The 57671-nt window shown below is 52.2% G+C and carries 29 protein-coding genes (2 of these 29 running past the window's edge); 4 read left to right on the forward strand and 25 right to left on the reverse strand.

All coding sequences use genetic code 11. The features are described from left to right. The 7 genes from ACR9FF_RS17825 to ACR9FF_RS17855 form a co-directional block, all read right to left on the reverse strand. Positions 1–82, reverse strand: partial view of a benzoate/H(+) symporter BenE family transporter gene (locus ACR9FF_RS17825; protein ID WP_435163408.1) — the beginning only. The gene continues 1091 nt to the left of window position 1, outside the view; the window shows 82 of its 1173 coding nt (coding positions 1–82); the start codon lies at positions 80–82; the stop codon falls past the left edge of the window. Between the two features lie 119 nt (positions 83–201). Further along, the gene (gene gntK, locus ACR9FF_RS17830; protein WP_435163410.1) at positions 202–1740 is read right to left on the reverse strand and encodes a gluconokinase; all 1539 of its coding nucleotides are present in this window, start codon (positions 1738–1740) and stop codon (positions 202–204) included. Positions 1741–1786: 46 nt separating this feature from the next. Next, complete coding sequence (locus ACR9FF_RS17835) at positions 1787–3148, reverse strand: GntP family permease (protein ID WP_435163412.1); 1362 nt, start codon at positions 3146–3148, stop codon at positions 1787–1789. 23 nt (positions 3149–3171) lie between these two features. After that, on the reverse strand, positions 3172–4791 hold the full coding sequence (locus ACR9FF_RS17840) for a response regulator transcription factor (protein WP_435163414.1): 1620 nt from the start codon (positions 4789–4791) through the stop codon (positions 3172–3174). Next, the gene (locus tag ACR9FF_RS17845; RefSeq protein WP_435163416.1) at positions 4776–6566 is read right to left on the reverse strand and encodes a sensor histidine kinase; all 1791 of its coding nucleotides are present in this window, start codon (positions 6564–6566) and stop codon (positions 4776–4778) included. Before ACR9FF_RS17845 ends, ACR9FF_RS17840 begins: the two co-directional genes overlap by 16 nt. Before the next feature lie 5 nt (positions 6567–6571). After that, complete coding sequence (locus tag ACR9FF_RS17850) at positions 6572–7900, reverse strand: ABC transporter substrate-binding protein (RefSeq protein WP_435163418.1); 1329 nt, start codon at positions 7898–7900, stop codon at positions 6572–6574. A 250-nt stretch (positions 7901–8150) separates the two neighbouring features. Continuing rightward, entirely contained in the window at positions 8151–9053 is a 903-nt protein-coding gene (locus tag ACR9FF_RS17855) for an ArsR/SmtB family transcription factor (protein WP_164775469.1), read from the reverse strand. Positions 9054–9188: 135 nt separating this feature from the next. Between ACR9FF_RS17855 and ACR9FF_RS17860 the strand changes: the two genes are divergently transcribed. After that, entirely contained in the window at positions 9189–10700 is a 1512-nt protein-coding gene (locus tag ACR9FF_RS17860) for an alpha-N-arabinofuranosidase (RefSeq protein WP_435163420.1), read from the forward strand. Positions 10701–10878: 178 nt separating this feature from the next. Here the strand turns inward: ACR9FF_RS17860 and ACR9FF_RS17865 are convergent, their stop codons facing one another. From ACR9FF_RS17865 to ACR9FF_RS17885, 5 genes are all read right to left on the reverse strand, one after another. Further along, the gene (locus tag ACR9FF_RS17865; protein ID WP_435163422.1) at positions 10879–11457 is read right to left on the reverse strand and encodes a hypothetical protein; all 579 of its coding nucleotides are present in this window, start codon (positions 11455–11457) and stop codon (positions 10879–10881) included. A gap of 33 nt (positions 11458–11490) precedes the next feature. After that, positions 11491–13665, reverse strand: coding sequence for a Hint domain-containing protein (locus tag ACR9FF_RS17870; protein WP_435163424.1), 2175 nt, complete (start codon positions 13663–13665; stop codon positions 11491–11493). A gap of 19 nt (positions 13666–13684) precedes the next feature. Then, positions 13685–21886, reverse strand: coding sequence for a neuraminidase-like domain-containing protein (locus ACR9FF_RS17875; protein ID WP_435163426.1), 8202 nt, complete (start codon positions 21884–21886; stop codon positions 13685–13687). Positions 21887–21920: 34 nt separating this feature from the next. Then, positions 21921–29366: a SpvB/TcaC N-terminal domain-containing protein gene (locus tag ACR9FF_RS17880; protein ID WP_435163428.1), complete on the reverse strand. Its 7446-nt coding sequence runs from the start codon at positions 29364–29366 to the stop codon at positions 21921–21923. A gap of 171 nt (positions 29367–29537) precedes the next feature. Next, positions 29538–31934 (reverse strand): alpha-L-arabinofuranosidase C-terminal domain-containing protein, encoded by a 2397-nt coding sequence (locus ACR9FF_RS17885; RefSeq protein ID WP_435163430.1) that lies wholly within the window; start codon positions 31932–31934, stop codon positions 29538–29540. Positions 31935–32105: 171 nt separating this feature from the next. Between ACR9FF_RS17885 and ACR9FF_RS17890 the strand changes: the two genes are divergently transcribed. After that, positions 32106–32960: an AraC family transcriptional regulator gene (locus tag ACR9FF_RS17890; RefSeq protein ID WP_435163432.1), complete on the forward strand. Its 855-nt coding sequence runs from the start codon at positions 32106–32108 to the stop codon at positions 32958–32960. A gap of 73 nt (positions 32961–33033) precedes the next feature. Here ACR9FF_RS17890 and ACR9FF_RS17895 read toward each other — a convergent pair whose 3' ends face one another. From ACR9FF_RS17895 to ACR9FF_RS17930, 8 genes are all read right to left on the reverse strand, one after another. After that, positions 33034–33573, reverse strand: coding sequence for a GNAT family N-acetyltransferase (locus tag ACR9FF_RS17895; protein WP_435163434.1), 540 nt, complete (start codon positions 33571–33573; stop codon positions 33034–33036). A 141-nt stretch (positions 33574–33714) separates the two neighbouring features. Continuing rightward, on the reverse strand, positions 33715–37584 hold the full coding sequence (locus ACR9FF_RS17900) for a discoidin domain-containing protein (RefSeq protein WP_435163436.1): 3870 nt from the start codon (positions 37582–37584) through the stop codon (positions 33715–33717). A 247-nt stretch (positions 37585–37831) separates the two neighbouring features. Next, a complete protein-coding gene (locus tag ACR9FF_RS17905; RefSeq protein WP_435163438.1) occupies positions 37832–39037 on the reverse strand; it encodes an amidohydrolase family protein in 1206 nt (401 codons plus the stop codon). Positions 39038–39067: 30 nt separating this feature from the next. Continuing rightward, entirely contained in the window at positions 39068–39784 is a 717-nt protein-coding gene (locus tag ACR9FF_RS17910) for an ABC transporter ATP-binding protein (RefSeq protein ID WP_435163440.1), read from the reverse strand. Beyond that, the gene (locus ACR9FF_RS17915; RefSeq protein WP_435163442.1) at positions 39771–41597 is read right to left on the reverse strand and encodes a branched-chain amino acid ABC transporter ATP-binding protein/permease; all 1827 of its coding nucleotides are present in this window, start codon (positions 41595–41597) and stop codon (positions 39771–39773) included. Before ACR9FF_RS17915 ends, ACR9FF_RS17910 begins: the two co-directional genes overlap by 14 nt. 28 nt (positions 41598–41625) lie before the next feature. After that, positions 41626–42507, reverse strand: coding sequence for a branched-chain amino acid ABC transporter permease (locus ACR9FF_RS17920; protein WP_317978585.1), 882 nt, complete (start codon positions 42505–42507; stop codon positions 41626–41628). A gap of 23 nt (positions 42508–42530) precedes the next feature. Beyond that, positions 42531–43745, reverse strand: coding sequence for an ABC transporter substrate-binding protein (locus ACR9FF_RS17925; RefSeq protein ID WP_435163444.1), 1215 nt, complete (start codon positions 43743–43745; stop codon positions 42531–42533). A 22-nt stretch (positions 43746–43767) separates the two neighbouring features. Continuing rightward, a complete protein-coding gene (locus ACR9FF_RS17930; RefSeq protein ID WP_435163446.1) occupies positions 43768–45009 on the reverse strand; it encodes an amidohydrolase family protein in 1242 nt (413 codons plus the stop codon). 200 nt (positions 45010–45209) lie between these two features. On the opposite strand from ACR9FF_RS17930, the gene ACR9FF_RS17935 reads away from it, so the two are divergent. Continuing rightward, positions 45210–46889 (forward strand): PucR family transcriptional regulator, encoded by a 1680-nt coding sequence (locus tag ACR9FF_RS17935; RefSeq protein WP_435163448.1) that lies wholly within the window; start codon positions 45210–45212, stop codon positions 46887–46889. Positions 46890–46956: 67 nt separating this feature from the next. On the opposite strand, the gene ACR9FF_RS17940 is transcribed toward ACR9FF_RS17935, so the two are convergent. Beyond that, positions 46957–49776, reverse strand: a complete 2820-nt coding sequence (locus ACR9FF_RS17940) for a GxGYxYP domain-containing protein (RefSeq protein WP_435163450.1) — start codon at positions 49774–49776, stop codon at positions 46957–46959. Between the two features lie 314 nt (positions 49777–50090). Between ACR9FF_RS17940 and ACR9FF_RS17945 the strand changes: the two genes are divergently transcribed. After that, positions 50091–51599 carry a cobyric acid synthase gene (locus ACR9FF_RS17945; RefSeq protein ID WP_435163452.1) on the forward strand — a complete coding sequence of 503 codons (1509 nt, stop codon included), beginning with the start codon at positions 50091–50093 and terminating at the stop codon, positions 51597–51599. Between the two features lie 69 nt (positions 51600–51668). On the opposite strand, the gene ACR9FF_RS17950 is transcribed toward ACR9FF_RS17945, so the two are convergent. The 4 genes from ACR9FF_RS17950 to ACR9FF_RS17965 form a co-directional block, all read right to left on the reverse strand. Further along, on the reverse strand, positions 51669–53474 hold the full coding sequence (locus ACR9FF_RS17950; RefSeq protein WP_435163454.1) for an ABC transporter ATP-binding protein: 1806 nt from the start codon (positions 53472–53474) through the stop codon (positions 51669–51671). After that, on the reverse strand, positions 53467–55296 hold the full coding sequence (locus ACR9FF_RS17955) for an ABC transporter ATP-binding protein (protein ID WP_435163456.1): 1830 nt from the start codon (positions 55294–55296) through the stop codon (positions 53467–53469). Before ACR9FF_RS17955 ends, ACR9FF_RS17950 begins: the two co-directional genes overlap by 8 nt. Positions 55297–55475: 179 nt before the next feature. After that, positions 55476–56465 (reverse strand): 4-hydroxythreonine-4-phosphate dehydrogenase PdxA, encoded by a 990-nt coding sequence (pdxA, locus tag ACR9FF_RS17960; RefSeq protein ID WP_435163458.1) that lies wholly within the window; start codon positions 56463–56465, stop codon positions 55476–55478. 2 nt (positions 56466–56467) lie between these two features. Further along, positions 56468–57671, reverse strand: the 3' portion of a protein-coding gene (locus ACR9FF_RS17965; protein ID WP_435163460.1) for a four-carbon acid sugar kinase family protein. Its footprint extends 98 nt past the window's final position; the window shows 1204 of its 1302 coding nt (coding positions 99–1302); its start codon lies beyond the right edge, outside the window; its stop codon occupies positions 56468–56470.

The following is a 57671-nucleotide window of genomic DNA, read 5'->3' on the forward strand; positions in this document are numbered from 1 at the left end:
GATCCGCCGCTTGGACAAGCAGGATTGCGCCTCCGGTACAAGCAAGCATGGCGGACATTATTCCCGTAGTAAAAAATCGCAAGGCACATCCCTCCTTCAGCCCATAATAGGACCAAAGGGAAAAACTGTAACCAGCCAATTCGGAGAAACTTCTGCCATCCACCCATAAAAAAGAGCCCGCTCGCGCAGGCTCTTCCTTGTTTAAGTCCACTTTTTCTGATAAGCGGCAATTTCTTTGTATTCTGGCGTAAGCAGCCTGGATACCCGGACGTAGATCCGGCTCAGCTCCTTGTAACGTTCAACGTTGGCTTGTTCAGGCAAATGCTTGTGGGAAGTTCCCATCATACCCGACACGACATGAAGCGAATCCACCTCTCCGATGCTGTACAAGCCTAGGATCGCAGCGCCAAGGCATGAGCTTTCGAAGCTTTCCGGCACATGGACCTCTTGCTCGAAAATATCGGACATCATCTGACGCCACAGCTCCGAGCGGGCAAAGCCGCCGGTTGCCTGGATTTTCGTCGGATGGCCAATCAGCTCCTCCAGTGCCATATACACCGTGAAGAGGTTGAAAATTACTCCTTCCAGCACCGCGCGGATCATATGCTCCTTCTTATGCTGCAGGCCAAGGCCAAAGAACGAGCCTCTTGCATTGGCATCCCACAGCGGAGCTCTTTCGCCCGCTAGATAAGGATGGAACAACAGACCGTCTGCTCCCGCCGGCACGCGCGCGGCAATTTCCGTTAGAATATCGTACGGGTCCTTGCCGAGCCGTTTAGCGGTTTCGGTCTCCGCGGCGCAAAGCTGGTCTCTCAGCCATCGGAATATCATCCCGCCGTTGTTAACCGGGCCGCCAATCACCCACATATTCTCGGCTAACGCGTAACAGAAGATCCGCCCCTTCGGATCGGTGACCGGCCGGTCCGTTACGGCCCGGATTGCCCCGCTTGTCCCGATTGTTACGGCAACGGTTCCCGGCTCAATCGCATTCACGCCAAGGTTGGACAATACGCCGTCGCTAGCTCCTACAACGAAAGGAGTTGAAGCCGGCAGCCCCATCTCGGCGGCCCATTCCGCCTTCATGCCTTCCAGCGCATAGGTCGTAGGCACAGGCTCGGATAACCGCTCGGGCGTTACGCCCGCCACCTGCAAGGCTTCAGCATCCCAGCCGAGCTGGGTTAGATTAAACAGCCCCGTCGCCGATGCAATCGAATAGTCAATCACGTACCGGCTGAACAGCTGATGGAACACGTATTCCTTGATGGAAATAAACTTGTGCGCGCGGGCGAACAGCTCCTGCTGCGTGTTGCGCAGCCATACCAGCTTGGACAACGGAGCCATCGGATGCAGCGGCGTACCCGTGCGCAAATAAATTTGATGGCCGTTCATCTCGTTCCTGATCCGCTCCGTCCACATCGCGCTGCGGTTGTCCGCCCAAGTGATGCAGCGCGTCAGCGGACGGCCTTCGCCGTCAACCGCGATTACGCTATGCATCGCCGAGCTGAACGATACGCACAATACGCCTTCCTCGCCAATGCCGCCAAGGGCAACAACCTGCTTGATCGTGCCAACTACCGCGCGGAAAATCTCGTCAGGATCCTGCTCCGCTACATCAGGCTTCGGCGAGTACAGCGGGTATTCGATCGTATGAGTCGCGATGACTTGTCCAGCCTTGTCAAACAATACGGATTTCGTGCTTGTTGTCCCGATATCCGTTCCAATTACGTAAGAGGAAGCCAATGCTGCTCACTCTCCTTTCTCTCTATCCAATCCATGCCTTCTATCTTTAAACGACGGCGTTCAACGCCATAATGAGCACAAGCGCCACAACGGAAATAATCGTTTCCAGCGCTGTCCAGGTCAGGAGCGTTTCCTTCACCGTCATGCCGAAATATTCTTTGATCAGCCAGAAGCCGGAGTCGTTCACATGGGACAAAATAAGCGAGCCTGCGCCGGTTGCGAGTACAAGCAGCTCCACGTTGGTTCCCGGCATTGCTGCCGCGATCGGGGCCACGATACCCGCAGCCGTCATCATCGAGACGGTTGCGGAACCGGTTGCGATCCGGATCATCGCCGCGATGCCCCAGCCAAGCAGAATAGGCGATACATGCGAAGAAGTAGCAAGATCAGCGATGTAGTCGCCGATACCGGAATCCAGCAGCACGCGGTTAAACGCACCGCCCGCGCCAATAACAAGCAGAATCGTTGCCGTAGGGGCGAGACAGTCATTCGTAAATTTCAATACTTTCTCGCGGCTGATACCGCGGGCAAAGCCTAGGCTGAAGAACGAGTATACCGTTGCGATCAGAAGCGCCACAACCGGATCGCCTACAAATTTCGCGGCAAGGAACAGGGTATCATCCTTCGCAAGGGAGCCGCTTTCCACGAATACGTCCGCGAATGTGGCAATCAGCATCAGGAATACCGGGATCAGAATCGTGATGAGCGTATTAGCAAAGCCGGGCAGTTCGCGGTTCTCATCGGTTTCCGCAAGCTGATCTCCCATTTCCTTCGGTACTTCCTTATGAATTCGTTTGCCAATCCAGCTGCCGTACAGCGGTCCGGCAACGATTGCCGTTGGCAGACCAACGATAATCGAATACAAAATCGTTTTGCCGATATCGGCATTAAAGATGCCAACAGCAGCCATGGCAGCCGGATGCGGAGGCACCAGACCGTGAACGACGGATAAGCCCGCTACCAGCGGTACGCCGATCTTGACAAGCGATAGACCTGTTTGTTTCGCAATCGTGAAAATAAGCGGTACAAGCAAAACGAAACCAACTTGGAAGAAGACGGGAATACCGACGATAAACGCAACAAACATCATCGCCCAATGAACTCTCTTCTCTCCAAACAATCCGATCAAGGTTCGTGCGATCCGCTCGGCGCCGCCGGATTCAGCCATCATTTTTCCGAGCATCGTGCCCAGCGCCAATACAATCGCCAGGAAGCCTAGCGTATTCCCCATCCCGGTCTTGATGGAATCAATGATGCCGGTCTGGTCTTCGGTAGCAATAACAGGCATTCCCGCGGCAAGCCCTGTGCCGATCGCCGTAATGATAAGAGCGACAAACGGGTTAAGCTTGGCAACCGTAATGAGCAGCAGCAGCACAACGATTGCTGCAAGTACAATAAATAGCAACATGGTGTAGTTCCTCCTGAAATGGATTATTGCGGCTGACCGTCGCGGTATTCCTGCGGGGTCATGCCGAATGTTTTCTTAAAGGCGCTGATGAAGGAATGCGGCCGTTGATAGCCCAGCCGGGCGGCAATGACATAGACCTTCTCATCGCTGCGCCGCAGCATGGACTGGGCTTCTTCCATCTTTGCGCGCTGAATGTAATCACTTAAGTTTTCGACTGTTTCCAGCTTGTATACCTTGGATACATAGACGGGATGCAGCTTGACGTAATCGGCCACCGATTGTAGGGAAATATCGCCGGTTACGTTGTCGTCTATAAAGCTTCTTATCCTCTCGATCAAGGAATGCCGATTATCCTTTGTTTCCTTTGCCATATCCTCCTGCAACGCTTTTAGCGTGCGGAAAGCCCATTCCCGGAGATGCTGCACGGTCCGGAGCGGCATGCCGGTTGTCATCCGGTTGTAATCGGTACCAAGTGTTTCGTTTAGAAGACGTCCATTCTTATGGGCGATATAAGCATAGGCCGAAGCCATCGTAAAATAAATTTCGAGCAGATGCTCTTCGGATACGGATACACTGCCCTCCACTCCCGCGAAGATACGCTTATACCTCTCTTCTACCGCTTCCCATCTCGCGGCTTCCAGCAAATGAATCAATGCCGGCGGCTCGTATAGACAGTCCAACGACCGTATAGCCGCAGGCTCGCTTTCCTTCTCCTCCAGACGCATGAACTGCTCCGGCTCCTGCCCGATCCGGTTGCGGAAAGCCGTAATGGATCGGTTATAAAAGCCGGGAACATCTTCCGGAAAAGCTCCAGCGCCGCTTACCAGAACGGATATCTTTCCTTTCAGGTAGACCCCTACGGCGGATTGCAGCACCGATGCCGTACGCTCAAGCCAGCCCGGATCATCCCTTTCCGCTTCATCCTTAGGGGTCAGCAGAAAGATGAGATAATCATGGGCATCCTTCGCATGCCACAGCGAGTAACGACCGCCGAACAGCTCTTCGGCCATATTGGCAACCGCGTATTCCTTCCAGGACATATCCTCTTCGGCAAACTCCCCGAACCGGTCATCCAGCCGAACAGCCATCAGCGAAAATCGCTCCCAATCCCGGTCGCCAAGCTCTAACCGCGACATTTTCTCCCGAAGCGTCTGTCTGCTCCACAGCTTTCCCTGCAGCAGCTCCTGCAACAGGCTTGCCCTTAACAGGGGCAGATGCTCCTTCAGCGTATACGTCATCCGCTGGGCGGAGATCACCTCTTCCCACTCCTGCTTCAGCTTGAGAAGCACGCGTTCCACCGTTGCCAAGAGATCCGTGGTCTTAACCGGCTTGAGCAAATAGTCCTCGGTCTGGAACTGCATAGCCTGCTTCGCATAGTTGAATTCGGAATAGCCCGACAACAGGATGCTTTTGGTCTTCGGCCATTGCCGCTTGATCTCGGAAATAAGCTGCAGCCCCGACATCCCCGGCATGCGGATATCCGTAATGACGATATCGATGGAGAATTGATGAAGCTGCTCAAGCGCTTCCTGGCCGGAATACGCCTTGTACACCTGATCGATGCCCACGGATTCCCAATCGACCGTTGTTGCGAGACGGTCCACGACATGCGCTTCATCATCTACAATTAAGAGCTGGGCCATTCCGTTTCACCCTCCAACCGATCGTTATTCCCTGCCTTGGCATTTGCTTCGCTCTTCAGCCACGCTATTGTAACGACAAGACCTTCTCCATCCGCTGCATGCCGGAAACGAAGCCCCGAGCCTTTTCCGAACCGGCCCTGCAGCCGCTGATGCACGTTCCAGGTGCCGCATCCGATCTCGTCGCCCATTTCCTTCTCGTCTAGCAGTGCTTCCAGCCTAAGCCTTTCCTCGCCGGTCATTCCCGCTCCGTTATCGGCAATTTCAAGAAGGTTATAATCCCCCTCTTGCCTGCCGGTAATGGTGATAAGCCCTCCGCCGATCCGGCTTTCAATTCCGTGCACAATCGCATTTTCGACGATCGGCTGCAGGGTCAGACGGGGAAGCGGCTCCTCTAGCAGGGCATCCGGAACATCGATCTCGAAGGCTAGCCGCCCCATTCTCAGCGTATGGATGTTCAGGTAATGCCGGACAAAATCCAGCTCCTCTCCCACCGTTGACAGCTGATTGTCCACCCTGGTCGTATACCGGTAAAACTCGGCCAGATTTTCGGACATCGAAATAACCGAATCCCGGTCCTCCATCATCGCCGAGTTGATAACAAAGAACAGCGAGTTATACAGGAAATGAGGATTAATCTGCGACTGCAGCTGCTTCAGCGTTGCTTCCCTGGATCTTAGCTTTTCGCTGTATATATCCTCGATCAACCGCTGAATCTGGCCGGCCATTTCGTTGTAATGACGAATCAAGTCATCAAATTCGTTATTAGCCTTATAGCCGATCCGCCAGGACAAATCGCCGCCCTTCATCCGTTTGATACCGGCGATCATCTTGGACAACGGAATCTGAACATTGCGGTAGAGCAGAACGGAGGCCAGCAGCCCGATCAAAACCAGAAAAGCGATTGAGCCGTAGAACCAGTTCCTGGCCTGAACGATAGGGGCTACAATCCGTTCGACCGGTACGTAATCAACCAAATACCAGCCTAACTGGCGCGACTTCGCGTAACTGACCAGATACGTCTGTCCATCCATCTTTAAGATCCGTTGACCGCTTTGTCCGAGGCTCCCGTGTGCAAGCTCCCGAATGACCTTGGCGGAAGACGCTTCCGCATACGTGCTGTTGCGTACAGGCTCCTCATTAGAGCGGAACAGAAACGGGTCGCCCCGGTTCTCCTTCTTGTATACATCAAGCATGTCGCTAATATTCTGGACGGGAAAACGGACCTGAATAACGGCTTCCGCGTCTTCAACCTTTACGGCAGCGGCAGGAACTCCGGTCTCGCGGACGAACGTATCGATCGGATAACCGCGCGAGCTGTCCCGCTCGTAAATCCAATCCTTCTTCATCCTTCTCTCCGGCGATTGGACTTCGCTGCCGTTTAAGTAAATATTCGAGGAGAGAACGAGATTCTTCTCCGGAAAAGCAAAGGTTAAATCGTTGGACCATGAGCTGGATACGCTTTGCAGTCCAAGCTTTTCTGTTACTCTGGCCTGCTCCTTCAGCAAAACGCTTTCCGGCTCGCGTTGGGCGGGAGACAAAAAATCGCGAATATGCGGATCATCGCTTAAGATGACCGGGAACATCGACAAATTTTCCATCGTTCCGTCCATTTGATCCATAAAGAAAACAAGCTTGCTTAAGCTCGAAGAACGCATTTGCTCTTCTACAACGCCGGTTGCAATCCGGTTCGAATAACCGTATAGCAGCACAACGGGTACTAGCAGCAGGATGATGGTGAAGGCAATCTTGTTGAAAATCGACAGTCTGCGCGGCATCTTGGTTACTCCGCTTCCTCATCAAGGAGAGCCTGCAGAGCGGCATTCGCCTGATCGGCCGATTGCCGGATGTCCGTCTCTCCCGTGATGACCATTTGCACGATTTTTCCTACCTGCTCCCGCGCTGCCGCTACGTCAACGGTCTGAGGGCGGTCGTGATCGATGCCACCGTTAACCGTTTGCCGGAATACGGCTGCCAGTTGCTCCGGGAAGCCAATCGTGCCCCGCGGATCCTTCCATACCGACGATCTTGGTCCGGGATTGCCCGCCTGCTGGGTAAGCAGCATGACGGACTTTCCGCTTGCCCATTTGATAAATGCCCATGCCGCTTCTTTATTCGGCGATTTCGGGTTAATGGCAAGCCCCCAGGACGTAATATTGTACGGCATGGAACCTTTTGTCCCCGAAGGAAACGGCGCAAAGCCGACATTTCCCCGAACCTTTGACTCTTCCGTATCCAGCGCGCGGTAGATCGAATTGGCATCGGTGTATAACGCGGCCTTCCCTTGCGCAAAAAAAGCGCTCGCCTGTGGCCAGGACATGTTGATCGCATTAGGCGGCCCGTAATTTCGAAGAAGACCGCCATAGGTCTCGAAGGCTTTGATCGCTTCCGGAGAATTAATCGCTGCTTTGCCGTTCTTGATAAAATCTCCGCCTTCGGAGTAAAGAAACGACGAGACCTGCGTCACAAGCGGACTTCGCTGTCCTCTGGCTACAAAGCCGTAAACGCCTTGCTCCGGATGATTCAGCTTCGCCGCCGCTTCTTCAAGCTCATCGATGGTAGCGGGCACCTCAATCCCCGCTTCCTTCAACAGATCTTTCCGGTAATACAATATTTGCTGCTCCGTCACGATCGGAATGCCGGCTAGATGGCCGTCTACCGTTGAAGAACGGATCGATTGCGGCGAGAAATCACCCAAATTGTATTCCGCATCCTGCCCGGCATAAGCATCAAGCGGTTCAAGCCAGCCGCTCTGGAAGAAGAGCTTGCCTTCCTGCAACGGCCGGTACATGAACACATCAGGCGTTTCCGAGCGCGCCGTGAATTGTACCGTCAGCTTTTGTGTCAGCTGATCCTCGAAATAGCCCTGGATCCGCACATTAATGCCGGTTTCCTTCTCGAACTGGGGAATTAACGGCTTAATGACGTCAACCCAGGGATGGGATCCGGTTACGAACGTAATCGTTCGGCCTTGGATTCCTTCTCCGGGCTTTGCTTCGTTCTCTGCTGAGCCCGGCTGTTTGTCCGGATTGTTACTGTTACTGCATCCGGCTAACGCTGCAACGACCAATAATCCAGCCCATCCGGTCTGTAAGAGCTGCAGCTTTTTCATGCCTTACTCTTCTCTCCTTCAAGCGGAATCGGCCTTGCCTCAAAAAGCAACGTCGATTTGCGTCGAAAAATTTTTATTAAGCATCCTTAACATTACTGGATAGCCGGTTCAGGCGATATAACGAATACTAAACATTGATAACGAATCCTAAAGATCGGCGTTACCTATTATTGCCTGTACGTTCGTTTATCACTCCAAGCAGGCAAATAGAAAGAGGCCGCAGCAGTCGCGGCCTCTTTCGTAAGCGGATTTATACGTAAAAACTTCTAAAAACAATATCCTGATCGTAATTCCCAAAGCCCTTTCCGTATAGGGTTAGTCCTCCCCGTCCGCGTCCGGTATCTTCCGCCGCTATGCGGAAAGTCCAGTTAATCGCGCCGGTCCCGATATCTTTAAGACCTATGTCCGAAATTTTCAAACCGTCGATATACGAGCCGGTCTCCTTGACTCGGAGCACCTTCAACAGGCCGTATTGATTGACGTCGCTGGACCACCAATCCGGAGTAAGCCTTCCCCTCGTTTTCCCGAAATCTCCCGGGCTTGTCCATACGCCAAGCGATTTTCCGTTAAGACTGAAATGAATATCCGACGGCCAATTCTCATTGACGCGAGGAGCCTCGGAGCCGATTTCGAAGGAAATCTCGATCTCGTGCAGCCGCTGATCCTTATAAAGGTAATTAGGAATTTTATATTCTACCCACCCTCTTGCAAGCCACAGGATTCCCGCGTTTACCCTCTCCGGGTCCATGAAGCAGGCCGGATTATCGTACTGTCCGATCATTTTCTCCGTGGTTGCAACCCCGCAGGTTGGCCATGCCTCATAGTCGGTGTAGTGGCCGATTGGCACGGACAGCCCATGAAAGCTTAATGACGATGATACATTGGGAGACAGCTTGATCTGAAGAAATTCAGACTTGATATAACAATACTTGTAAGTTCCTCCGTCAATCCGCTTCATCTTGCTGCCTACAATTCCCGCCTGCTCCAGCTTGCGGATATGGCCGCTGATAACCGCGCTGCTTAGAAACATCTCGGAGGCAAGCTCCTTCACATGGCGCTCCCTCTCGAACAATTTATCAATAATTTTCAAACGCACCTCGCTTGCCAGCGCTTCATAGACAATTAAGGACTCCGCATTGGTTGATAGCATCATTTCACCTCGATAGGATTTTGTTTTTCCAAAATCCTAAAACTTATTGTTGTCTGCTAATACCTATTATGTTACGAATATTATAGGATTTCAACCATACGGATTTTGTTTTTCCCTAATTCTAAAGGAGGCTTTACCATGACTATTCGTTCCAGCATGCTTATTGACAAGAACTTTACCGTCTCCCCTGTTGATCCCCGTGTATACGGTTCCTTTATCGAACACTTGGGTCGTGCCGTCTATGGCGGCATTTACGATCCGGGACATCCGACGGCTGACGGGAACGGATTCCGCCAAGATGCCATTGAAGTCATCAAAGCTCTGCAGGTACCTATCATCCGCTATCCGGGAGGCAACTTCGTATCCGGCTACAATTGGGAGGATGGCGTAGGTCCAAAGAGCGAACGGAAACGCCTGCTCGAGCTGGCCTGGTGGACGACGGAAACGAACGAGGTAGGCACCAACGAATTCGCGGATTGGGCCAAGCTGGTTGGCTCCGATGTCATGATGGCTGTAAATTTGGGGACGCGGGGCATGGATGCGGCAAGAAATCTTGTGGAATATTGCAATCATCCCGGCGGTACTTATTGGAGCGATCTGCGGATCTCTCACGGCTACAAGGAGCCCCACCGCTTCAAAACCTGGTGCCTGGGCAATGAGATGGACGGTCCGTGGCAGATAGGCGCCAAGACTGCCGTCGAATACGGACGGCTTGCCAATGAGACCGCAAAGGTAATGAAATGGGTTGACCCGTCGATCGAGCTTGTTGCCTGCGGCAGCTCCAGCAGCGGCATGAGCACCTTTGCAGACTGGGAAGCTACGGTGCTTGATCTTACTTATGATCAAGTGGACTACCTGTCTCTCCATACCTACTACAATAACAACAATAACGATACGGCGAACTTCTTGGCCAAATCGCTCGATATGGACCAATTTATCGACAGCGTAGCCGCGATCTGCGACTATGTAAAAGCGAAGAAACGCAGCAAAAAAACAATCATGCTCTCCCTCGACGAATGGAATGTATGGAACACCATCGGCACAAGCCGCGCCGACGAGCGTTGGCAGATTGCTCCTCCGGAGTTCGAGGATGTGTACACGCACGAGGATGCTCTTGCGGTTGGCTGCTTCCTGATTACGCTGCTTAAGCATGCTGACCGTGTCAAAATGGCTTGCATCGCTCAATTAATTAACGTTATCGCCCCAATTATGACCGAGACGAACGGCGCGATCTGGCTGCAAACGACCTACTATCCGTTCCTGCACGCCTCGAACTTCGGACGGGGTACGGTGCTGCAAGCCAATATCTCCTCGCCGAAATACGATTCCAAGGACTTCACCGACGTTCCGTATCTCGAAGCGATCAGCGTCTTCGACGAGGAGCAAGGTCTAATCACGGTGTTTGCGGTTAACCGCCATCTGGAAGAGCAAATGGAGCTTAGCCTGGACCTCCGCAGCTTTGGCGAAGTAAGCGTAATCGAGCATATCGTCATGGAAAGCGAGGATTTGAAAGCCACCAACACCAAATCCAATCCGCGCAATGTCGTTCCGCATGCCGGAGGACGCACGACGGCAGATAACGGCAGCGTTCAAGCGATCTTAAACAAAGCCTCCTGGAACGTGATCCGCCTGCAAACCAAAAAAGGATAACCCCTTCCGCAAGAGTATCCGCGTATGAAAAGAGGCAGCCGAAACCGGCTGCCTTTTCCTTATGTATTTAACGTTAGTTTTTTGCGAATAGATTATTTACCAACTCAAGCAAAACTACGAAAGCTGACGCGGTTAAATACCGGCGTCAGCTTTCCGTTTGTACGAACTATAATAAGAATTAGACCGGAATAGGCTCTTCCCAGCGAGTCATTCCGGCAAGCTCCGGATGAGAATCCGGACAGGATTCCGTCGGTAGCTTGGTTTTTTTGGATAGAACGCAGCCGCATTTGCCGCAGATCTTCTCGGCAATGCCGTCGTTTGCCGCTGATTTGGACAAAGCGTTGTAAATCAGCTTATCCGGTTTGCTCTGACTGTGAGGGCATGCCATGCAGGCATCCATCCGCTTGCGGTATATCTCGTCCTCTACCGTAGCAAAGCCCGCTTTGGCCCATTTCCACAAAGCATGCCCCACCTTCTTGGCGAGTTCCATATTGGAAGGGGTTCCTTCAGCGGATTTTGCCTCCGTCTCCGCTTCTCCCGCCGTATCCACTTTAGGAGGATTACTGAGCAGATAGTTCAAAAACATCTCCGATCTTCTTGCGGACAATAAATTATGCGCATAGCTGGGATCATGAACAGCCGCGAACAATACCTCTTCCGATACCGGGCCTTCCAAACCCAGGATACTGCCGAATTGCCTGCACTGTTCTTCAATTGTCCCTGTGAATGCCCCCATCTCTGGAGCGGCTGATTCCATCTCTTAAGCCCCTTTCCCGTTGTTATTAGGCCGTTATTTCAACGTAACTTCTGCCGTCGAGGAGTCCGGATCCAAGGTTGATCCGATATCCGACGTTAATGCTCTGGAGACGGACACGGTATACGTGACTCCGCGCTCTAAAGAAACCTTCAGCAGTACCGACGAATTGCTTTTGCCCGGCTGCGCATCCGTAATAACGGCGTTAGGCGTAAACGAAAAATCGTCTTCATCTGCCGCATGGATCGCTTTTACAGCCGTATTGAAATGCAGCTCAACGGTGGATGCGGCATGCAGCAAAACATAACGAACCTCCTCCGTAAGCAGCGTCCTGATTTCGTCAGCTTGATCGGCGAACAAGTACGATAAATCCGTTGCTACCGTGAAATCCGCCGCGATCAAGCCAGCCGTATCTACAATGCTTTTATCCTGCAGCAGCTTGAACGCCGCCGCCGCAAGGTCGGCCGTAATATCCGCCGTCATTAGCGAAGCAGCGCTGATTGCCGGTCCCGTTACCGTTGCTCCGGTAACCTTCAGTCCATTCAGTTCCGGACCGCCAATTCCGTTCGGCGGGAAATTCATGCCGTTGCCCGCTTCAACCGCATCCATCCTTGTTCCCGTAGTCGGCTGGAAAGGATCGGTCTCAAATGCGTCATGCAGCGAGACGTTAATGTTGCCGAAAATTACTTTTTGAACCTGCTCCAAGGCGCTTGTCATCAACGGCGCGTAGAGGTTGCCGAAGAACATATTTTGCAGGATCGCCGGTGTATAGTAATCGCTCATGCCAACCGTCGTGAAACCATCCGTGTTCAGCGGCGCACTCTTCTGAAGACGGCTTACCATATTTCCGAGAATAAAGGCCATGCCTTCCATGCCGAGACCTTTAATGCGTGTCAATCCGCCGGATAATACAATGTATTGCTTGCCATATTGGGTAAAGGCATAGGCATTGGGCTCCAGACGGCCGATGTCGTGATAGAACGTAATGTCCGGGTAGAAGCCCTGGAACAGATTCACCAGGTATTTCACCATGGCGTTGCCGATGCTCACTTCCGTAAAGCCCCATCTATCCGCTTTATCGTTCACGTCGGTAGCTTGCAGAGGGCTGATGAAGCTAGCCGCGTTGTCCGGCACAAACGCCACGTTGGAGCCGTGAACGTAAAATTTGCTGAGCTGCGCTGCCGCTTCGGGAGTAGCGGCTACCGACAACGTATCCGCACCCGCTTTAAGATTTGGAGCGCTAAACGACAAATAATTCCCGGCAACCAGATGTGCATGGGCTGCTTCGTACTCTTTCGTGCCTACGATCGGAAGATCCTCGGCATCCTCCAGCAAACCGCTTCCTAAAAGCTCTCTTTGATGAATTTGCAGATTGAAATCGCCGGATACAAGTCCCTCTGACAGCAGCAAGTGCCCGTCAAGTGTCCCGTCGAAAGCAACATCGGTAGCGATATGGTGCACGCCGCCCTTATATTCGCCAATGCTGATTTCATGGATCTCTACTTGCGTATTGTTATAAGAGACTAGCAGGTCCTTGCCAGGTACAAGCCGGTCGGCGCGCTTCAGCTTGCCGCTTGGCATAAGAAACAGATGATCCGGCGTTACGATGATGCTGCCATGACCGCCGAAGCGGATGTAGATCATCGCCGGCTGATGGCTTTGGGGGCCTGTACCACTGCTGAAGTTAAGCTTAGCTTTCTTCCACTCCAGCTGCAGCCCTTCCGAGCTTTGCTTCAAGCTCGCGGTAATGACTTTATCCCCAACGATGAAATTCTCGATCGCTTGAGAGCCCTGCGGCGTGCCGATTTGCGTGCCGTGCGCAAAGCAGGAACAGCAGCAATAGCAGGTAACGACGTTCCACGTTTCACCCAAGCTCATGCAGCCTCGGTTGCCAAGCGTTGCATGGCTCAGGTCGGAAGGATTGCTTGTATTGAAGCATACTTGCGCCGCGTACGGATACAGGTAGTCATGCGGAGAACAACCGGGAATCGAATGCCCGTTAATGTCGGTGCATTGGCACAAGCGGTGAGCTTGAGGCGTGAAATTGACGTTATCCTGGCAATGCTCCCCGGGACATACCAGGTAGAACGGCTTCCCGAACTGAAAGTTGTTGTTATTAATGTCTTGAATATTCACCTGGGACCAGTTCACGTCCGTCAAATTTTTCGCCGCGCCCAAGTTGATTTCAAGAGAGCCTAAACAATCCATCATTCATAACCCCTTTATTGGTTTAGTTGGTTGTGCTTGTCTTCGCGAATACATTGGACTGATAAGTAATAATGACCGTAAGCCCTGCTAACACATCCTGATTTAATGCTCCATTAAGCAGAAGAGCCTCCGGCGTATTGGATAATTGAAATTGCAGGACGGCATTGAAGCCGGTTCCAGCGACATTGCTTAAATCGCAACTGCCCGAGTTGTTCGTGACGTGAATCGGAGCCGCAGGATTATCCCCAAGCATCAAGCTTAAAAACGGCGAATTCGCATCCTTATCCGACACGATTGCTCGATTGGACGTCTGTACCAGAACCGTAGCTGACAATAGACTTACATCGGATAAATGAGTCAAAATCGTCCGGTCCGCGATTGGGAAGCTGATCTGCTGCACGCCTTGAGCCGCAGGCGGACTAAACAAAGCAAACCATTCGCTTGGGTAAGCTTGCTTCAGGTCAATCACTTTTGCCGGCGTATACGGGTAAGGAGCGCTGTCCGCATGCAGCAGCTGCCGTACCTGATTGGCAAAGCTTGTTCCGCCGTCTTTTGCCGTGTATTGAATTTTGACGATTACATCCGAAATATTGCCGAAATCGAAACGGTTCGTCTCCGGCGGCAGGCTCAGCGTCCACGAGGATACGGCGCCCGTCCCTTCGAACGGCAAATACCTGTCGTCTCTGAAATCGAGAACGAACAACCCGGAATCATTCATCCCCTTGGTTACGGCAACCTGCTGCGCGAGTTGGCTTTGCCTTAACACGTTCGTTTCCGGTAACGGATTAGACGGATCGAGGAGATATTTGACCCCCGAGATCTTCTCGTCCGATTGGACGATTACCGAATTGCGGTTTTGAACCAGCATCGCGTTGATGTTCTGGTAAGGTCCGACAACAGCCGGAATGGATATCGTGATGGATTTGATCTTGCGGCAGTAGTGACCCGGGAAGTCGAAATCGAACAGCTTCTCGCTGAATTCGAAATCCAGCTTGCCCTGCGTCCCTGCACCGCCCTGCATCCCCCCTTTAAAAGCTATAAATTTAATAGGATCCAAGCTTAGCAAGGAAACCGTCTTTTCCAGCTCCAAATCTCTCGAGTTGTTGAACAGGTAGGCCTTCTCCATCTGGTTCAAGGCCAGAAGCAGCCCCTCTCCGGCAAGAAGTCCCCGGTGGAGATTGTCCCAATAGTCGAACTGCAGGAATTGATCCTGCCGCTCCAGCTCGTACTGGTAAGCCGCTTGCGCAGCCATCGACAAATCCATTGCCAGCTGATAGCACTGGAAATAGGTTGTTGACAGCCGGCTGATCATCCATTGGTACAGCTCTTGGCCGGTAAACTTGCCGCGCAGGAATCGCTCGACTTCATCCTGCTGCTTCATCGATTGCTGATGGATCTCAAGCTCCCGCCGCAGCATGTCCGCGCGAACTTTGGATCCGGCAATTTGCTGGTCCAGCTGCTTTACTTCGGAGGCCGCTACATCCCGCTGCAGTCCCCACTCCTCCCGGCGGCGCACGTATTGCGCCCCGGTACTGATCAAGCCGGCGGCTTTATCCAATCCGTTTGCGGTTCCGTCCACCATGGCGGCGCCGGCATTTACCGCATCGCCGAATTGCATGCCGCCATCCGCCAAGCCGAATATGTTCGGCGCCAGATAAGCCCCGATCGACAGTCCGTGAATGGCAACGGAGGCCACCTGAAGATTAGCCGATACCCCTCTTAAGGTTAAATCTGTAATTTCAAGCCCGTTGATATTCTCGTCATACAAGGAGCTGTAATGATTCTGACGGAACAAGGCATTTGCCCGGCTTTCCGTTAAGGACGCAACCGTGTCCGCAATCTCCTCCAGCTGCTTCTCCTTAATCATTGTCGTGAGATTAAGAATATTTTTCTCATGCGTGCTCTGCAGGAGCGCCAGACCCTCCGCATCATTCCTCTCAAGCGCAGCTAGCAGGCTTCCGCCAAATTGCGTTAACGTTCCCGCGATCGATTTGGCTCTATCCAGCAGGAAAGCGAACCGGTAAGGTACTCCTTGATTTACCGGCGTAAGAGCCGAGAGCGCATTCACGCCCGAGCTGACCATGCGGATTAATTGGGCAGGATCAATCGGCGGCTCGAACAAAGCGAGAGATTGCGGTATGCCCTGGATGTTGAGACAATGACGGATTTTGAACAGCCTGTCCTCCACCCGGTCCCAATACCCGATAAATTGCCGGTTCTCCGGTACACAGAAATAGGTGTCCAGCGCATTAAACGGAGAATATGCCATTAAAGCATCGCCTGCAGGCGCCTCCTGCTCCAACGCGATGAAAAATTGCGGAATGCCCTTCTGGTACTGCGCAAGAAGATCGTTAAACGTTTTGGGCTCCGGCTCAGGGAATTTCCCCAGATCCTCCGGTCTTGGTCCCAGCAGATCGTAAGCGTACACGTACATCATCGTGGCCGTTACAATCGATTCCCAGGTGTATTGCGCAAAGTAGGAATCGCCCCACTGCAGAAGATTGTCGATATAAGCCATCACTACCGCTTTCTCATAAGCGCCTATGCGAAGGCCGGCTATGGCGTCGGGATCAAACGGATCCATGTTGTAGGCGTCAATCTCCTGCGGATTGGTCAATTGATCCTTAAGAGCTTCCAACGTATGGTTGCGGAAAGGATTGAACTGCCAGAAGCGTGCATTCGGGTTGCTCAATTGGTCGTTCAGAAGCCGGTTCCGGACCGAATCGATCTGCTTGTCGTCCAGAAAGGCGAATAGCTGGCTGATCGGAGTTGCTTCCGAGAAATCCGAGCTTACGGCTCCCTCGTCCGTAATAATCTTCTGATCGGCCAGAATCTTGTAAATGCGCTGAGAGCTTGTGAGACCAATCGTTGACGTCTGGAAGTCTCCCGGGCCGATCTGCAGCGGCTGCAAGGTTGGGTTGAAAATGTACTGGTACCACTTCTCGGCATCTTGATAGCTTTGATTGGTCTTTAGCAGATCCGCTATTAAATAGGGGGCATGGAAGAACAGCTCCCAATAATAGGTCTTGTAAGCCCCGTCGAAATCAACCTGCGCTCCGTCCGCAGCAGCCGGCGCTATGACAAAATGGCTGTCGAACTGAAATCTCTTGAACAGCAGCTCCGCTTCAACCGGAATTTGCTGCGACTCCAGGCTGAGCAGCGCGTCAATCCCGCCGGTAAAGAGCGCGGAGCTAAGCCGGTGAACGGCTGCTGTCGTCAGGCGGAACGCAGTGAAATTGTATTTGATGCTTCCAATGCCGTCCTTGTTCCGGTCCAGGAAACCGACGGACACCGGGAATGGCCACTGGTACAGCGTATCCATGACATGACGGACCTTCAGATTCTCGTTTGGCTGACCGTCCAGCAGACCTTCTATAAATTCGTTTAATTCATAGAAATCGATATCCGCCATAATTCTGCCGTTAGGATCCAAATATCCCGATTTGACGAGCTGCTGATAGACGGTTTGGGAACCGGAGGCTTCTATATCGATCGGCGCCGGAGCCACGAAGGACTGCTCCATAAACATGGGACTGTTCATCAGGATGTTCACAACAGCCGAAGTATTGGCAACAAGCTGCGGCTGCAGATACTCCGTCAGGCTTTGGGCATCCGAGTCGTTTTGCAGGACCCCATCCTCATCCAGAAATCCTCCTTGCGCGAGCAGATTGTAGATCGATTGAGAGCCGTCTGCGTTAATGTCCAGATTGGACGAAATAAATGAAGCAGGCGTGAATATCGTATCCGGGTTCAGCAGCGCCTCGCTGATTGCGGGCACATCCAGCTCCTCATCGATATCCATAAGCAGGAAGGCTTCTTTGTCTCCTTTGAACAAAAAGGCAGCAGGATGGTTCTTTACGGTAAGCACTTCGTATTCATTGCCCCGCATATTGCCGGATAGAGATACCGTTCCCGTAGCCCCGCTGATCTGCTGCAGCACATAAGACGTTTTCGCCGGGATATCCGCCTGTCCGGACAGATAACCACCCACGTCCTTCACGAGCTGGACAAAGCTGAAGGAGCCTAGAACGAGACCTCGTTCGTTGATGTAGCCGGATTTGATGAGGCCGTTCCAAACGACCGTTGACTGGGCGGCATCCATGCCAAGCGTTGCCGAGACAAAAGAAGCTTCATTCAACCGGGATGCCGCAACAACTGGCGAAGGAGTCCGGATGGAATCCGCCGCATAGTTGTCGTAAACGATTTGGTTCGTGTCAACCAGATTCAGCCTGCCGGAGCTGCGGTCGATTTCGGGCCGGAAATACGTCTGGCTGATTAACGCCTCTTTCCCCGCTATGATGTACTCGTCCGGGTTTACGATAAAACCGGGCTGCAGGTCATCGTTCAATACGATAGGACGGAACACGGGCAGGAAGCCGGTGTGTCCGACATTTTTAGCCAGAACGAACTGATGAGTCACTTCATACAACCGGTTCTCGAATTGCTGCAGCGCATCCGCTCCCGTTTGCGGAGCCGGCGGCATCGCGAATGCGGACAGGCCTCCAATATCAATCATGGGACCTAAGAAGATTACCAGCTTCTCGAACCGGTTAGCCCCGACATTGGGAGTAAGATAGTTATTTCTTTCGATCTTGAGCGGATACACCTTGTTCCACCACAGCTGCGAGGCATCGAATTGGGAAGCGTCGAACAGGGTCTTGACCCCGTCCAGATTCATAAAGGCGCTGTTATTCGCCGAAATGACCGTATCTTCCGCCAAAGTTTGCGGGGCTACCCAGCTGCCGCTGAAGTTATAGAACGTATACCGGATCGTTGCTCTTACCGATCGCTGCCCGGCTGAGCCGGTTCCGTTATCCCTTACGGCCTTCTGCTCCACCCAGAACAGAAAGAGACGGTTGAACGCATAAACCGGCGACACGGTATCCGAATTAATCGAAACCTTGATCTCGTTCCATTCCGACCACACATTGCCTTCATCCCGCGTCATGTAGTAATACTTGTAAGGCTGTGTCTCTGTCCTGGCAAAAAGGTACGTCACCTCCGCATGGTCATGCGTCTCATCCGTAACGTGCGTATGATAGGTGTCGACGACCTTCAGCTTGGCCAGCTCGGCGAAGCTGTCCAGGTACCTGCGAAATGCCGCTTCTACTGTGTCCCTCGTTATATCGCCCTGCTTCAGCGTATTCTGGAAATCGGTGAACAGAGCAGTCCTGTTCCTCCGGTAGGACGGATTAATATAATTTTCCGGATATAAAAAGACTTGGCGGTTCGCTTCCCATAGCCGGTAGTTGATCATCCAGCTCCACCAGACCTCGGGAATATCGAAATGAATGACCCCGGGCTCCAGCCGCTCCCTGCATCTCTGGAGATACAACTGAATGGCGTTCAACGCTTCTTTGATATAAGAGATCGTTGCGCAGCCGCTCATCTCCACATCGATTAATAAATACTCGTACAGATTCCGGCTGTTTTTGATCCATCCCAGATCATCCTTTTGCGACAGCGCATTCAGTGCGGTTGACAGCAATGCCGTCCTCTGCTTCTCCTGAACGGCCCCGTTCACCTGGAGGAACAAGCTGTCCCAATCGTCTCCTCCTAAACGCGCTCTAAGCGCTAAGAGCAGATTATCCGCCGCTTTCCCGTAATCCGCCCAATGCGTTGCGGCATCCTGTCCGGCAAGTCTGCTTACGGCTGACAGAAGACTAAAGCCGGCTCCGGTTGCATGCAGGATTCCCGTCACCTTCTGCAGCAAATACAGGCGTTCAATGCGGGATAACTTAGGGAATAACGCAAATAGGGAAGTCACTTCGTTATCCTCTAGACCGGTCAGAGGGGCAATGGCAGCGGACGCCTCACTGTCCGAGTCGGCGCTCAAGTAAGCGGCAACTGCTCCGTTCACATCGCCAAAGACCGCCTGCAATTCCTGGTAAGCATACAAATCAAGCACATTTGCCGCGCTCAGCTCTGACGGGTCTGCAATGCCTAATGCGGTAAGACTGCGTTTGATCGCGGCAAGATCATCGCTTGCCAGACCGAATCTCCTCGCCAGTACAAGCCACTGCGACAGCTGCTTTATTCTCGCTTCAGCCGCAGCCTGCATCTTCGGATCCGTGAAGACGGCAATCATATCGGTATAACCGAGCAAATCAATCAGGCTGCTAATTTGTGCGGTTTGAACATGGAACAATGCCGCAATCTGTCCAACCAGCTTTAATTGCTGATTCTTTGACACCGTGTCTGCATCCGGATTCGAACCTGGGTTGGCGATTAGCTTCGGCAGAGTGCCGAGCCATCCGCCCAAATCGGCGGAGCGGTACAACGGATCGACATAGTCGGATACGTTGCCGTTCACCACGTAGTCCAGCTCGTAGACGTTTAGTCTCGACCGCTTCAACCGGTCCGCATTCTTTTTCAATAAGGTCCACGCGTCCATCGCAGACAAGGGAGTTAATGGATTAAACAAAGCAAGCAGCATCACAAACTGCGCCATAGGCATGCCAAGCATGCCGCCAAACACGGAATAACGGTAAAGCATCGACAATCGGCCTACGGTTAACGCTATTTTCGCCTGCTTGTCGAACAACGCTGCCGCCAGCTGCTCAAGCTCGGCTTGTTTCAGCTTCAGCGCCGCGGCAATGCGGGAGGCGAGCCTCATATTGTCCGCATCCGCCGCACCGATCGTCCAATACAAAAGGTCGTCCGTAAACATCGGATTAAAGGCATAGCTGTCTTTCCCTTCGTCCGCGGGATGGTAGGTAGCCGATTCCGGTCCGTTAAAGAGCTGATCGAACGCCATATGGGATACTGCAGAATCGCCTTGTCCATACGTCTTCACATCGAAGATAAGAGCGCCGGCCTGCTCGATGGACAAATTCCATTGCTCCATCGCCGTCATCAGCTTCGCAAGACCGGTTAATGCCGCGGCATCCAGCTTCGGAACGCCGGCATTTACGCATTGCAGTGCCCAATCCAGATCCGTATAGCTCCAGCCGAGCTTGCTGCTCAGCCTCAGGAACCGGTGGATCCGGTCCAGAGCGTCATTGGTTAGATAATCGATCCTCAAGGCAGCACCTTGACTGTTGATCTGAAGGGGTTGGGCAAGCCCATAGTTCATGAAGAAGGATTTCGTAAGCCCGGCTTCGATCTCGGCTGCGGAAAGATCCTGGTTGAACAAGGCCTGGAGCTGCACCAGCGTTATTCCGGTTCGATCGCAAAAGGTCTTCACGTCCGACAGCGTTGTAAGGTCGGTTACGCCGTAGAAGGTCTTCAACTGCGTTTCATCCGTTACGGGCGAGGAAATCAAACGGAATTCCTCCGGAGACAGGCCTAGCGTTTCAGCAGCCGTTCCCTCTTCAGGTGCGCCAAATACCGCAAACAAGTCCCGGAGCCTTACGTTCATCCGGTTCAAATAAATCCTGATCAGCTCCAAATGATAGTGAAACGGCAGGTTAAACGGATATACCTGTGCCGCCAGCTCCTGATACAGATCCCCCTCCACATCCATCGCCGACCGGACGGCTGCTTCCAACCTTTCATTAACAACCTGCAGATAAGGCATCGTAGTGTTCGTATTCTCGCAGGTAAGCGCTAGGTTTGCCAGATCCGGCCGACGGGCTTCCAACGCCATATTGGCTGGGATGGTCGACTGGTTCGGTACCGTGATGTTTTGGTTGACAATGCGCATGAGATCAACCAGGTAGGCTGCCGGGCCAAAGATGGATTTGCATTCATCGCACTCGCAGTAGTTCAGCGATCCGAAGATCTTCTGATAATCGGGAAGCTGCTCATAATGCTGAACAACCGCTTCGGATATGTTGTTTGCTGCGAAGTTTCTCGTATGGGGCGCAGACAGCTGGGTGACGGAAGCCCATTCATGCATCAACTGAGCCTGAATGTGCCTCGCCCTCTCATGAATGGCGGCAGCTTGAGCTTCACCGTTCTCCCCCAACAGCGGCCCATAAGTACTTACGAAATGCTCCGGATTGACTGCAGCGATCTGAATCGCCGAATGCAGCGGAGGTTGTCCGTTGCCGCTGCCGCCCATTAATATACCGGCTGCCTGAGGATTATTGGTTAGTCGGAGCAGTCTTTGGTAGCCGCCAAGCAAATGCAGAGCCTCCGCATGTTGTTCGCCGGAACCGTTTAAAGCCTCTGCCGATGCCGCGTCCGCAAACGGAAAGCCGGTTACATCGAAATTCGGGTTATTGGCGTAAAATTGCGCCACCGACGGATGAGTATCGCTTAGATACGATCGAATATCCATGTATAATATGGTCCTCCTTGGTTCCCGAATGGAGTTAATAGCCGAAATGGCTGTTCAAACTCTTGGTCGCTTCCGTCTTCTTCTGCTTCTGGAGCGTATCCGCCCGAAGAATGTCGGCTTTGAACTTGGTGGCGTAAACTTGTTTGCCGCTCATGTCATAGATTTGGTAGAAGAATTCATCCGCAATATGCGTGATTGCGCCGTCAGCCCTAAGCCGCACGTTAGCTCCCACCTTAATGAGCACCTTTTCGCCCGTTGTCCCTACAAACTCCTTAATGGCGAGCTCTATTCCGAGCTGCACGAGGTTGGAGCCTTGGCTTCCCGCCACGAGATTGTTGGAGGCTTCCGGGCCGCCCAGGCAGTGAGCGATCAGATGGCACCAGGCCTCGCCCAAGCCGCCAAGCTTGGTATCGTCCCTGCTGGAATACAGACTCGCCGGCAGGTTGTTTGTGCTGTGGAAGGCGCTTGCCTTGCCCATCGTGTCGTTGGTGGAATCGCGGCCGTCCACGTTTAGGCTGGATGGGGAAACGACATGCTGCCTCTCGATGTAGTCGCGTTTGCCGAAGAAGAAGCCTCCCTGCACGCCTGTCGGGTCAGCTACCTTTACCGGAAGGGCTTTGCCGGAGCTTGGCGGCACGTCGAATTGATCCAGCTCTACCTGAGCCTTGTCCGCTTCCTTATGGAGCACCTTGCGGACAAAGGACTGCCGTGCCAAGGTAACCCTGAGAGGCCGCCCCCTCAGCTGCGAAATGGTTTGGGCTTTTGTCGCGCTGTCTCCGTTCACAAACTTCGTTAGATCGTTTTTCCGCTGCTGTGCCTTCATCTTGGCGGCAAGCTTCTTCTTGGCGACCGCATTGCCGGATTTTTTCTTCTTCTTCGCCATGCCGTTCAGATCGGCGAAGCGGATCGGGTTGCCGCTTACAAACGCGTACATATTCGGATCATCCGACATGCCTGCCGGATCCGGGTTCATCCAACGTCCCAGCCAAGGCGGATAATACCTCGCCCCGTAATAATACAGGCCGGTACAGTCATCCCGCTCCCTGCCGCTATAGCGGTACTCCTTCAGCTGCACCTCCAGCTGATTCGATCCGGCGAGATAAGACGTCCCGCCGTAAGGGAAATATTCTTCATAGCTGATCAAGCCGGCGTCTTCGTCCACCTCCATCGTGGATGAACCAAGAAAATCGCTTAATTGATACCGGATTTGCCGCCGGGCAACGGTATCGGTCTCGCGTCCGTGATCGTCCTTGGTCCAAAAGTTTACGATGGCGGCCATTCGCTCATCCTCCATGACCCGGTAGGTATACCGTTCAAGAATGACAGACGATACCCCGTTCTGAACCCGTGTAATTCGTTTGATTTCCAGACGCCCAACATAAATTTTTTCTTGAATTTCGGTTAGGCCATCGCTGATTTTGCGCTCCAGCGCCTTGCGGACCCTGTGCCCGCTGCTTTCGTAGATGAAGTAGGAGCAGTCCGATTGGTCTCCTTCTCTCGCGATGACGGTTGCGCTTGCCAGGTTGTTCCTGTAATTCCACTGCAGGGAGCTTAAATGCTCCAGCGCCAGAAGATTGCCGTTATCATCGTATTGCAGCTGTACCGGAAGCCCTGTCTGCGTGCCTGTGGTCATTTCCTTCAACCGGTTGGAATCGTCGCTTACCGCAAGCGTTCGCGTCCACGCGGCGGAAGCTGCGGCATGCCGGGTTTTGACCAGATTGCCCGCTTCGTCGTACGTATAGGTTTCCGTATAATTTTCTAGCTTGTCCGCATCATTCAAGTGCGGCGGTGCGGCGGGAAGCCACATGCTTTGCTTGAAGCCTGTTGCGTGCGTATCCGGCAATATTCCCGGATGCTGCCGTCCCGAAGCCTGAACCAGCCGGTAGAGAGCGTCATAGGTGTAGTCGCTTAACGGCTCCACGATCTGTTGATTCTGGAATACCGTATCAAAGCTGTCGTCGCGCATCCTCGTTATATTTCCGACAGGGTCCATCGTATACGAAAGCTTCTGAAGGAGCGTGCTTCTTGCCGTCCCTTTGCCGTCCGCGGCCGACCGGGTTGTCGCGATTCCAAGCAGCCTGCGGGTCGTCTCCTCGTAAGTGAAAACGGTTGTTGTCCCGTTGCCGCGGGCAATCCGCGCATGCTGACCGTCAGCGTCGTATTGGACGTCCTGAATGAACGGCACACCGGCTTGCTCCGCGAAGTCAACCGTTACCTTCTGCAGTTGACCGGCCAAGTTATAAGCGGTCCTGTATACCGTTTGATCGGCTGAGGTTTCGGCGATTTGTCGTCCCAGACTGTCATAGGCATAAGAGGTGACGAAGGATTCGCCGTTTAGCGCAGGCTCGTCTTCCGCATCCCAATCCGGTTCCGCCGCGTAATCAACGAGCAGCAGCTTTTCGGTTGCCTGTATGTGTCCCTGCAGGCTATACAGCTGAAAATGCGTCACGCCCGATTGATCGTACAAGGTATAAAGCTTGCCGAGAAGATTCCGGTTCTGGGCGTCGGCCGCGCTAAGACCGGCTTGATCCCCATAGACGTATTTTTCAACGGTATTTGCCAGCCTCAGCCCGGAAGCAGGATCGAAGCCTTCCACGCGAATCCGGGCTGTTCTTTGCAGTCCGTCATACGATGTGGAAGTATGAAATCCCCGGTTGTCCCATGTATGCGCGGGATCGTCAAACATGTTGTTTATTCCAAGGCGCACCCCTGCGTCTCTGCTGTCCGTGCATAACAGACGGTTCTGCATATCGTAGGTAAACTGCACATCCTTCGGCGTAGTGCCTTGCGTGATGCCCGAATAATAATGCTTCGCGTTTATTTCGTATTTAACGTTACCCTTGCTGTCATAACCCGTGTACTCGGGCAGACAGCTCTGTCTGAGAAGCACCGCTATCTGATCCGCGAAAGGCTCGTATGCCGGGTCTATCGCAAGCTTGAAGCCCGGGGCATACGGCCGGAACCTTGCCGATGCTCTCCCGCTTCCCGAAGCGGTATCCGTCATCTCCACATACCCTTGCCGAACAAGTTCGTTCCATACATCCGATGCGGAAATGCTGCTGCCTTGCACCATATCAGAGAACAACCCGCTAGACGTTTCGCCCAGATTATCGTGCAATCTCAGGAAAACGCGTCCCAAGTTATCTTTCACTTGCACAAGCGGCGTGTTACGGAACCGGTAAGCTTTGAGCAAGGCATCCTTCTCGTCCATCTGGCTTTGGTCCGGCTGGCCGGGGTAGCTCTGCATGAATTGAATGTAATAGTCGGAATCCGCAATCGTATCGTTCGAATCGTAATGTGCTTCCTCCCAAGGCGTAAATTCCGTTCTCGTATAAAATCCTTTGGGCGAATCCACGCGGTACACGCGGGAAAGCGGGTCATAACAGGTTCTTGTCGGCGGAGGCAATACTCCCTGTGAATCCGTATTCGCCTCATAGACCGGGACGCTGGAATAATAGGGCAAATACTGCTCAACGGGTCTTCCTTTGTTGTCATAGACCGTGCGGCCGGAGACGAGCCAGCGTTCGGCCTGCGGAGAAGCGCCCGAGGAGTCCGCTCTTTTCCTCGTTTCAATAACCCTTCCTAGTCCATCCATGTAAGTGACGTTGACGAGAATGCGGGTTGTTTGGCCGCCGGATTCCTCCGACACGCTCGTTTCCCGGAAAAGCTCGACGGTACGGTTCGGACCATTGCCTTGTCCCCAGGCAAAAAGATCGTAGTAAGTAAACGACGATGCCTGCTGAAGGTAACGTTCCGGGCGGGCTAGAACATCCTCGAAGGATCCGTCCGTGACGGTCTGGTACGCGTTAAGATCTCCGTCTCCTGCCCTCTTCCCGAGCAAAGTCCCGAACAAGGAGGAAACCGTGACCATGCCTAACGGATCATAGAGAACCTGAGCCGTATTTCCGTTAACATCCGTCGTGTATTTCGGCTTGATGACGTTGTAATCCAGAACCATGGACATCGAGGTGGACACTGTTTCGCTAACGCACTGGGTGGTATTCGTCGGAACCAGACAATAAGGATCGTAGCTGAACTGTGTCCGGTGGAAGAGATTCGTGTTGCCGGTGAGCAGCGTGTTCTCGATTTTCCATGCCAGAAAGAAACGATTATCCGTACTTGACGCGTAATGTTGGACCAGCCCCCGATTCCACCAATACCCGTCATTCAAAACATAGCCGCAGTCGTCCGTGATTTCTTCGTTTGTCAGCCTGGACTCATAAATGCTGCTGACCTGGTCCGATGCAAGAAGGGCATGCTCGCTATGATGGTGAAGAGCTATTCCCGTCGTTTGACCAAGCGGCAAAGCATCCGTCTGAGCCAAATTCCAATAGTAATGCCGGGTCCAGGATAGAAGCTCAGCCTGAAGCAGGCCGGCTGCCGGAGGCGTACCGTATGGTATGACCGGGGGCAGCGAGTCTTGGAAGCGGAATTGCAAATCTGTCACGTTGAAATAAAAGGCTGCCGGCTGTTCGAGACCCCATAACGCGTAAGCTTGGCTCCCGCATTCCATGCCAAGCAGGCGAAACTCGGCGGTTTCGTTAATATAGGCATTCACTTGAAGCAGCATTTGCAGCTGATGCTGTTCGGGCAGGGACAGCTCCGCCTCTGACCGGCGAGGATAATAAATTTGAATTTCCTTCGTCACGTGTCCGAACTCATCCGCCTCAAGAACCAGATCATGACGCACGCGCGGATCGTGCGGGTTCCGCTCATACTCGTAATCTATCGATTCCCTGGCCTGAACGAGAAGCGAGGCAAACATGGCGGATTGCCGCCGTGCTTGGATCAGCTTCACCGTGTAATTGCTCTCGTGCACGGTATACGGATGCTCGGAGATTCCTCCCGGTTGATCTAACCCGTACACCTCTTCGCGAAGCGGCATGCCCTTCAAGGCAACATAGCATTGGCGCAGCGTCTCTCCATCCGCACCCGTCAGCGCTTCATCTAGTGAACTGTCCGGCATTTCATAAGCGAATGTGTCCTGATCATAGTACTGATCGTAATAGCGGCGGGACAAAGCGGCTGCGTTTAGCGCGGAGCCTGTATGGTACCACCGCCTCCAATACACGGGTGCCACTCCGGTTCCCGTTGAACGTTCCTCGGCGTCCCATTGCTCCACGAAGCCAAAACCTCTGAATTCCTTTTCCGCCGGATCGTAATACCCCTCATGATAGCTGTACCGGGTAGTGAGCTGATTGCCCGTGCATTCCTCTGTCACGCGAACCCGCTCTACCACCTGGACGGGAAACGGGAGTACGGTCTGCCAACGTCGGCCTGCCTTTTTATCCTCCAGATAAAACTTGACCGAGCTTGCATATTCAATTTCCGTTATGGCGCCTACGCCGTTGTCCGTCCGGTTCAGAAGGTTTGGCTTCTGTCCCCCGGAAAAATCATAGCAATAATGCTTGACCGAATCCGTGCTGACCTTCGTGAAGAGCAAGCAGTCACAACCAGTACCAAGAACGTCCGTTAACTGAATGCGATCCGTCTCGGCAAACGTTTCGGGCAAGTAGACCGTTACCGGTTGGCTCCACGCATTGCCGCCCTGATTGAAATACAGATCCGCCCGGTCCGGGTACACGTAGACGATATCCGTCAAGCCTGATCCGTTCAGATCGCCAAGAAACAGGCGCGAGGCATTAAATTCGTCGTCAAAACAAGGGGCTTGTTCCATCCGTATAACCGGCGCGAACTGTCCGTAGCCCAAGTTCGGCCAGCATTCTATACTGCCGCTGCGGATCCGGATCCGGTGCGGCAGACCGTCGCCAATAACATCGGCAAACGTTACCACTTCATTCGCGCCGTCCGTTGAGCCAAGGGGGAATGGTACCGGGTACAATGCGGTAATCGGATTCCCGTAGCCTAATTTATACCTGGAAGGATAGATTTTCATTTGGCGATCCTCAAAAACAACCAAGTCCGGAACGCCGTCTCCTTGCATATCCGCCAGCTCTTTCGGATTGGAGCTTTGCAGATACTCCAGCGGAAAGCTTTCGAATGGCCGTACGCCATTCCAGGAACGCCCGTACTCGGTTTCATAGAAACCTGCCCAATGCGTATCCGTTACGACCAAATCCATGACGCCATCGCCATCGAGACTGGTTAAAGTAAAGGTCCGCGAATCGTCGGCGGATTCCTCCGTCAAGGGAAATGAATCCGCAACCTGCACACGTCGGAAATTTCCGTTTCCTTCCGGTTCCCAATAGGCTGCCGAATTGGAACGGACTTGCAGGATACCGGGCAATCCTTCGCCGTATAAGTCGGCAAATTCATAGGAAGTACCGTCCAGATATCCGGGGATGGTATATCCTCCCTCCGTCTGTAGGAGTTGAAATGCTTGCTGTTCCGGTTGAAAAGAAGTGTAAGTAAATTCTAAAGGAGGTGTGGAAAGGGTATTGTAGCTGCCATTCTGTTGTCTCTGACAGCCAATCATCTCGACCGAAGTCAGCCGGTTCAATTGAACCAAGGGGTCGAGAGAATAGGAGAACCTCGTTATGCGAACGAGACAAGGATCCGGACCAAGCTCCGCAAAACGGTGAAACATGAGAACTTGACGGCAAAGCCGGTACGTTCGCACCTCGAATCCACTTCGGTAGGTAGAGAATGAGTCCACTCGTGCAGGCCAAGATGTCTGGGGGACGTGGGGGCTGCTGCCGGCCTGGTTTAGCGACTCTAAGGAAATATCGTATTCTCCGTAATCAAATACAATCTGATAAGCAAATTTCTCTTCTTGTTGTTCATCGAAGTAATTGCCGTAATCGATGCTGTGCAAATAAACGGCAGCCAAGCGCTGCCTGTTCTGCCCGGACAACGCGTGCGGAATATTATCCCCGTTCTCGGGAATATACGAATATGCCCGCTTATTGCCCTTAGCGTCAGCATCCTGCTCCAGGCACCACTGAAAAATCCGTTCCGGACGGGCCGGATCGGCTACGCGGGCCGCCGCGCTCCGTCCGTAAATCGAGCTAACATTGCTGCCGGATTGCAGCTTCCAAAAAGAAGCTCCGTCGGTCTGCCAGTATTCGATTTTCGCGAAAGAGCCTTCCAGCCGATGAATATAGTCGGCAACGGTCCAAAGTTGATTGCCTGCGTTTTCTGTTCGGATCAGCGGGTTGCCCGTGCCGGGATCAAGCTTGGGAATAATCTCTTCGCCGTCCAGCAAAAACCGGTCCGTAACGTCGTATCTCGGAATTCCGGTATCCGTTCGCCTGACAATCGATGAGACGGATAAGGAAAAGCCGAGTCCAAAAACACCGTTCCCGCTGCCCGAGCTGTATTGAAGCTGGAGACGCGGTTCAAACTCCCTGCAGGGCGATGAATAGACAGGTATACTCATATGCATGCTGCCCGTGAATAAATCCGGCTCGTAAGTCTCGCCCATTCCTCTGACGGCTCCTCCACCTTTCGGAAGAGTGAGCTCAGATTTAATGAATGACGCGGACCGCTCCTGCTCGTCATTCCATGACTTGCGTTGCATTAATTCCCTCCCATATCGTTCAAATCAAATCTACGTCACTCTATATAGAGCGTCCATGACTTTTATCGGCACCGGGAAGAAGTTATTGAACCCAGTGTAAGGTTTATGTCAGAATTGTTTTAATCATAAAAAAATAACCCGTCCGTGATCGACCGGGTTATTGAAAGTTATTCATTCGGCTATCAAGTTCACTCTAAATACCGTAATGGAATGCTTGGGAAAATCGTACGCAAACCGGTTGCCTTGGACACGGATATGGCTCTGCTTCGGGGATACCCGGTCAGGCGCTTCGAATGTATTCTCGTCATCCAGCGAATGGCCGGACATCTCGTGGATATCAACATTCAGGAACGGTTTCGGCAAATCTTCCAGCACGACATCAGCGTTCACGGAATTGTCTTGTACATTCACAACCTTTACGATGGTATCGCCGGTTGTGCGATCATAGCTGGCGGAATAATACAGAGGCTCGATGACCGGCAGCGTATCTTCCGTCTCATTAATGAGCTCGCCGTTAATCCATGCGCGTATCCGACGACCCGACACTTCCAGCTTCAAGTCGTATTCTTTATGATCTTCTACGTTAAAAAGGCTTTGAGTGAGGACGGAGCCTCTTCCATTGATATGGGAGGCAATAATCGAATCCTGATTCTGCCAGCCGCCAAACTCCCAGATTTGCTTATTCTTCTCATCCGTTTGCCCGAACTTGAGATTAAAGCCTTTAGGTCCGCTCATTCTTTGCGCTTTCAAGGTTATCGTGTAGTTCTCCCAATCCGTTTCCCCTAGATCGATTGCCTTGACCGACGTCCCGTTCCGTCTGTCTTCTTCCGTATCGGAAAGCGTGCAAGGCAAGCCACCGTTCAGCTTTTTCACTTCTCCGTTGTCGTTGTTCACCAGCACGATATCCCAATAACGGAAGGAGCAGCGGTCCGTCTCAAGGGATATCCCTCCGTTAATCGGCTTCTTTATATCGGAAGGAGCAGCTTCCAGACCGCTTGCTTCGATCGTTATAAGCTGATCCCCTTGATGATGCATAAACAGCTGCTGCACATAATAGTTAGGCGTGCCGTAAACCTCATGATTGTTGAACCAGATCATATCCGGCTTCCAGTTCACGTAATCGACGTTGCACAGGAGCGGTGCATAACAGGCAAGTCCTACGGCATGCGCGTTTTTCTCAAGCCCCGTCATATAAGCCGCTTCGGCAAGCGCGTTATAATACGTGTTCCCCCACGAGGCATATTCGCCGAGGAACACTTTCGGGTCATCCGCTTTGAAGTTGTCATAGCGATGGTAGTTAGCCAGGAACCATTCCGGCGAACTGTAATAATGCTCGTCCACCAGATCCGATTGATGCTCTCTGGCAGATTGCCAGCCGCGTTCATATTCCGTTCCCGCGGCAAATGGCCCCGAGGAGTTTATCACCTTCATTGCCGGATACTTCTCTTTGATGGCGCGATGGAAGTACGGGTATCGTTCGAAGAACGGTTCCCCAACCTCTTCGTTGCCGATTCCGATATACTCAAGCCCAAACGGCTCCGGGTGACCCAGCTCCGCGCGAATCGCTCCCCAGGTAGTCGAAGCATCTCCGTTAGCGAATTCAATGAGGTCTAACGCATCCTGAATCCATGGCGACAGCTCCTCGATCGGAACGATTCGGTTGTGATGCGGATCATAGCCGCCCGGCAGAATCGGGATTGGCTTGGCGCCGATGTCCTCGCATAATTGAAAATATTCGTAATAGCCAAGACCCAACGTCTGATTGTAGCGCCAGTTGTTCCTTCTGGCCGGTCTTTGCTCAACGGGGCCAATCGTGTTTTTCCACCGGTACATCGAATTTCGGTCATCCGGGTTCAAGGAGCCGTCATGCACGAGGCAGCCGCCCGGGAAACGCATAAACTTCGGCTTCAGGTCGGCAAGCAGCTTCGCAATATCTTCTCTTAAGCCCCCAGGCCGCTTAAGATAAGTTTTCTCCGGGAACAACGATACCATATCGAGATACAGCTTCCCTTGCCCTTTTGTCAAAAGAACAAGACGACTGCCCGTATCCGTTGCGGCTGATGTTATTACAGCTTCATATTTCGTCCAATCCGCTGACTTCACTTCAATGACAGTCTCACCGTAAACGGAACCATCCGCCCCTTCAATCGTGACGGTCAGAGGTTCATGGAAGCTGGCGTCACGCCGCGCAAATACGGAAAATAAATAACGGTCGCCTTGCTTGACGGGAATGCCGCTGTTGAAACCAAGATTCATAAGTCCAACGCCATTCCCCTCCGCAGCAATATCAATTACGACGTAATGAGGGTTACGCGAGTTAATCGGCTGGCTTTCCCCGATCGTTGCTTCCGCCTGTCCGCCGCCTCTTTCTACCTTCTCCCAACCCATGAAAGCATGGTAATCGGGATGGTCGATCGGATCAAATTCGAAGGAACGGTTCTGAACAAGCTCCGCGTAAAGCCCCCCATCCGCCGCATGATTCAAATCCTCGAAAAATATGCCGAACAAGTCGCCTAATTCCGCGCCTCGTTCCTTCGTGCGTACTGTTAATGCCGGCTGCGTGCTCATGTCGATTGAATCTCCTTTGCCCTCGTTTTCTTAAGATTCTAAGGAGTTGCCTCATCGAAAACAATTCATTATCCTGCGTTAAAACTGACCTATCCTGCTATCCATAGAGAACAACCTGACAGATCTGATATAATTCCATCAGCATCGTCTCTACAAGGAGCTGTATACGTTATGGATCACTATAAGCTCTCCGGGCTTGGACCAAATGAAACGATCGGCGTTTTGCCCGATTACTATTTCCCGCCTTACATAACGCTTGCCCATATGTTCTCAGCCCCCAGCCATTGGGCAATCCGCAACCGGGAGATGAAGCAGTATGTCCTGCAATATGTCGTTGACGGCATAGCGGACTACCCCATCGAAGGCACGCCTTATACGACAACGCGAGGAGACCTGCTCTTCCATCGTCCCATGGAGCGGCACTCGATTCTACCTCATCCCTCGGAGCCGTATGTTTGCATTTCCATTGTTTTTCACTTTGGCCTCTCGCCATTTCCGATCCCCGAATTGTATGAAAGCAAGCATTATCTCGGCAACTATTCCGACCATCCCATCAACAACATGCTATCCGACCTGGTCACCTCTTACAGACAACCCGGAATAATACATCAAATGCGATGCCAAAGCCTGCTGATGCGCATCTTGGCCGAAGCTTCCCAGCGTAACAAGGAAAATGCACAAGCTAAGAATGATGCCTCGAATAAACCTCAAGTCGTGCTCGTAAAAAATTATCTGCACGAACACTATGCCCGGGATGTGCAACTCAAGGAATTGGAAGTGCTTAGCGGCTGGAGCAAAAACTACCTGCTGCTCGTATTCCGCAAGTATATGGGCATGTCACCGATGCAATATTTAACTTGGCTGCGAATAAATAAGGCCAAAGAGCTGGCTATCCATTCCAACCTTACAATCAGCGAAATCGCCGAAAGCGTTGGTTATTCGGATGTCCATACCTTTGGCCGCATGTTTAAAAAGAAAACCGGTCATAGCTTAAGCCAGTTTTGCGCCAACCTCATTTATTCCTGACAATGCGCATCCAGCAAGCACACAAAGCCATCCCGCGAAGGATGGCTTTGTGACGAAAGAAAAACGAATGCTATTAAGTCGCAATCTCCTGCTGAATGACATGGCTGTTATCCAAAAAGGCTGAACGCTCTACATGATACAAATCGTAAATTTCCTCGGCGTGATTGATTCGAGTATACACATACGGATTAAGCTCATTGGCTAAGGTGACATAGGGCAGCTTCTCGACCGCTTTTTTCGATCGGATATTTTGCTTGCGAATTTTTAAAAATACCGTTTCAATCCCATGCTCCAGAAAAAGCTCCGTGAAAAATGCATCCTTAGCCAGCTGGTTATACCCTTTGCCGAAATAAGGAATGCCGATCCATGTAGCCAGGAATCCTGTATGGTTAACAATATCGTAGAGATCGATACTGCCAATGGGTTGTCCCGTCTCATTCAGAATCGTTCTTGAAATACAGGTGCCCTGCTCCTCTTCGACGATCAACTGCTTGGTTGCGAATAAATATTCTTCATACGACTGGGGTTTGTAGCGAACGTAAGGGAAAACAGCGGGATCAACCAATAAATGATACAAGGAGTGGCATTCGTGCAAATCTCTTTTTTTAATCATCGTACCTATCACCCTAGTCCTTAAAAGTCGTCTTCTCAAGTATATAAAAGGACATGAGGGATTGTATGAACGCCACGTTTTGTTTGTGTAAATGGCACTTGAAAAAGGACCACTCCAAGTCAATCGGAGTGGTCCTTTCCTCTAATTAAAAGTTAACGCGAATCCGCTTTGCACATAGTTCACGTTCGGATAGGCGATGTTTCTCGTAACCAGATTGTTAAACGTTGCCGATCCGTTCCCTGTATAGGTATAGATGGCCGCCCCTAAATGCGGGCCAGAGAACCTCGACGTCGTTACCCCGTCTTTGCCGGTACCGTCAATGGTCACGTTGTTAAAGACGATATTCTCGAAGCCGCCGCCGTAACCGAATTGAATCCCGTCACGCTGCGCATTAATGATGTCAATGTTGGTAAAGGTCACGTTCTTGATCGAGTCATTGGAAGCCTCCAGGTCGATCGCTCCCCGCTCCCCGTTATACAAGTCTTGACTCGTACCGCTATTAATGATCGTTGTATCCGAGACCGTAATCCCCGTATTGTTCTGGAAATGATAGCCCGGGAAGACCGTATTCAGACGGACGCCGGAGCCGCCAACGGTATCGATAATCACGTTGTGGTCGGCTTTGTGTCCGCTGCCGCCAAAGAACGCAATGCCCGCCGCGCGCCAGTTGTTCTCAATCGTGTTGTAGGAGAACGTATTGTTCACGCCTGCGGGAGCGCCGTTCGTGTTACTCGTCCAGACCGCCAGAGCATCGTCGCCGTTATTGCGGAGATTGCTGTTGCGAACGATGGAATTGCTGGTGCCTTGAGCAAAGTTGACGCCATCCGCCAGATTGTTCCGAATTCGGCTGTTCTCGATCGTCAGCCCGTTCGCGTAAATCGCAGGCGTATGGGCATAATCTCCCACCCAGAAGCCGCATTCGAAATGCTCCACCCAGACGTCATGGATTTTGGAGTTCGTTCCGAAATTGTCCATAAAGCCTTTGTAAATCGCGTTCTGACCGTAACGGGAACGAAGCTTCGAATTCAGGTAGACGTTGCTGAAATCCAGCTTGCCTGTAATCCGGAGCGAGATCCCCCCGCCGGCTGCGTTCGGATTCGTAAACTGAATATTCGTATACCAATAACCCGCGCCTGTAATCGTCAGGTTATTGATCATATTGCTGACCGAGCCAATCTCCCACATGTTGCCGAGATGGAACGTGCCTGCAGGGATATATAACGTTTTGTTGGCCGCTGCCGCTGCGTTAACCGCAGCTTTGAAAGCCGTAAGATCATCTTGCCCATCATTGGCAATCGCGCCGTAATCGGTCACGGACACCGAATTAGCCGGTTGGGCAATTGCCGTCGGAACCTGTTCGACCTCGATGAAGTCTACCCCGTATTCGATGCTGTCATTTCCTTTCTGAATGCGAACAGTATCTCCCGGCTGAAGCGGAGTATCCTGCTTCCAATGCACCTCGTCGAAGCGGAACAACGGCCGTCCTCCGCCTGGAGCATCCGCCGGCATATCTCCCGAGAAATATTGCCAGTTATAGTAAGAGGATAACGCTACGGTCTTCACTTTCACATTGTTGACATAGACGTCAAGGGAGCCGCTTTGACCCATGCCGTCCGCCGAGTCAGGCATCGTAAAGCGCATCGTCACGCCCGCTCCGCCTTCACCTTGCCGTACGGTCCATTGCAGATAGGAACCGCTCGAAGGAAGCGCGATATATTTTTGCCCGGAAGCCTCGGATGCCGTTAATGATTGATCAAAGGTTGGTGCGGATTGCAGCGTTGCTCCGCCGCCGCGGGTTGCGTCATCCGTATCGTACCGGGTATACGGTACGCTTGCGCCACGGACCGAGTAAACAACCAGATTCGTTGTGCTTACGTTATTTCCTTGCTTGGACGCCGCTTCATTGGCATCCGCTGCAATGGTTGTCGTTACGGTGTAATTGCCGTTGACGGCCGTCCAAGTGCCCGGAATGCTTACATTAGCCGAAGCCCCCGAGGCTAAAGCACCGTTATACGAGCCGCTAAACGTCTGGATTGTGGAGCCGGCCGAATTTTTCAAGGCCACGGTAATGGCATGGGAGCCGCCAGCGGAAGCTACGGTACCTTGGTTTTTCAGATTTACCGTAAAGGCAATCGAATTGCCGGCTACCGGATTGCTAGGCGTCCATGAGGTTGTTCCGGCAAAGTCGGCGCTTGCAATTGGCGCAACCACCAATGCCGCCGCATTCGTATAGCTGTTATTGTTGTCGTTAAGCTCGATGACGGCATTATTCTCGTCTACTTTCGCGCTGACCGAGTAGCTTGCTGCTGTCTTGCTGCCGATATTGACGGATACGGGAGCAGAAGCACCGGCAGCTAATGCCGCCACTGCAGCAGAACCGGCTAGCTCGTTGTTCAGGTAGAAGTTGACGGTAGTTGCCGCGGAGCCGGCATTGCCATCATTCTTAACCGTTGCGTTAAGCGTAATTGCGCTGGATTCATCCGGTGACGCCGGCGACCAGGACAAGCCCGTAATCGTCAAATCCGGATTGGCCGCAGGCGTGCCGAATACCTGGAATTCCGCGATTTGACCTGCCGGAGCTCCGGAATTGGACGCAATGTTTAATTGAAGCCGTTTTACCGTAGCCGTAACCGGAATCGTCACGGTGTTGCCGGAAGCCGGGTTAAAGGTATACGACTGCGAGGAGACAAGATTGCCGAATGTTGTTGTCGTCTGATTGTGGCCAAGCACTTGAATCGTTTGGGTGCGAGTGCTCCACTCGCTCGCCGGATTCAGCTTTAATACGATGGAGGTGACATCGTAGTTTTTGCCGAGATCAAGCGTCAACGTGCTCGGGTTGCTGCCGCTTTCCCAATACGTGCCCGTATTGTTGTCGTTAGCGTTCGAAGCCACAAACGATTGCGTATTTGAGGACGCCGTCATGGTCTTGCCAATCGCGATGTTATCGGTTGCCGGCGGTGTTGGCGTTGGTGTTGGTGTTGGTGTTGGTGTCGGTGTTGGTGTTGGCGTTGGTGTTGGTGTTGGTGTTGGTGTCGGTGTTGGTGTTGGTGTTGGTGTTGGCGTTGGTGTTGGTGTTGGTGTTGGTGTTGGTGTCGGCGAGCTGGACGCCGTTACTGTGATCTCGTCGATGTTAATGTTCCCGGAGTCCCCGGCATCGTATTTGTAGGTTATCGTATTATTGCCTGCATTTAACGTAAGCGTCTCCACCTTGGTTCCCCAAGTATCCCAATTCGCCAGATTTGGCAGCGTTGTTTGACGAATCTTTGTGCCATTGACGTAAATGCTGACGGTTCTCGAAGCTCCGTTGGCATTGGCGTATTTCAAAGCGACGTCATAACTACCGGCGGAAGCTACGTTTGCGGTAAAAGCAGCCGATGCCCCTTGCGTCCAGTATCCGTCAACGAAGCCGGTACCGGAGAAGCCCGTATGATCGGTATTTACCTTGGCCCCGCCCGACAAAACGGCGGATTCCGCTTGATATGTACCGGGCGCTGCCGGAGTGCTCGCTCCATAAATTTCGAACTCGGATAACTGGGCTGCCGGCCATCCGGTATTTGCCGTAACATTCAGACGGACGTAACGGGTGCTTGCCGCGGCAAAGTTGATCGTAACCGTGTTGTTCTGAACGGCCGGATCAAACGCGTAATTGGCGGAAGCAACGATATTCGAAAACGTCGAGCCGTCCGCGCTTCCTTGGACTGCCAGGGTTTGCGTCCGCGCTCCCCAGCCGGCGGGCAGCTTCAGTACAATCTGATCGATGCTTGCCACGGCACCTAGATCAACCTGAATCCATTGCGGGAACGCGTTATTCGCGCTTTCCCAATAAGTAGCCTGATTACTGTCTTTCACGTTGCTTGGCGTGTACGTTTGCGATTGTCCGCTTGCCGTAATGGTCTTGCCAAGGGTTAGATTCGTTCCTCCCGCAGCGGATACGGGTTCTCCAATGGATGCTAACAGGCTTGTGATCAGCAGCGTAGCAATTAACAGCCACGCGATATGCTTGTTGCGCATTCTATTCCTCCTTGAATGATAACTCTGATTGGCCTTTCAATTGGAAGCGATTACAAGTTGTCCCTTAACGGTCCTCCTTTCATTGGCATATCACTAATTATAGGAAGGATAAGGCTATTGGAATAAGATGCAAATCTACGGAAAATGTATGTAATTCAAAGATAATCAAGCCGGATGTTCGGGAATGCGGAGCAACAAAAAAAGCAGTGCATCCATTCGGGACACACTGCTCTGCTTATCACAATGATTAAGCTAATACGATTTGATCTTGTCTAACGCTTACGTGCCAACGGCCGCCTACCAGCATCCCTCCGGAAAAGACTGCCTCGCGGGGAGGTACAGCCGCGATAGCATGCCGGGCATTTAAGGCATTAACCAAAGAAAAGCTTGCGCGGTCTCCAACCTTCGGAACAAGCGAATCCGATGAGATAAGAGGATAGGTTTGCAGCAGCTGTTCGTCCGTAATCCAGCCGAATTTTTCAGCCAGCCTTGAGCCGCGCGCAAGCAAATCTCCGTTGCCGAACGGACTCCACGCATCCAGAATATTGTCCGAACCGACATGAACCCGAACCCCTTCCTGAAGCAGCTGATCCACCCGCGGCATAGGACGGTCGATAGGAACGCTGGTCATAATCGCCACTTGGCTTGCGCTAAGCTTTTGCGCCAGCTCTCGGGATTCGGCTTCACTGACCTGCCCGAGACAATAGGCGTGGCTGACAGCCGTACGACCGCTTTGGCTTGCCTCCAAGGTCAAGTCAGCGAATCGGCTAATCGTATAGGTTCCCAGATGCCCGGGGTCATGCAGATGCAGATCTACGCCGGCATTAAACTCCGTGCCGAGCTCGAACATCGCTTCCAGGCTCGCGTCAACCTGTCCGTCCAGCCCGGCCGGATCAACTCCTCCTACGTAATCCGCTCCTGCCCGAAGCGCTTCTTTCATAATCGATATGGATTGGGACCGCAGCAGGCCCTGTTGCGGAAAAGCTACAATCTCGATAGCCATCCGCCCTCTAAAATGCTCTCTGACCTCCAGGATATCCTCCAGATGAGAAAGTCCAAGCTTGGGATCAATATCCACATGCGTCCGAATCGCCGTTGTCCCATTCATCAGCAGAAGCTGCAGCAGCCGGTGCGCTCTTTCCGCAGCACGCGTTGGCAGTGCTTCCAGCATGCGAGTTTCGAACTCTAGCTGCCCGGGTAACGTAACAAAAGGCTGCAGCGGCTTCCACGGCTCTCCGAGAAAATGTTTGTCCAGATGGATATGCATATCGGACAAGGCCGGCAGGTAGAGCAGCCCGTCAGCATCCCAGACTCGCGCGAAGTCCGCTGCGGACGGCATCGTTTTACCGCTGGCTTCAATCTCTGCCACGCAGCCTGTCGTCAGGTCCAGAGTCAAGTCATACAACCGGTCTTCGATCTTTACGTTTCGCACTATCGTTTTATTCGCTTCCATCACTGATCACCTTCATCCCTCTCTGGTTGGCTAATGGGCTCCCAAATAAGCTTCAACCATCCGCTCATCCCGGAGCAGCTCGTCGGAATCCCCGTGCATCGCGACCGAGCCTTTATCGATCACGTATCCTCTGCTTGCTAGATTAAGAGCTTTGTGAGCCATCTGCTCGACAAGCAGAATCGATGTCCCTTCCTTCGATAAACGGTAGATCGCTTCAAAAATTTCGTTTACGATAATCGGAGCAAGACCAAGCGAAGGCTCGTCGAGCAGCAGCAGCTTGGGCCTGCTTATCATCGCTCTCGCCAGAACCAGCATCTGCTGCTCCCCGCCGCTTAAGGTGTAAGCAAGCTGCGTCCGCCGCTCATACAGCTTCGGGAACCGGTCAAATAAAGGTTCCAGCTCCTTGTTGAACTGCTCTTTTCGGACTGAGCCAATCCGTCGCTTTAAGCCCATTCGCATATTTTCAAGCACCGATAACGTACCGAACACTTCCCTCCCCTCCGGGACAAGCGACACCCCAAGGTTTGCAGTCCGGTTGGCCGGCATCGCGGTAATGTCCTTCCCCTCCAGCAGCACCTTGCCGGAATGCGGCTTCACTAGCCCTAAAATGGTTTGCATAAGCGTTGTCTTGCCGGCGCCGTTCGAGCCGATAATGGCTACAATCTCGCCTTTCTCCACCTCGATATCCACGCCCTTTAACGCTTCAACCGGACCATACCTGACGGATAAGCCATTAACGCTCAGCATCCGCAGCAACCTCCTCTTTGCCTAAATACGCCTGTATGACCCGCGGATCGCTCAGCAGCTGGGCAGGGTTACCCGTCCCAATGACTTTGCCGAAATCCAGAACAGTGACGGTATCGGATACGCGCTGAACAAAATCCATATGATGCTCGATCAGCACGATCGTGAGGCCATAACCGACAAGCCTCTGAAGAAGCTCCTCAAGCTGCTTGATTTCGGCTGCCGTCATGCCGGCCGCCGGCTCGTCGAGCAGCAATACGCTTGGCTCCGTCGCAAGCGCCCTTGCAATCTCCACCATTCGCTGATGACCGTAAGGCAATTGGCTGGCGGACATATGCCGGTTCCCGTCGTAACCAATCAGATCAAGCAACCGATGCGCCTTCTCCTGCAATTCCGCTTCCCTGCGGCGTTGTCCCGGTGTTCGAAGGAAAGCCGCTCCAAGCCCGGTCCTCGCCTTTACGGTCATTCCGGTCATGACATTTTCAAGAACGGTCAGTTCTTTAAACAGCCTGGAATGCTGGAAGGTTCGGGCAATACCTAATCCGGATACCGACGACAGCGAACCGGAGAGAGAAGCTCCATGCAGCTCCATTGCCCCTTGTTCCGGCGTATACAAGCCGGAGATTACATTAAGGAGAGTCGTTTTCCCGGCACCGTTGGGTCCAACAAGGGAATGAATCGTGCCGGCTTTAATCTCAACCGATACTTCTTTTAAGGCCTGTAGACCGCCGAACGACTTATTAATGCCCTCTAGGCGAAGTGCGGCAGCAGGAAATTCGCCCTTTTTCCTATCGTTCGCGAACAGTAAGCCATGATCAGCCTTACCTCCGCTGCGATCCGCTTCCTGTGAACGCAGCTTTAAGCCAAACCGCGCTTCCAGCCAATCATTCATCGTTCCCATAATCCCTTTCGGGAGAAAATAAAGAACCGCGAACATGATCGTCCCGTACAGCGCCATACGCAGCTTCTCCATCTCCAGCACTTCAGGCAGGAAGACCAGTATAACTGCGCCGATGATGGGCCCAAGCAATCGTCCGGAGCCGCCTAAGATTACGATAAGCACAAGCTGAACCGAGGCCTGGAAATGATACGTATCCGGACTGATAAAGCTGTTCGTATGGGCATACAGCGTACCGGCAAGACCCGCTAGAACGGCGCTGACCGCAAATCCGACGTATTGCGGCTTAAACTTTCGGATACCCAAGGAAGCAGCGGCTATCTCGTTTTCCTTCGTGGCGATCATGGATCTCCCCCAAGCCGATCGCCGTATATTGTAGGCAAGGATAAGAGCCCCAATAGCAACCGCCGCTACGAGCAGATACATGCTCTGCAGATCAAAGGCATAACCGCCAAGCTTTGGCTTAGGAATGCCCGATATGCCAAGCGGCCCGCCGGTAACCCCATCCCACCTGATCAACGCTTCATGCACAACTACCCCGAAGGCGATCGTAATCATCGAGAGATACACGCCGCCCGCTTTAATCGTAGGAATGGCAATCAGGCTTCCGATGATCAGTGAAACCGCAATGCCGGCAAGCGCGGACAGCCAGAAGTTCAATCCGTAATGCGTGCTGACATATGCCGAGGTATACGCTCCCGCAGCCATCAATCCGGCATGGCCGATGGAGACAATCCCGCAATAGCCGACCAGAATATTCATGCCGACACACGCAATCACATAAATGCCGATTGTAAAAAACAAGTTCAGCATATAGGCATCAGCCGTCCATGAAGCGGAAGCAATTGCCGCTGCGGCAAGCAGTCCGCCCCATAGAGCTGATCTGCGGAAGATTATATTTTTCCAGGTATCATTCATTTCCGCTTCCCCCTAAGCAAGTCTAACCCTATACCTTGACGACTGTTTTCCTGACGTTAAACAGCCCCATCGGCTTCCAATACAACACGAGAATAACAATGCCGTACACGAACATCTCCCGGAATGCGGTCGAGATATATTGACCGATAAACACCTCGGCGACGCCAAGCAGCAGCCCCGTTCCTACGATTCCCTTGGGATTATTAACGCCGGCCAGAATGGCGACGGAGATGGCTTTTAGACCAAGCGGCAAGCCTACATCGACGGATACGGCATAGTTCGTAGACATTAAAGCCCCGCCAATCCCCGCAAGCAATCCGCTTAATACGTATGCAACGGCCACGACACGCCCGCTACTAATGCCCATCATCTCAACGGCTGTCCGGTTATCCGCCGTTGCGCGCAGCCACAAGCCCCAATGCGATTTTTGATAAAACAGGATTAACAACGCGAGCAGCACGCCAACGATAGGGAAGAAAATAAATTCCTTCCAATAGATGCCGGCATCCATAATGCGAAGCATTCCGCTGCCTGCCGGAGAAGGGACAACCCCTTCATCCGGACCATTGAAATAGAGGGCAACGTCTTGGATAATAATGCCGACCGCGATTGTGCTGAGTACCCATTCAACCGAATTCGCACCCTTATCGAACTTGCGTATGGCCAGCCTCTCGATCACGAGATTGAGCAAGGCTACCAGAAGGATTGAAGCAGCAAACGCGAGAGGAAACGGCAGCCCCGCGTGCTCGGAGAAACCAAACAGCAGGACTCCTCCTACCATGACGAGCTGCCCTTGCGACATATTGAGAGTACCGTTTACGACATAGGTTAAGCTGTAGCCGAGAGCGATAACGGCATAGAGGCAGCCGACCGCAAGACCACTGATGATTAATTGCAAGATAAGCGACATGCTGATCCCTCTTTTCCGCTCTGTTACTGTTTGTCGGATACGACAAGCTTGCCGTCCTTCCACACGGACATCAAATACGAATGAACGTCGATTGCATCATGATTGTCTTTCGTGAACGCCTGATCCCACTCCTTGATAACCCCGCTGTATTGGCCAAGATTGGTTTCCAGCGTGTTTTTGACCGCCTCGCGGTCTTTCTTCAGATTGCCTGTCAGCTCCGTGCGTTCAATGGCCTGGAACAGCATCATCGCGCCGTCATAGCCTTGCGCCGCGGAAGCAAACGTCGTTGGAATATGGCCGAATTTCGCCGTAAAATCCTTCAGGAATGCAGCCGCAGGCTCCCGGGTCTGATCCACGTTAAAGTTGGCTGTCTGAATCGCGTAAGTTCCTTCCGCCAGCTGCTGGCCTACCTCCTGCACGCCTTTGTTAGCCATGCCGTTCTCGCCAACGATCGGAACCTTCCAGCCCAGCTTATCCATCGCTTGAAGCACATAGCCATTGCCGGCTCCTTGCCCGAACAGGTAGATCACTTCGGCTCCCGCTTCCTTCGCGTGGTTGACCTGCGCGGTCATATCTTTATCCTTGGCATTGTCGAACGACTCCACGGCTACCGGCTTCAATCCCTTTTCCTCAAGCGCTTTTGTCATCGCCGCAGCGGCACCTTTGCCGTAACCGCCATTCTCATGAAGAATCGCGATTTTGTCGGTAGCAAAGTATTTATTAATGAATTGCAAAGCGTATTGCGCGGTAATGTTCGCGTTCATCCGTACGCCAAAGGTCCAAGGCATGCCGCTTTCTACCGATGCGGGAACATTGGAGGTGGCTACGACAAACGGAAATTTCTCCTCCATAATAATGGGGGATTGCGCCAGCATAACGGTGCTGTAGAAGCCCCCAACTGCTCCAAGCACGCCTTCCTTCTGCCCAAAATCCCTAATAATGCTGATGCCTCGCGTAGGATTCTGCTCGGTGTCGCGAACGACCAGCTCAACGGTTCGGCCATGCAAGCCGCCTTTGGCGTTAATCTGATCAACGGCGATTTGAACCCCCTGGTACAAATTAATCGAGTTCATGGCGTTATCGCCCGTTGCTTCCGTCGACATGCCGATCAGAATCGGTTTATCGCTCTTGTCGCCATTGCCCGAAGCCGCTTTGTTGCCGCCGCAGCCCGCGAGCACCAGTACCATAACCGCCATCCATGCCGCACACCATACCTTCAGGTTATAACGTTTACTCATCTATGATCCTCTCCTCTATCTTTCATAAAATGGACAATCTCTCTCTCTCGATTCTTGTATCCGCGACCATAACGCCTCTTTTCCATACCGTTCGGGTCTCGGACTTATGCAGCAGTACGTCTCTTTCCGTCCTCTCCCGGAACAACACCATGTCAGCCGGCGCCCCTTCGCGAATCCCGTAGCCCTCGAGGGCTAACACCCGGCTCGCGCCTTCCGTAAGCATCCCTAGCAAGCGGCTCGCATCCCTTTCGCCTCCCAAATAAGCGGTAACGGCAAGCAGCCATGCCGTTTCAAGGGGATCCGCTTTGCCGAACGGGGTGAAGGGATTCTGCACGTTGTTCATGCCAATGGCTACGTTAACCCCTTTTTCCTGAAGCAGCTTGACGGGCGTCAAACCTCTGCGCGGCTTCTCCTCATCACCCCGTCCATTAATATAAAGGTCGGTTGCCGGCAACGTGATGATATGAATGCCCGCTTCGCTCAGCAGCTCTGCTGCCGCTTCCGCCTCCACTCTCGCAAGAGAACCAAGAGAGGTGACATGCCCGGCGCTGACGCGGCCTTGAAGCCCGTATTGCATGGTCCGCTTGGCAATTTGAACGATCGCGAGATCCTCGGGCTTGTCGGAGAAATCCGCATGGAAATCCAGCGGCTTGTTATACTTGCCCGCGAGCTCAAACACAAACTTCAAATGTTCGTCCAAGTCCGGATCCTGATACGTAATTCCGCCCACAACGTCACAGCCAAGCCGAATAGCTTCTTCCATCAGCTCCGCGGTTCCCGGACTTTTGAATATTCCCTCTTGAGGGAATGCGACCACTTGCAAATCCAGCAGATGCCGTACGGATTGCTTCAGCTCGAGCGCCGATTCAATGGCCGACAATCCTAGAATGGGATCAACCTCCGCATGACAACGCATATGGGTTACGCCATTGCGTACGGCTTCCTTAATCACTTGCAGGGACCGCTCTCTCATATCGCTTCTCGTAAAAATCATTTTCATGTCGGCCGTCATCCTTATCGCTTCCTGAAGCGATTCGGCTTCCTTTTCCATCCGGGTCAACAGATACGCTTTTTCCAGATGGATATGCGGTTCTACCAAACCTGGCAGTAGTACGCCGCCTTCCCCATTTACAACGGCATTCGCCGTCCATTCCTTTGCAGCCCCGCTGTTCTCCACATAAACGACTTTGCCGTCTGCTACTCCTACATCCTTCAATGGATGATGACCCATTACTCTGACATTCGATATGATTTGTTCAAGCATTGCAGCCCCCTCCATGTCATGTTTCTTGACTTCATTTAAGCTAAATTCAGAATAGCCGTTCCTATACGGAAAGTCATTGGCTGCATCAACTAAAAAATTATAAGAAAATTGGATGAATGATCCAAATATTGATTTACACCCGCCCAATTACATGTTACATTTCATGACACAAAACTCTTTTTGAAAAGGAAGGGATCCCATTGCTGCTAAGCGAGCTGCTTGCCAACGACATTTACAAGTATGCACGAGTTATTGCCGGGTTTAACGGACTTACCCGCAAGGTTCAAACCGTCAATATTATGGATGCCCCCGATATTATCCGGTTTCTGCGCCCTGGCGAGCTTTTATTGACCAACGGTTTTTTCATGAAGCAGACACCCGGCATGTTTATGGAGCTGATGCGGGATATGCAGCGTATGGAATGCTCGGGCATGGCTGTCAAGACGGAACGCTTCAAGCTCCATGTCCCCGAGGAAGCGCTTCTCGAAGCCGAGCGGCTGCAGTTCCCGATTATCGAAATCTCGGCAGTAGAGCTGTCTTTAGGCGAGATTTTGCAAAGATCCACAAGTCTGATCATGAATAACAAGAATGAAGAGCTGCAATATGCCTTGCATATCCATAAGCAGTTCTCCGAAATGATCATGAAAGGCAAAGGCATTACAGGTATTGTTGATGCTTTGACCAAGCTGCTTTCCTCTCCCATTCTGCTTCTTAACGGAAAACTGCAGCCCATTGCGGAATCCAGGCTCGGTTACACATCTCTTATGCCTGACTTGGCAGCGGCAGCGGATGCCATTCTCGATGGAGCAGCCATACCGTCGTCCCCAACTTCCTTCTGTCTCCTTGACGTTTCGCTTCGCAATCGCTGCAACGTGCTGCTGTATCCGGTTCACACCTACCGCCACGAAGGTTATTTACTCTCCTTCCATTCCGGAGAGAAAATGTCCAATTTGTACGGTTTAACCTTGGAACAAGCTTCCAATGTCATCGGCATGGAGCTGACAAAAGCACAAGCGGTGAAGGAACGCTCGCGCCGTTACAAAAACGAATTTTTCTCCGATCTGATTGACGGCTACATCACCTCCGAGCAGGAAGCTATTCATCGAGGAAAGAAATACGGAATAAAAGCAAACGGAGCTTGGGTCATGCTTGCGGCTCGCCGGGATGGGGCAGGTTGGGGAAACGGTCAGAGGGATAGTCAAACAGAGCGGCAGGATGAACGGAACGTATCCGAGCGTGATGAGCATTACGAGAGGATTAAGCGGCATTTTTCCGCTATCGGGCAGTCCTTTGTGATGTTTACCAAAAACGATTCATTTGGACTTCTGCTGCATCTATCCGATTCAAGCTGGGATGAATCCTTCTTCCTCCAGCAACTGGCCCGCCTGTCCGACCGACTATACGAGGAGATCGGATTAAGCTTGTCCATAGGTATCGGCAAGCCTGCAACAAATGCGCTTGGAATCAAGCACTCCTATGAGGAAGCTATCAAGGCTCTCCAATACGGCTACCGCTTGAAGCGAACCAAGTTCGTGCAATCCTACCAGTCGAAGGATATCGGTTATTTGTTCCACATGCTGCCGCATGACGAACTGAAGCAATTTTACGAGGAGACTTTTTACGGTATCAGACATACGGAGGAGCAGGAGCGGAAAGAGCTGCTTCGGACGCTTAGCGCCTTCTACGACACGCAATGCCAGCTGATGGAGACCTCAAAGCTGCTATTCGTGCACCGCAATACCGTCGTGTACAGGCTGGATAAATGCGAGAAGCTGCTTGGGGTTAAGCTGAAGGATCCCATTGAAAGCTTAAGGCTGAGAATTGCTCTTTCCATAGAACCGCTTCTGAGTGGAGACGGCTCCGTTTCTTTGTCGAGGTAACAAAAAAAGCCAAAAAAATAAAGAGGGACGCATGTTGATCATGCGTCCCTCTCCCTGTGGCAGAGCCCTAGTTAACCGTAATGCCATCCACCGTTATCGTTGCTTTATCCGCATACCAGACTCTATACTCGAGATTCTGGTTCAGCGTCTGGTTGAAGGACAACGTGAAATCCTGGTATTGATTCGCCGATGCGAACTGCTGCCGCGTAATCTTCGCTTGTTTCACGACGGTTTTTGTTGCCGCATCCCAAACATCGATAACAGCCACTACGTCTTTGTCGGTCGTGTTGTTATCGATTTTCATTCGATAAGCAATCGTATGCTTTCCCATTGGAACATTCGTATCATTCGGACCGTTCAGCATATATCCCGTTCCATCGAGCGATGGCGTAGCTTGCCAGCCATCTCCGCTGGCACGTCCCACTTCATGCCCGACCACAGCACCTTCTGCTTCATACTTGCCGATTCTTTTTGACACCGTCACCTTATCAATACTGATTGTCGCTTTATCCTTGTAATAAGCCTTGAATTCCAGGCTGCTTCCGGACGGATTGTTAAAGGAAAGGTTGAAGTCCTGATACGCATTGTTAGCTTTGAACTGATTGCGGGACACATCAACCGAAGCAAGGGTATGCCCGGTTGCGTTATCGCGAACTTCAAGCGTAACGACGTTATCGTTGGTGCCCGCGTTGGAATCGATCTTCATTTTGAAGGTCGCCGTATTGCTGCCTGCAGGAATGGTATTGTCGGCATTGCCGGACAGCATGTAGCCTGCATCATCCGCGCTTACGCTAGCCGACCAGTCGCTGCCGCTCGCTGATCCTGTTTCATGCGAGAAGGCGGTTTCCGCTTCGTATTGCTTAACGACCGCAGACGGATCGATAGGCAGCTGGTTGTTTTCGCGCATTAATTGGAAATAAGTATCCGGTCTGACAAAAACGATATTGCTATTGCTGCTAAAGTTATTTACCGCATTGACGATCATCTGGTAATTAACATCCCACGGATTGGATTGGATGCTGACAAAACGAGGTGCCGTTCCATCCCAGCCGGCAATCGCGTGATTAATCTCGGAAATAATCGTTGCTTCGGAGTAACAATAAGTCGCGCTTAGCCCCTGCGTTGGCAGCGAGTTACCGTAGATCGTAATCGGACTGCCGGCGTTTTGACCCGTTAAGCCTAACAAGGACGGCGCGTATTGGGCAAAGCTTTCCCCTACGTTTGGATTAATGCCGCCGGTAATGGTATTCCAGATTGTAGCTACCTTTAATCCCGCGCGATTCATGTAATCGTTCGATAAAGCAACAAATTTATTCAGATAGGTTTGATTCGCCCATGCATTCGGATAAGTATAGCCGAACCCGGACGGCCCTGCTATAAGCGCGTCATTTGGCGTAGCGGAATCATACAAATAATTCAACACGCCAGGCATCGCATCGAGCATAGCCGGCGATACCGTCCACCCAAGCGGTACGGCTCCGCGGTTAGGCGAATCCCAAATTTTCTTGAAGCGGTGTTCCATATACTGCAGGTTATCGCCGTCGCTCAAAATGAGCGAGACATAAATTTTGTTCTGAAGAGGCGGTTTATTCGGCACCGGCTTCACGTTAACCGTTTTTGAAGTACCGCCAAATACTGTCAGGTTGGAAGACCAGTCGCTGGCAATCGTTGAAATGCCATACTCGGAAGCGGCTTGAACGCCAATCGCTTCATCCGGCCACCAGCCCATGTACACCCCGCTGCCGGCAGGCATATCGGAGAAGAAGCTTTGCAGGAGGGTCTTCTCTGCCGGGACGGAAGGATTCAGCCAGATAACTGCCGCGCCGGTTGCCGTTGCATAATCTCGCAGCGCGCCTTTAATTCCGGGACTTAATCCAATAATGAGATTATGGGACAACGAGGACCAATAATGATCGTGCAAATATTGATAGACTTCAAGCTTTGTGCTGAAATCTCCGCGCAAATCATCTAGGATCGGCAGATTGTACGGCGCGGAAGTCAGCTTGCCGACCAAGCTTGGCGGCGCAACAATAGCTCCGGATTGCGCAGCGATTGTCGTAGCCAGGTTTAACGTATCGGGCAAGGCATCGTCATAAACGACGATTCCGTTAATCTCGCTGGCATATTTGGTAATTAAGGACCAGTTGTCCGCTACATCCGTATGCCCCAATCCTAAATCATTCAACCATTTATCTTTTCCGTCTTCGTTTCTCACGTTGTCATCATACGTATAGATTCTCGGCTGCGTTTTATTGACAAGTCCCTTGAGAGTTGTAAACAAGACCGTTTCATCCGATTTTCCTTGCTGTATGGAGCCTACGGCATCTACTTTGGTATAAGCCCGGCCGTACCAATACACCCTGAATTCCAACTCATGACCGGTGGTCGGGTTATTGTAGTTGAGCGTAAACCGCTCGTAAGTGCCTACCTTCGTCCATTGCTTCCGGGTAATGTCGCGGCTTGCCAATACCTGACCCGTTGTATTGTCTCTGACATCAACCGTAACAATGAGATCATCATTAGCCGTATTGTTATCAATAATCATATCGTAATAAGCCTGGTTATCTCCTGCCGGAATATCCTTAGCGTACGGTCCGTAAACCATATGCTTATTTGGAGCATCGATGGAGGTTTGCGCCAGCCAGCCATTGCTTTCCGGACGACCGGTGCCATGGCCGATTCCGTTTCCTTCCGCCTCGTATCTATACTCCGTTACCAAATTCATAACGTCGAGCGTAGAAGCCGGCGCCGAGAAAGACGGCAGGATCTGTTCGGAAGGCCAGCTTAATCCAGCTGCCTCCGCTTTGGGAAGCCCCACGAATGGAGAAGATGCAGCCATTATAACGGTTGCAAGCAAGACTGCACCAAATTTCTTATTCCATTTCATCTTTAGTCTCCTTTTTCCTCTTAAAATGATTGGGTTTAACTTTTATGCATACCAGTTGCGATTTCTTCCCTCCTACCACCTGCCTTCACCCTGACGTGAGATGTACTGACCTAAAAACGCAAATAAGCACCCCACAATCATGCCAAATGTGCCTGAATATGTAAGCGCTTATCTCGTTGAAGATTATATCACCCATATTATATATATTCAATATATCTTATTGCGTAATTCTTTCCCAACCTTTAGACATGGTTTATATTGAGAGACAAGACTAATTTCGATTTTAAGCAATCGCAATTGAAGGAGGTACAAGCTTGAAGCAGGCATCAACCATTATGGTGCAAGGCACGGCATCAGACGTAGGAAAAAGCGTGCTGACTACGGCATTATGCCGCATCTTCGTGCAAGACGGATGGAAAACAGCGCCTTTCAAATCGCAAAACATGGCGCTTAACTCCTATGTAACGCTTGACGGCAAGGAGATTGGCAGAGCGCAAGGCGTTCAAGCGGAAGCTTGCGGCATCGCGGCGACAACCGATATGAATCCGATCCTAATCAAGCCTACCGGAGAGATGAAGGCGCAGATCGTCGTACACGGCAAGCCGCTGGAAGAAATGAGCGCCTGGCGATACCGCGAGGAGTATATTCCTTTGGCCGAAGGCATTGTTAGAGACGCATTGGACCGCCTACGCGGGGAACATGATATTATCGTGCTGGAAGGCGCGGGAAGCCCCGCCGAGATTAATCTGAAGGACCGGGATATCGTCAATATGCGCATGGCCAAATGGGCCGATGCCCCTGTCGTGCTGGTTGCGGATATTGATCGTGGCGGCGTCTTCGCTTCCATTGTCGGAACGATGGAGCTCTTGGAAGAAGACGAGCGAAGCCGGGTAAAAGGATTTATTATCAATAAATTTCGAGGCGACATCAGCCTGCTGCAATCCGGCCTGGATTGGCTCCAAGAACGTACGGGAATTCCCGTGTTAGGGGTTATCGCCTATATGCCAAGGCTCGATATTGAAGCGGAGGATTCGGTTGTGCTGGAGAAGCGGACGGAGCAAGCCGGGACTGGAGACTTGGATGTCGCGGTCATTCGGCTGCCTCGCATTTCGAATTTCACCGACTTTGATCCGCTGGAGGCAGAGCCGGATGTCCTGGTCCGTTATGTTGAGAGCCTAGATCAATTAGGGCAACCTGACGTTATCCTTATTCCGGGCTCGAAGAACACCATGGAAGACCTTCTTTTTCTGAAGAAAACCGGTCTCGCGGAAGCCATCGCCAATCATGCCGCAAACGGATGTTACGTTGGCGGGATATGCGGAGGCTATCAGATGCTTGGACAAAAGCTGTACGACCCGCATCAAGTCGAATCCTCAATCGGCGAATCGGACGGATTAGGATTTTTACCGCTCTCTACGACCTTTAATACCCATAAACGAACGGATCGAGTCAGTGGCAATGTTTCCTGCGGGCATGCCGATTGGACTGACATGCAAGGTCTTGCCATTGAAGGTTACGAGATTCATATGGGGCAGACCACTCCCCTCGCGCCGGTTCTTCCCCTTTTGTCCATTAACGGACAGGACGAGGGCAGCATTTCGGAGGAAGGCAGAATTTTCGGCACGTATGTACACGGCATTTTTCATAACGACGCCTTCCGTCGGCAATATCTGAATAAAGTACGCGCACGAAAAAACCTAGCTCCAATCGAAGAGATACTCCCCTTCCGCAGCAAACAGCTTGAAGCCTTTGACCGGCTGGCCGGGCATGTCCGCGCTCATTTGGATATGGAGAAGGTTTATAGCATTTTGCATAAGCAGTAACCATAAGAAAAGCCTCAGCGCGATCCGTGCAGCAGATGTGCGCTTGAGGCTTTTGACTTATCCGTATGATCAAGCCGACAGGTAATGCCCTGCCTGAAGCCGGAACAGCTTGGCATAGCTGCCATCCAGCTGCATCAGCTCTTCGTGACTGCCGGATTCGATGATCTCCCCGCGCTCCATCATATAAATACGGTCAGCCAGACGGGTTGTGGACAGCCGGTGAGAGATAAAGATCACTGTCTTATCCTCCGCGGCCTCCAGCATCGCCCGGTTCAAATTGTATTCGCTAATCGGATCAAGCGCACTGGAAGGCTCATCGAGAATGAGGACCGAGCAAGGCTTGGCGAATGCCCTGGCGATTGCGATCTTTTGCGCTTCACCGCCGGAGAAGATCTGCCCTTTGTCCGAAAACTCCCTTGTCAGTTCCGTATTCAGGCCCTGATTCAGACTGCTCAAACGGCCGGCAAAATCCGCTTTCCGCAGCGCTTCAATGATGACGTTCTGACGCTCCGTATCCTCGTATCCCACCCGATCCATCCATACGTTCTCCGCGAGACTAGCCGCAAACAGCTGAAAATCTTGAAAAGCTACCCCGAACTGGCCGCGATAATCCTCCGAACGGTAATCCCGAATGCTTCGCCCATCGTAACGGATATCGCCATCGCTCGCGTCGTACAGCCTTAACAGCAGCTTGATCAGCGTAGACTTGCCTGCGCCGTTATAACCAACGATTGCAATTTTTTCCTTCGGCTTAATGCACATATGTATGCCTCGAAGCGTCGGTGCATCGTTATTTCCGTAGGTGAAGCTGACATTGGACAACCGTATTTCTTTCGGCGAACGCGGCATTTCGCATGGCTGCAGCGGCTCCTCCATTTGCGGCTTATCGTTAAGAAAAGAGCGCAGCTGCCGGATATAAAGGTTATTTTTCTGAAACTTCGTTACCGTATCAATCAGATTATTGAGACTCCACCCCAGCGTCCATACGCCGTTCGTTACAGCCGCAAACGTCCCGTAGGTAATCGAGTGCTGCACAATAACCTGATAAGCCGTAATGGCAAAATAAATGCCGTCCATAAGCAGCGTGCGGAATACAAATCCGTTCAATATGCGAAGCAGGATTAAACGGGGTGCGTATTTGCGGACAACCTGCTGCATCGCCGTATTCGCTTGGCGGTAATCTTCCATGAGCGGCCCCGCGATTCGGCTCGTGCGAAGCTCCTTCGCGTAATCGGGCAGATAGAATACCCTGCTGGTATAATTCTTTTTCCGTTCCAGCGGCTTTAATTCCAGCTCGCTTTTAAACTCTGCTCTATTGGATAGAATCGTAATCCCGAATCTCGCCGCAAGTCCGATAATAACTACAGCAACGCCTAAAGGATTCAAGACCAGCAAGGTCCCGGCGATTCCCGCTACGGTAATCGTGCTTTTAAGCAGCTCGGCAGTCTGATCAAGCACATCCGCCGCTTTGCCTTCCGTCTGCGATGCCGCCCACACGAATTGATTATAATATTCGGGGTCGTTGTACCTTGCGTAATCCATTCGGATGGCTTTCCCGTACAATTCCGTCTGCATCGCCTTGTTCAGCTTCTGAAGCTGGATGGGCGCAAACATTTCGTAAACGTAACCGGCCGCAGTCTGAATGGTTGCCCCATAGATCAAATAACCTCCCGCGGCAAGCAGAACAGGGACGACCGAATGATGAACCGTTACCGCGTCAACGACAAGCTTGATGAGCAGGACGCCCCACATGACATCAAACAATCCGAACAACGCCTGCATGATCAGATGGACGACTGCATACAGCGGTACGATCCGGAACACGTACCTCAGCATAAAAAGATTATTGCGAAGAACGTCTCCCCGCTTAGCCATACTGAGCCGCCTCCTCCCTGTAATGCTCCGCCTGCTTGCGGAACATATCCGCGTATTTCCCGTTTACAGCCATTAACTCCTTATGGGTGCCGGTCTCTACGATCCTGCCCTCTTCCAGCATGAAGATCCGGTCGGCAAGCGCGGCGGAAGATAGCCGGTGCGAGATAAAGATAATGGTCCGGTCCGCCGATGCTTGCAGCAGCAGCTCGAACATATAGGCTTCCGCCGCCGGATCTAGCGCGCTTGACGGTTCATCGAGAATAGCGATCCGGCTATTATCCGCGAATAATCGGCTGATCGCAATCTTTTGAATCTCGCCACCGGAGAGAACTAGTCCCTTGTCATCAAATTCCCTCGTCATGACGGAAGTGACCGAGCCGCCCATGCTTTCAATTTTTTGATAGACGCCTACCTTGTCCAATACCTCAGTCGCCTGCGCATATTCATGCTGGGATGCTCTGCGCATAAAAACATTGTCCGCAAGCGGCATCGCGATCACCTTGCAATCCTGGAATACGGTTCCGAACAGCTCCCGATATTCGCTAAGACGATAGGTTTTAATGTCCGCGCCATTTAAGCGAACGACGCCTTCCGTTGGATCATAGAGCCGCATCATCAGCTTGATCAGCGTGGATTTGCCCGCTCCGTTATGGCCAACCAGCGCGATCTTCTCGCCGGGCTTCACCTGAAGATCAATGCTGCTCAGGATTGGCTGCGACTGTCCGTCATAAGCAAAGCCGACCTGCTGAAGCTCCAGGCTTGGCCTTCCGGCGTCCGGAGCCACACCGTCTTGGCTCTGCGGAATAACCGGCTCATAACGCAGAAATTCCTTCACATTCTCAATATAAATGCCGTTTTCCTGCAAATTGGTGAAGAAGCCGGACACGGTAGCCATCGAGTGGCTTAAATTATTAATCGCATTCAGCAGGACGATAAACTGAAACGCCTTGATTTTCTGAAGGACAAGCACGCTATATCCCGCATACAGCATCGCAAGGGGATACGGAGCAACTCTGCCCAGGACATCGTCAAGCGCCCTGTATTTAGCGACCTGCCTGCCCAAGGTCAGGAAGTTGCCGCGCATGATGCCAACAGCCTTCCCGTAGCGGTCCAGCATCACCCGAAATATATTCGAGAGTCTGAGTTCCTTCGCATAGCTCTCCAGATAAGCAATCCGGTTTACGTATTTGCCGACCCTGACGGACGGCGTGTTGGCTTTGTTCAGTTCATACAAAGCGCGGTTGCGGCGGACCGTGATCATAAGCTTGGTTACGGCCGGAAGAATAATAAAGACAATGGCAATCGGATCCAGATAAATAACCGTGATTAACAGCATGATAAATGAAGCAAGCGCCCCCACGAAATTCGTCAGATTGTCCAGAACGCTGGCCATGCGGGTGTCCGCTTCCAACCCCGCCCGCGTATATTTGTCGTAAAATTCCGTATTTTCATAGCAGGCTAGCTCAACCTCCGCGGCTTTTTCGAACAAGATCCGGTTGAGCTCTTGTGAGATCATGAGATCGCACACCGGCTTGTAACGCTTTTCGAACCATTCGGAGACGACTGACAGAACGAAATACGTTGCGATCATGGCGCATATAAAAGCCAATACATAACGATATGGCGTCCCGTTCTCCACCGCACCAAACACATAACCGATAAATAATATGGCATACAGATAATCCATTCCGTAGTTTAGAACAGCGAGTATAAATTGCAGGATTACCCGGCGGGGCGCCGTGCGGTAAGCGATTCCCAGGAAATACATATTGTTGTTCCAGTACATTCGAAATTGCCGGTAAACCGATTCTTTACTAGACATCGATCAATCCCCCCTCTTTGCTTTCACCGCTCCAGATCCCAATATATTACAACTTATTTGCTATGTCAAAATATAAATACATATGTCTTTTATAACAAATTATTTTATTTGTTTTATCCTAAGCTACAAGAAAAAGGGACATCGACTGATGTCCCTTTTGTATGCATTAATATAATTGATTAACGCTTTGGCGCAAGCTCTACCGCTTGGCGGAGCGCTTCCTTGATGCTTTGGTCATCCGCGATGCCTTTGCCCGCAATATCGAATGCCGTTCCGTGATCGACGCTCGTGCGGATAATCGGCAGGCCTACGGTAATGTTAACGCCTGCTTCGAGGCCTAACACTTTTACCGGACCATGTCCCTGATCGTGGTACATGGCGACAACGATATCAAAGTCGCCGCGCGTCGTACGGAAGAATAACGTGTCCGCGGGGAGCGGACCTTGCGCGTTTATGCCTTCCCGCTGCGCCCGCTCGACGCCCGGAATAACCTTCTCTTCTTCCTCCCCGTAACCGAACAGCCCATTTTCTCCGGCATGCGGATTAATGCCGCAAACCGCGATGCGAGGCTCCGCGTAGCCGGCTTTCCGAAGCGTCTCATGAGCCATTTGGATCACCTTGTAGACGCGTTCCGGCTCGATCATTCTTACGGCATCAATGATGCCTACGTGCGTGGTTACGTGAATGACCTTCAGCTTTGGAGCGGAGAGCATCATCGCAAAATCCTGCGTCCCCGTCAAATCGGCCAGAATCTCCGTATGACCCGGATAAATATGGCCACCCTTGTGGAGCGCTTCTTTGTTCAGCGGCGCCGTGCAGATACCGTCGATCAGCCCTTCGTTTGCCAGCTCAATGGCGGTCTTCAAGTACATAAACGCGGCATGCCCCGCTTCCGGAGACACTTGTCCAAACGGAAGGTCGGCAGGCAGCAGATTGAGATCAAGGCAATCCACCGTACCGTATTCGTATTGCGCTTCCGAGACGGAAGCAATAGGGCGAATCTTGAGCTCGCTGTTCACGACACCCGCCGCACGTTGCAATATTTTCGCGTCGCCAATGACAAATGGATTGCAGCTCTCATACAGAGCCGAATCGCCAAGAGCCTTCATAATAATCTCGGGGCCGACGCCTGCGCCGTCTCCCATTGTGATCCCAATAATCGCTTTCATTGTTATTCCCCTCTTCCTTCTCGTATATGCTGCATGGCATGCCATAACGAACCTTTACGGCCGAACGCCCCTGCTTTCGTAATAGCCGGCAAACGGGAACCGCCAACCAAGGTGCCGAATGGGATACCCGGCTCCACCTCATGATGAAGCTCAAAGCCGCTGACGCCTAAATATCTGCAGACAGCTTTGGCCGTATCGCCACCGGTGAGCACGAGACCTTGTACAGAGCTGCCCGCAGCAACCCGGCTTGTTATTCGGCCAAGCGTATCCGCGATCCGGTTGGAGACATCCGAGGAATCCAGTCCAAGTGCCGCTCCCTTTTCCTTGGCGGCGCTGACTTGCTCCGGAGAAGAACCGGCGTGAAGCGAAATGTCTTTCCCCGCTGCAATAGCAAGCTGCAGCTCTGCCGTACACCTTGCAATTTCTCGCTCTTGTTCCTCAGCGGGCCCGATGGCTGCCAGCGGATCCATCTCCAAAGCGGCAACATTGGCCTGCCGGTTAACCTCCGCAACCTGTTCCCGGGTAATGGCCGATATACTTCCCGCTACTAGAATGACGGCACCCGTCGCAGATTGTTTTTCGTATCGTCCAGCGGTCTTGGGCGGATCGGGCGTAATCAGGAATTCCGCCAAGCCGGCTGAGCCTCCCCACAATACGCTTGCCTGAAATACCGGCATCAGCGCGGCAATAACGGCAAGATCGTCATCCGTCTCCGCGTCGAACACAAACAGCTTTACGGCTTGACGAAGTTGTTCTTCGATAAATTGACGAACCGCCTCCGGACCTTCGCGTAACAAAGCAAGCTCTACATTCGCGGCAGCAAGTCCGGATTGCTTTTGCAAAATATGGGCGACACGGGAATCCGGTACAGGAGTCTTCGGATCTCTCGCCATCTCGGTTTCATGAATCGGCGTACCGTTCAAGTAATGGATTCCCCCTACGGTCGTCCGGCCGATTCTTGGAAAGGCAGGCGCAATAAATGCGGCTTGGAAGCTATAGCTGTCCATAACCCCGCTTATTTCCTGCCCCAGATTCCCTCTAAGCGTAGAGTCCATTTTTTTGTAAATAAAGCTAAACCCTTTTTCTTTGAGCGCCGCGGCTGCGCTAGCCGCCCGCTCATAAGCAAGCTCTCCGGGTATCGAGCGGCTGTCCGTGTCGATGACGATCACATCCAGCTCCGAATGGTCATCGGGAATGGACGACCAA

Origin of the sequence: Paenibacillus glycanilyticus (genome assembly GCF_051200795.1) — a bacterium.
Classification (GTDB): domain Bacteria; phylum Bacillota; class Bacilli; order Paenibacillales; family Paenibacillaceae; genus Pristimantibacillus; species Pristimantibacillus glycanilyticus.

Bases quoted from the DNA above. Each gene is read 5' to 3' on its own strand.
- ACR9FF_RS17870 (WP_435163424.1), bottom strand. From the start codon at position 13,665: ATGATGGATTGTTTAGGCTCTCTTGAAATCAACTTGGGCGCGGCGAAA.
- pdxA (WP_435163458.1), bottom strand. From the start codon at position 56,465: ATGAAAGCGATTATTGGGATCACAATGGGAGACGGCGCAGGCGTCGGC.
- ACR9FF_RS17900 (WP_435163436.1), bottom strand. From the start codon at position 37,584: ATGCGCAACAAGCATATCGCGTGGCTGTTAATTGCTACGCTGCTGATC.
- ACR9FF_RS17955 (WP_435163456.1), bottom strand. From the start codon at position 55,296: ATGTCTAGTAAAGAATCGGTTTACCGGCAATTTCGAATGTACTGGAAC.
- ACR9FF_RS17855 (WP_164775469.1), bottom strand. From the start codon at position 9,053: ATGATGCTATCAACCAATGCGGAGTCCTTAATTGTCTATGAAGCGCTG.
- ACR9FF_RS17950 (WP_435163454.1), bottom strand. From the start codon at position 53,474: ATGGCTAAGCGGGGAGACGTTCTTCGCAATAATCTTTTTATGCTGAGG.
- ACR9FF_RS17850 (WP_435163418.1), bottom strand. From the start codon at position 7,900: ATGAAAAAGCTGCAGCTCTTACAGACCGGATGGGCTGGATTATTGGTC.
- ACR9FF_RS17845 (WP_435163416.1), bottom strand. From the start codon at position 6,566: ATGCCGCGCAGACTGTCGATTTTCAACAAGATTGCCTTCACCATCATC.
- ACR9FF_RS17885 (WP_435163430.1), bottom strand. From the start codon at position 31,934: ATGAGCACGCAGCCGGCATTAACAGTACGCACGAAGGAACGAGGCGCG.
- ACR9FF_RS17905 (WP_435163438.1), bottom strand. From the start codon at position 39,037: ATGGAAGCGAATAAAACGATAGTGCGAAACGTAAAGATCGAAGACCGG.
- ACR9FF_RS17940 (WP_435163450.1), bottom strand. From the start codon at position 49,776: ATGAAATGGAATAAGAAATTTGGTGCAGTCTTGCTTGCAACCGTTATA.
- ACR9FF_RS17840 (WP_435163414.1), bottom strand. From the start codon at position 4,791: ATGGCCCAGCTCTTAATTGTAGATGATGAAGCGCATGTCGTGGACCGT.
- ACR9FF_RS17910 (WP_435163440.1), bottom strand. From the start codon at position 39,784: ATGCTGAGCGTTAATGGCTTATCCGTCAGGTATGGTCCGGTTGAAGCG.
- ACR9FF_RS17835 (WP_435163412.1), bottom strand. From the start codon at position 3,148: ATGTTGCTATTTATTGTACTTGCAGCAATCGTTGTGCTGCTGCTGCTC.
- ACR9FF_RS17925 (WP_435163444.1), bottom strand. From the start codon at position 43,745: ATGAGTAAACGTTATAACCTGAAGGTATGGTGTGCGGCATGGATGGCG.
- ACR9FF_RS17860 (WP_435163420.1), top strand. From the start codon at position 9,189: ATGACTATTCGTTCCAGCATGCTTATTGACAAGAACTTTACCGTCTCC.
- ACR9FF_RS17890 (WP_435163432.1), top strand. From the start codon at position 32,106: ATGGATCACTATAAGCTCTCCGGGCTTGGACCAAATGAAACGATCGGC.
- ACR9FF_RS17875 (WP_435163426.1), bottom strand. From the start codon at position 21,886: ATGGATATTCGATCGTATCTAAGCGATACTCATCCGTCGGTGGCGCAA.
- ACR9FF_RS17915 (WP_435163442.1), bottom strand. From the start codon at position 41,597: ATGAATGATACCTGGAAAAATATAATCTTCCGCAGATCAGCTCTATGG.
- ACR9FF_RS17920 (WP_317978585.1), bottom strand. From the start codon at position 42,507: ATGTCGCTTATCTTGCAATTAATCATCAGTGGTCTTGCGGTCGGCTGC.
- ACR9FF_RS17930 (WP_435163446.1), bottom strand. From the start codon at position 45,009: ATGCTTGAACAAATCATATCGAATGTCAGAGTAATGGGTCATCATCCA.
- ACR9FF_RS17895 (WP_435163434.1), bottom strand. From the start codon at position 33,573: ATGATTAAAAAAAGAGATTTGCACGAATGCCACTCCTTGTATCATTTA.
- ACR9FF_RS17880 (WP_435163428.1), bottom strand. From the start codon at position 29,366: ATGCAACGCAAGTCATGGAATGACGAGCAGGAGCGGTCCGCGTCATTC.
- ACR9FF_RS17865 (WP_435163422.1), bottom strand. From the start codon at position 11,457: ATGGAATCAGCCGCTCCAGAGATGGGGGCATTCACAGGGACAATTGAA.